Source organism: Campylobacter lari, from assembly GCF_004357905.1.
Lineage (GTDB): Bacteria > Campylobacterota > Campylobacteria > Campylobacterales > Campylobacteraceae > Campylobacter_D > Campylobacter_D lari_D.
The window spans coordinates 1-57,671 of the sequence record NZ_SMTT01000001.1 but is presented as its reverse complement, the minus strand read 5'-3'; the positions used below and the strand labels follow the sequence as shown (position 1 = coordinate 57,671).

The window sequence follows — 57,671 nt, the reverse complement described above, 5'->3', positions numbered from 1 at the left end:
CCGCCAATATATTCATCAACATTCATCCAATAATTAACACTTTTTTCATCTACTGCTTTTTCTTGCCATGTTTTATCATCACTTGCAAAACGCGCAAAATACCAAGAACTTTCAAAGAAAGTATCTAAAGTATCGCTTTCTTTTTGTGCTTTTTTACCACATTTTGGACAAATGCACTCTTTCCATATTTCATGCTTATCAAGTGGATTTCCCTCTCCATTTATAATCACATCTTCAGGCAAGGTAATAGGTAAATTTTCTATTTTTTGAGGAACTATGCCACAAGAATTACACTTAATCATTGGTATAGGAGCACCCCAATATCTTTGTCTAGAAACACCCCAATCACGAATTTTAAAATTGGTAACCTTTTTACCAATACCCAAAGATTCAATTTTTAAACTAATTTTTTCTCTAGCATCATTACATTCTAATTGATCAAATTCGCCACTATTGGTTAAAACACCTTCTTTTAAAGTGTAGCATTGTGCATCATTTTCATCTTTATAAATTACTTTTTTTATAGCTAAATTATAAGTTTTTGCAAACTCATAATCTCTTTCATCATGAGCAGGCACACTCATAACAGCCCCACTACCATAATCACTTAAAACAAAATTAGCTACCCATAAAGGAATTTTTTCTTTACTTAGTGGATGGATTACATGAAGATTTAAAAAATATCCTTCTTTTGGCGCAGCTTGTCTTTGGCGGGGTGTTTGATTTTGTATATTTTGAATTTTTATGATAGTATCTTGATCTAGTAATTTTTTATCAATTAATTCGTTTACTATTTCATGATCAGGTGCTAAAGCAATATAAGACACTCCATAAATAGTCTCAGCTCTTGTTGTAAAAACATTGATCTTTTTTGCACTGATTTTATTATCATTTTCTTCTATATCAAAATCAAAACTAAGCCCTGTGCTTTTACCTATCCAATTTTCTTGCATAGTCAAAACCTGACTTGGCCATTTTCCTTCTAATTTTTTAAGATCTTGCAATAATTCATCTGCATAAGCGGTAATTTTTACATAATATCCTGGCATTTTTTTTCTAATGACTTCATGTCCGCAACGCCAACATTTGCCATCTTCAACTTGCTCATTTGCCAAGACTGTTTTATCATTCTCACACCAATTAACTTCAGCTTCTTTAGTATAAACAAGTCCTTTTTCATACATTTTAATGAAAAATTCTTGCTCAAATTTAGTATATAAAGGATCAGAAGTAGCAAACATTCTTTTTTTAGAAAAGGAAAAGCCCAAAGAAGCAAGTTCATTTTGCATATAATCAATATTTTCATAAGTCCATTTCTTAGGATGAATACCGTGTTTTATCGCAGCATTTTCAGCAGGCATACCAAAACTATCAAAACCTATAGGATGTAAGACATTAAAACCTTTTTTTCTATAATATCTAGCCATAGCATCACCTATGCTATAGTTTCTCACATGTCCCATATGAATTCTACCACTTGGATATGGAAACATAGATAAAATGTATTTTTTTGGTAAAGAAAAATCATCTTTTGGCTCAAAATATTCTTTTTCTTGCCAAATTTTTTGCCATTTTTTTTCTATTTTACCTGCCTCATACGCCATTTTAACTCCTAATTTTCTTCTTGACTTTTTACTGAATCAACTATAACTAAAATCATTGAAAAGATATTAGCTATCAAAGCACCAATTGCTAAAGTATAAACCATAACATTAGCCTCTGGATTAATTTGTATTAAAGCAAAAGCTGGAATTAAATGCAAATCAGCCACTAAAGAACTAGCAAATAATTCAGCTGCTAAGAAATTTCTAACTCCGATTTTCAATAAAGTAGAAATTAAATTCACACAAGCTGCAATAAATAATGCAACTTCATTTTGATCATATAAAAATCCTGCGGTTGTAGTTAAGCTCATTAGAGCAAAAAAGATATAAATAACCTTACCCCAATTCATTTTTACACCGTTCCTTTTTCATACATCGCTCTTAATTTCTCTTTTTCTTGTTTTTTCTTTACTTTTTCTAATTCTTTTTGACGATACTGCGTAACACTAAATTTAAACCATAAAAGTGCTGGACTTGCTACAAATATAGAACTTGCAGTACCTGCCACAATACCCACTATCATAGTTAGAGCAAAACCTTCTATCATAGATCCACCAAAGAAATAAAGCACTACAACAGTGATTAAAGTTAAACCCGTTGTTAAAGTAGTTCTTGATAAAGTTGCAGAAACTGATTCATTAATAATTAAATCAAGTTTTGAATTTTTACTTGTTTTAACACCTTCTCTAATCCTATCAAAAATAATAATCGTATCATTTAAAGAATATCCAAGCACAGTTAAAACAGCCGCCAAAATATCTAAATTTACATCTATTTCAAATAATGCAATAGCGCCTAAAGTAATGACTATATCATGAATTTCACACACAATAGAAGCCATAGCAAAACGCCATTCAAATCTCACTGCCAAATAAATCAAAATAGCAATCAAAGAAATTCCAACCGCCATAAGACCTTTATTACGCAGTTCATCTCCTACTTTTGGACCTACCACATCCACACGGCGCACTTCAAATTTACCTGTATCTTTTAATAAATTTGCAATACTTACTCCAATGTCACTTCCCAAGCTATCGCTACTTCCTGAAAAACGAATAATCACTTCATTAGCACTACCAAATTCAGTAACACTAGCACCTTTTAAATTTTCATTGATAGCTAAAGCTTTGCGAATTTCAGCCAAAGGAGCTTTTTGCTCATATTGAAGTTGCACTAAAGTTCCACCGGTAAAATCAATACCAAAATTCAAACCCTTAGTAAAAAGGATAAAAATAGAACCAAAAAATAAAATAAAAGACAAAGAGATGGCTGCAAATCTCATTCTCATAAAATCATAAACATGTTTTTGACTAAAAAATTGCATTAAGGTCTCCTATATCCAAACCATAATCTTGTATTATTGCTTTTTTCCATACGGTTCATAAACATTTCAAACATACCATGAGTTCCAACAATAGAAGTAATCATCGAAACTAAAATCCCAATACTCAAAGTCACCGCAAAACCTTTTACCGCACCTGTTCCATAAGCATAAAGTACCACTGAAGTAATAAGCGAAGTAATGTTAGAATCTAAAATCGCGCTCATTGCATGCTTATAACCATTTTCAACACTTTGCCTTATGCTAGCACCTTCTCGCAATAACTCCCTAATTCTTTCATTAATAATAACATTAGAATCTACTGCCATACCCACAGTCAGTACAAGTCCTGCCATACCAGGTAAAGTTAAAGTTGCACCAAACATAGCCATTACAGCAATAATCACTAAAATATTTGCCACTAAAGCAATATTAGCAAAAATTCCTGCTATACCATAATACATCACCATAAATGCAATAACTAATATAGAAGCACCTGCTAGGGCTATCATACTCATTTTAATACTATCAGCACCCAAAGATGGTCCAACACTTCTTTTTTCAAGCATTTTAACCGGTGCTAAAAGCGCCCCACTTCTTAAAGCAATGGCCACATCATGAGCTTCTTCAACAGTAAAGCTACCACTAATTTGACCACTACCTCCACCTATTCTTTCATTAATTCTTGGAGCTGAATATACTTTATTATCTAAAACTATAGCTAAGCGTTTGCCTACATTATTTCCTGTATAGTCTCCAAATTTTTTAGCACCTTCCGAATTTAAGGTGAAATTAATCACAGGAAGATTATTACTTTGCGCAAAACCTACTTTTGCATCTGTTAGCATAGAACCATCAAGAATAGGTATAGATTTTACTAGATATTTAATTTGAGGATTTTTTGCATCTTCAAAAATTAAATCTCCATATTCAGCAGCCTGAGCTGGAGTAAGATTATTTACCTGATCCATTCTAACATCATCTACTTCCATTAATTGCAAATGTGCAGCTTTTGCGATAAGCTCTCTAGCTCTAGCCTCATCTGCAGCAGTTTTAATACCTGGAAGTTCAACTAAAATTTTATCCTCACCTGATCTTGCTACATTTGGCTCTGCAAGACCAAATTGATCAAGTCTATTTCTAATTGTTTCTACAGCTTGCAAAATAGCTTGTTCATGAGTTAATTTAATTTCTTCTTGGGTTAAAGAAAGTGTGTAGTGTAAATTTTCGTGTGTAATAGCCAAGCCTTTAATGTCTTTTAACAACAAATCAACCTTAGCTACATCATTTTCATCCAATAAACTAAATTCAATACTAGTATCATTTACTTTGATTTTATCAACAATAATATCTTCTTTATTGATAGAATAACTAAGAGAAGAGGCTATGGATTTAACCTTTGACTTAACTGCCTCTTCTACTTCTACACCTAATAACATATGCAAACCACCTTGTAAATCAAGTCCTAGGTTAATCTTAGCACCACTTTGGGTTTGCATAAAAGAAGGTATAGAAAAAACAAGCCCTATAAGAAAAACTACAAAGAAAATAATACTTCTATAAGTAATTTTTCCACTACGCATCAATTTTCTTTGCTATAAAATCTCTAGAAATTTTTACAACTACATTTTCATCATTAAGCTTAACTTTGATAAAATCCTCTTCTGGTTTTACCACCTCGCAAATTATCCCACCATTTGTGATGATTTTATCTCCTTTTTCTAAAGATGAAACCATCAATTTATGGTCTTTTGCTTGTTTTTGTTGTGGTCTAATAACCAAAAAATAAAAAATCGCAAAAAGCACAATGAGAGGCAACAATGAAGTCCAAATATTTCCGTTTTCTGCCATTTCTTCCCCTTTTTTTTAAGTTCATAAATTCTAATTCTACCACTTTTAAAATAATAAAAGCCTTTTTTTCTGCACTTTTATTGTCAAATTTTATTTATTTTTCTTTTTTTGAAAATTTACTTTTCGAATTTATCTCACCATTTTTAAGCATATATGGTTTAATTTTATTACTAAGAAACAAAAGTAAAGCAGGATATTTTTACACCGGTTTTTTTATAGGAATTTTATGGTTTTGGTGGATAGGTTTATCATCAATTTATTTTAATTTAGCTTATTTAATTCCTTTAGAAATTATCTTAATTGGATTAATTTATGGATTTTTGTTTTTTATATGTTTTTTTCTTAAATATGATTTTTTAAGGCTTTGTGGAATTTTTTTACTTTGTTTTATTCATCCTTTTGGCTTTGATTGGCTAAATTGGGGTGTTTTAAGTGTATATGGAATCTTTGATGCAAGTTACCGAGGTATTATAACTATGTTTTTGACTGCTTATTTTTATTATGAAAAATATATTTCAAGATATTATAAAATAGCAATTATTCTAATCCTTATTCTAATCGGAGCTCAATATAATCAAAAACAATCACAAACACTAAATTTAGACTATAAATTAATCCAAACTAATATCTCTCAAGATCAAAAATTCATACAAGAAAATTTACAAACTCATTCTAAAGATATATTTTATCAAATCAACAAGGCCATAAAAGAAGGTAAAGAAGCAATTATTTTTCCTGAAACTGCTTTTGCTTTTGCATTAAATAAAGCACCAAGTTATTTACAAGCCTTAAAAGATTTATCAAAACAAATCATCATCATCACAGGTGCTATAAGCACTACACCTAATCATCTATACAATAGTACTTATGTATTTGACAATGGCAACATACAAGTTTTTAACAAACATTATCTTGTACCTTTTGGAGAAGAAATTCCTATATTTAAAAACTTTTTTAAAAAATATCTTTTAAATATTGATGAATTTTCAAAAGGAAAAGAATTAAATCAATACACTCTAAATAATCAGCTCATCACTAATGCTATCTGCTTTGAAGCTACAAAAGAAAAACTTTACAAACACTCAAAAATCATCATCGCTATTTCAAACAATGCTTGGTTTAATTTTTCAAGTGAGTATAAATTACAAAATTTTCTAATGCGTTTTTATGCAAATAATTATAATGTAAGTATATATCATGCAGTTAATGGAAAAGAAAATGCGGTAATTAAACCAAAAGAAGTATTGATTTTAAAGATAAAAGAAAAACTTTTAAAGCAAAATGAAGCTTAAAAGCTTCATTTTATAATGCCTTAAATTCATCAAGTGCGTCTAATTTTTCCCAAGGATAATCAGCTTGACCCACTTGACCACGAGCAGCTACATCAGCATACATGAAAGTATCTTTACTTGGTTTATCAAGATTGAATTTATTTTTAATCCAATTTGGAGTTAATGGGAAAGTTTTCATCACAAAATCACTTAAAATATCATCATTTAATCTTGTATTTGTTCCCATGCAATCCACACTTACAGAAGTTGGTTTAGCCACACCTATAGCATAAGAAAGTTGTACTATACATTTTTTAGCAAGCCCTGCTGCTACAATATTTTTAGCAAGCCATCTTGCAGCATAAAGTCCGCTTCTATCAACCTTAGTATAGTCTTTAGAAGATTGTGCACCACCTCCTATTGGAGCATAGCCACCAAAGCTATCTACTATAAGCTTTCTTCCTGTTAAACCACTATCATGTAATGAGCTGTGATTTACATATTTTCCCGTTGGGTTGATTAAAATTCTTGTTTTTTCTGGGCAAAAAAGCTCTTTTGGTAAATTTGAATCCAAAATCAAATCCATCACCAAAGCTCTTAAATCTTCTATTTTCATACTTTCAACACAAGGAGCTGAAACTACAATAGTATGGATACTTTGAGGTTTGCAATTTTCAAAATTTTCTTTATTTGCATAATCAATTGTAACTTGAGTTTTAATATCTACTCCAAGTTTATCAGGATTGTTTTTTGCAAACTCATATACTTTATCACAAAGCATTCTAGCATAAGAAATAGCTGCTGGCATATATTCTTTTGCTTCATTGCTTGCAAAACCAAACATTATACCTTGATCACCTGCTCCAATCTCTCCATCTTCTTGATCAACACCTTGATTGATGTCAGGACTTTGCTCATTTAAAAATACCATTACATCTAAATCATCAGGATGCAAACATTGTTTTTTGCTAAAATGCGGATTTCCATTGTAACCAATATCTGCTAGAGCTTTTTTTACAATATTTTCATAATCTTGTTTTTCTAGTTTATATTTTGATTTAATCTCACCACCAATTACTACTTTATTTCCTGCTACAAAAACCTCACTAGCAACCCTTGAGTCTTTATCATGAGTTAAAAAGGCATCAACTATAGAATCAGCTATAATATCAGCACATTTATCAGGATGTCCTGCACTAACAACTTCAGAAGTAAATAAATACATATTTTATATTCCTTATCATAAAAAATTCTAGCTTTATTTTAACACAAGCTAACTTAAAAATCAAAAAGCTTATTTAAGCTTTACTTTGCTAGAATAAATTTAAATTTATCACTACAAAAAAGGTAAGAAATGAGTTTATTTTCTTATGCAATCAAACGCTATAAAGATGGAAATCTTATTTTACAAATTTGCATAGGTATTGTTTTAGGAATTTTAGTAGGTATTTTTTCTAAAGATTTAGCTATTTTTGCAAATATTTTTGGTGCTTTATTTACAGGAGCGTTAAAAGCTATAGCGCCAATTTTAGTTTTTATTTTAATTTTAACAACCATTTGCACAAAAGAATTTAATCATGGAAGTGAGAAAATAAAACACATTATTTTCTTGTATATTTTTGGAACCTTTTTAGCTTCTTTAAGCGCAGTTAGTATAAGTTTTATCTTTCCTGTAGAATTAGTATTAACCGATATTGAAAAAGCTTCCACTACAAGCCCTGCGCATATAGGCGAAGTATTTAAAACCTTACTTTTTCAAGTAGTAGATAATCCTATCCACGCTTTATCTTCAGGAAATTATTTAAGCATATTAGCTTGGGCTATTGGTGGAGGTTTTGCTCTAAGACATTGCTCTAATGATGCAAAACAACTTTTTACTGATATAAACGAGGGTGTATTAAAAATCGTTAAATTTATAGTCAAGCTTGCTCCTTTTGGAATTTTTGGACTTGTGGCTAATTCAGTTGCTCAAACAGGAGCAGCAGGACTTTTAAGTTATATTAAATTATTAATCATTTTAGTTTTAACCATGTTTTTTGTAGCCTTTGTAATTAATGCTTTAATTGTCTTTGCTTATACGAAGAAAAATCCTTATCCTTTGATTTTTATTTGCTTAAAACATAGTGCTGTTTTTGCATTTTTTACAAGAAGTTCTGCAGCAAACATCCCTGTAAATATGGCACTTTGCTCTAAATTAAATATCAACAATAATCTATATAGCATTTCTATTCCACTAGGAGCTACGATTAATATGGCAGGGGCAGCTGTAACTATAGCTATACTAAGTCTTGCAGCAGCTCATACAGTAGGTATTGAAATAAATTTTTTACAAGCTATGCTTTTGAGTGTATTAGCTGCATTTGCAGCTTGTGGAGCTAGTGGGGTTGCCGGAGGTTCGCTTTTACTCATACCGCTTGCTTGCTCTTTGTTTAATATCGATTATGATATAGCTATGCAAGTAGTTGCGGTTGGATTTATCATAGGGGTTATTCAAGATAGCGTTGAAACAGCTTTAAATAGCTCAACAGATGTTTTATTTAGTGCTATTTGTTCAGATAATGAACTTAATTTAAAAATTTAAGGAGGACTTATGAGGCATTTAATTACTACAAAAGATTTTAACAATGATGAAATCTTGACTTTATTTAAAGAAGCAAAAGAATTTTTAGATGAAAAACCGCGTACATTTTTAGAAGGAAAAAGTGTCACAACAATTTTCTTTGAAAATTCAACACGCACTCAATCAAGCTTTGAAACAGCCGCAAGAAGACTAGGTGCTAAAGTTTTAAAATTAGATGTTTCAAGAAGTAGTTCAAGCAAAGGCGAAACACTTTTTGATACTGCTGCAAATTTAGACGCAATGGCGCCAAGTGCTATTGTAGTTAGACACAAAAACTCAGGCGTGCCTCATACTTTAGCAAATTACACTCATTGTCCTATAGTTAATGGAGGCGATGGTAAACACGCTCATCCTACCCAAGCTTTGCTTGATCTTTTTACTATAATGGAGCATTTTAACTATAATGTAAAAGGTAAAAAAATAGCGATAGTAGGAGATATTAAAAACTCACGCGTTGCTGCTTCAAATTTAGAATTATTACCTCGTTTTGGTATTGATATCACCCTAGTGTCCCCGCCTCATTTTATGCCAAATTATCCTATTAAAAAAACAAATAAACTAAAAGAAGTTATTGATGATGTTGATATTATCATGAGTCTTAGAACACAAACTGAAAGACACAATATTCCAACCTATGCATCGCTTAAAGATTATGCAAATGATTTTTGTATTAGCAAAGATTTAATAAAAGATAAAAATCTCATTATCTTACATCCTGGTCCTGTGCATAGAAATATCGATATTAGTGATGAAGTAATGGCTGATAAAAGATGCAAGGTTTTAACTCAAGTTAAAAATGGTGTTGCCATTAGAATGGCTGTATTAAAAAAACTCATTTTAGAAAGCTAAAATCATGCAAAATTGGAACTTAAGTACATTATTTAAAGATGAGCAAGAATTAAATCTTTTTTTACAAAAAATCCAAGATGAAGCTTGTGAATTTAAAAAACAATATGAAACTAATCTTCATAGTTTAAGCAATGAGCAATTTTTACAGGCTTTAAAAAATTATGAAGAATTAATCTTAAAGCTTTCCCACATACTAACCTATGTGTATTTAAATTTTGCTCAAGATACTACCAAGGGTGCTTTTTATGCAAAATATGAAAATTTAAGTAAAAAAATAGAAGAAAATCTTTTATTTTTTGAGCTTGAATTTTGCGAGTTAAAAGAAGAAAAAAGTAAAACTTTCATCACATTTTGCAAAGATTATGAGTTTTATTTGAACAATCTTATCAAACACAAAAAACACAATCTTTCTAAAAAAGAAGAAAGAGTTATCTTGGTTCTATCAAGTACAGGTTCAAATGCATTTGCAAGATTATTTGATGAAACCTTTAGTGCTTTAAAATTTAATTTTGAAGGGCAAAAATTAAGCGAGGAAGAAATTCTAAGCAAGCTTTATGATAAAGATAGAAGCATTAGAAAAAAAGCTTCAAAATGCTTTAGCAAAACCTTAAAAAAGCAAAACAAACTTTTAGTATATATTTTTAATATGATTAAAAGTGAACTTGCCAGCATTTGTGAGTTAAGATCTTATGAAAACCCAGAAACTCCAAGGCATATAAGAAATCAAATTTCTAAAAAAAGTGTTGATGCGCTTATTAGTGCTAGCGAGAATAGCTTTGATATCGTTTCTAAATTTTACAATGCAAAGAAAAAAATTCTAGGATATAAAAAGTTAAAAGATTATGATCGTTATGCACCTATTGGAAAAGAAATGCAAGTTGATTTTAATCAAGGAAAGGATATCGTTTTAAAAGCCTTTGAAAAATTTTCTAAAGATTTTTATATGATAGCAAAAGAAGCTTTTGAGAATAATTGGATCGATGTTTATCCTAAAGAATTTAAACAAAGTGGAGCATTTTCTCACTCAAGCACGCCGCTAAGCCATCCTTTCATACTTTTAAACTATACCAACCAAAGACGCGATCTTTTTACCCTAGCTCATGAGCTAGGCCACACTATACATCAAAAACTTTCTTATAAAGTAAGTTTTTTAAATCAAGATACACCTCTAACTACAGCAGAAACTGCTTCAGTGTTTGCAGAAATGTTGATTTTTGATTACATTAAAGAAAATTTAGACAAAGAGGAGCTTTTATCTTTATATGCAGCAAAAATCGAAGATATTTTTGCTACTCTTTATAGACAGATTAATTTTACTACTTTTGAACGCAGATTTCATGCTAAAAAAGAAGAACTAAGCGCTCAAGAACTAAGTGAAATTTGGCTTGAAGAATCAAGAAAAATGTTTCAAGATAGTGTAGTTTTAACCAAAAACTATGGCCTTTGGTATTCTTATATACCACATTTTATACACTCTCCATTTTACTGCTATGCTTATGCTTATGCACAACTTTTAGTTTTAGCACTTTATGGTCTATATAAAAGTGGCAAATGCTCTAATTTTACTTCAATTTATATTGAGTTTTTAAGTAGTGGGGGAAGCAAAAGCCCAAAAGAACTTGTAGCTATGTTTGGCTTTGATATAGAAAGTGATAAATTTTGGAATATAGGCTTAGAGCAAGTTAGGATACTAGTAGATGAATTTTTAAGGCTAAGCAATGATTGATAAAATTTTAAATAATAAAAATTTTATAACTTTAATGCAAAAAAGCATTTATGAATGTTTGCAAATTTTAATCCAAGAAGATATTGAGTTTAATATCATTGTAAATACTAAATTTGTTACACTCGAACCTCCTTTACCACCAGAATTAGATGTAGTGAGCAAAAATCCTTATTGTCTTTTTGCACTTGGTGGTTATACTTTTAAATCCATAGTTTTAACAAATGAGCATATAGAATTTCACGCAGGTTTTGGACCTGATGATTTTGCAACCTTTGTGAAAGTGGATTTAGGGGCAATTACTCAAATTCAAGTTGAAGATAATATCATTTTTGTCAATTTTTCAAACTATTTTAAAAAGCAAAATGATCAAAAGTTAAAAGAAAAATCCATGAATGCTTTTTTAAACAATCCCAACAATAAAGATTTATTTAAAAAATGAGTTTTTTTGAAGGTTTAAATGATAGCCAAAAAGAAGCTATCATGCATATTGATGGAGCTATGCTAATACTAGCAGGTGCAGGTAGTGGAAAGACTAAAACCATTACCACTAGACTTGCCTATTTAATCGATCATGTAGGTATTCCTGCGCAAAATACCCTCACGCTAACCTTTACAAATAAAGCTGCTAATGTAATGAAAACAAGAGCCTTAGCACTTTTACAAGATCAAAATTTACATAATCCCCTTTTATGTACTTTTCATAAATTTGGTTTGTTATTTTTAAGACTTTATAGCGAAAGAATTAATAGAGCAAATAATTTTGTCATTATTGATACAGATGATAAAAAGAAAATACTAAAAGATTTAGCTAGCGAAAATTTGCAAAGCTCTTTAGCAAGCATAGGTGCTTATATTTCAAATTTTAAAAATCAAAGCAAAAGCGCTCAAGAAATACGCAAAGAATTAGAATTTTTAAAAGATGAAAAAAACAAAAATTACGAAGAAATCATTCATTTATATGAGCAATATGAGCATTTTTTAATCCAAAATAATTTCATGGATTTTGATGATTTACTCATGCTAACTAATAAAATTTTAGAAGATGAACAATTTGCACAAGAGCAAAGTCAAAAATATACTTATATAACAGTAGATGAGTATCAAGATACTAATGCCTTACAATATCAAATTCTAAAAAAACTTTGCACGTCTCATGAAAATATTTGTGTGGTGGGTGATGATGATCAAAGTATTTATGGTTGGCGTGGAGCTAAAATAGAAAATATCTTAAATTTCAAAGAACAATTTAACAATGTAAAATTAGTCAAATTAGAGCAAAATTATCGCTCAACTAGCGCTATTTTACAAGCTGCGAATGAGCTTATAGAACATAATAGAAAAAGACTAGGAAAAACTTTAATTTGCACCAAAGATGAGGGCGAAGAAATCACAATTTTACAAAATGATGATGAGAAAATTGAAAGCTTTAAGGTTGCAAGAGAAGTTTCAAAACTTTTAAACTCAGGGATTAATCCTAGTGAAATAGCCATACTTTATAGAGTAAACGCCCTATCTCGTGCTCTTGAAGAAGCTTTTAGCAAAGAAAAAATTCCTTTTAAATTGCTAAGTGGAATTCGTTTTTATGAAAGAGCTGAGATTAAAGATATTATTTCTTATTTAAGATTACTTTCAAATTTAAATGACGATTATTCTTTTAAACGCATTATCAACCGCCCTAAAAGAAATTTTGGTAATGCAAGTTTAGAAAAGCTAGAAAATTATGCCAAAGAAAATCATTTGTCTTTATTTGAAAGCCTATGTGCTTTGCAAGGAAGTGGATTTTTTAGCAAAAAAACAGACAAAGAATTAGAAAAATTCATACTAAGCATACACAAAATCAAAGAAAAAGATGATTTACTTGCAATGATTTTAGCCTTAGAAGAAGAATTTAAAATCAAAGAATTTTACAAAGATAACCCAGAAGGCGAAGATAAACTTTTAAACATAGATGAACTTTATGCTAACTTAAAAGATAAAATCACTCATGGAAATTATAATGGCTTAGATGATATTTTAAATGAAATTTCTTTACTTAATGAGCAAGATGGACTTGATAAAGAAAGTATTTGTATTATGAGTATTCATGCAAGTAAAGGACTTGAGTTTGATTATGTTTTTATCATAGGCTTAGAAGAAGGATTTTTCCCACTCACTAGCGAATCAAGCAATATAGAAGAAGAAAGAAGACTTGCCTATGTAGCAATCACTAGAGCCAAGAAAAAACTTTATTTAAGTTATGCTAATTCTAGATTTTATAAAGGAAGTCGCACAAGATTAGAAAAAAGTAGATTTTTTGGCGAGAGTAATGTAATCAAAAAAGAATTAACACTAGATCATCAAAAAAATTGCTACAAAAAAGGCGATTTAATCAAACATAAAATTTTTGGCATAGGCAGAGTCACTGGGGTAAGTAAAATAGGTGCTGAAGAAAAACTCACGATTAATTTTGGAGGCATAGAAAGAATGATAATGTCAAGTTTTGTGGAAAAAGTGATATGAATAAACTTTTTGTAGCTTATAAACCAAGTGGTATAAGTTCTAATGCTTTTTTAGGCAAACTCAAGAAAAAATATAAAAACAAAAAAGCAGGTTTTTCAGGAACACTTGATCCTTTTGCAAAAGGTGTTTTACTCATAGCCTTTGATCAATACACAAAACTTTTTCGTTTTTTTGATAAAAATCCAAAAGTTTATAAAGCAACACTTTGGCTAGGCGTGCATTCACTAAGCCTTGATAATCAAAATATCAAAGAAATCAATCTTATAAATGCTTTTGATGAGCAAATTTTAGAACAAATTAAAAATGAACTTTTAGGTAAAATCACCTACACCCCACCCGCATTTTGTGCAAAAAAAATAGATGGAGTGCGCTCTTATGAGCTTGCAAAAAGAGGTTTTGAAGTCAATTTAAAATCCTGTGTTATGGAAATTTTTTATACTAAAATTTTACACTATAACCACCCCTTTTTAACCATAGAAATAGCAGTTAGTGAGGGTTCTTATATACGCTCTTATTGTGAATTATTTGCTAGAAAACTTGGTATTAAAGCCACATTAAGCTCATTGGAGCGTTTAAGCGAGGGAAGGTTTTTTTATGAGAATGAAAAAGAGTTAAATCCTTTAGCTTATTTAAATCTTAGAAAAAATACGATAAAATACCCCCAAAAATTACACAATGGACAAAAAATATTTTTGGACGATTTGGAAATTCAAGAAGAAGGTAGCTATATTTTAGAAGAAAAAGATTTTTTTTCTATCATTTCTATCCAAGATAATCAAGTGCAATATTATTTAAATAAGGTATTAAAATGTTAATTTTATCAAGAAAAGAAAATGAAAGTATAAAAATCGGAGATGATATAGAAATCAAAGTAGTTCAAACAGGCAAAGGCTATGCTAAAATAGGCATCGAAGCTCCAAAGTCTTTAATGATACTACGCAAAGAGCTTATCGAGCAAGTAAAAAGTGAAAATTTACATGCAATTAGCGATGAAACGATAAAACTTGACGATCTGAGTAAAAAGCTTAAAAAATGAAAGCTTACGCAAAAGCTAATATTTTTTTAAAAATCATAGGAATTGATTTAAGATCTTATCATTTATTACAATCACGCTTTATTTTACTAAAAAATATTTTTGATGAGTTAAGCTTTAGTGATGAAAAAACCAAAGAAGGGTTTGAAATCACTGGAAATTTTACTCAAGATACTATCATACACAAAGCTTATAAAGAATTAGAAAATTTAGGTTTTTCTAATGAATTAAATGAATTTTTTAAAGACAAAAGTTTAAAGCTTATCAAAAACATTCCCATAGGCGGAGGCCTTGGTGGAAGCAGTACTGATGCGGTTGTATTTTTATTAATGATCAACGAAACTTTAAATTTAAAACTCAACCAACAACAACTTAAACAAATCTGCCAAAAACTTGGCTCTGATTTAATCTTTTTTTTAAGCGGATATGATAGTGCAAATGTTAGCGGGTGTGGCGAGATTGTAGAATATTTTGAAGATGATTTTGCCCAACTTGATTTTACTTTTCCAGCTATTGAATGCTCAAGTGCAAAAGTATATAAAGCATTTGATGAAAGTTCATATGATTTAACAGCGAATTTAAATTTAGCCAAAACACTTAAAACACTCAAAACAAGTGAAATTTTAGAGTATAAAAATACTGATTTAAACGACTTATTTGCTCCTTGTGTAAAAATTTATCCTAAAATGCAAACTTTTCTTAATGAGGCTTATTTTTTAAGTGGAAGTGGAAGTGGAGTTTTTAAGGCTAAATGATGAAAAAAACTATAGTAAAAAACAAAAAAGCTTTTTTTGATTATGAAATTTTGGAAAAATTTGAAGCAGGTATTGTTTTAAAAGGTTCTGAAGTAGTGGCATTAAGAGCTAGTAGAGCAAATTTGAAAGATTCTTTTGTGCGTATTATCAAAGGTGAAATTTTCTTACTTAATGCTCATATTTCTCATCTTAGCACTACACATTCTTTTTATAAGCATGATGAAAAAGGTGCGCGAAAACTTTTAATGCATAAAAAGCAAATCGATAGGCTTTTTGGTAAAATTAGCACCCAAGGCTTTACTATAGTGCCATTAGAACTTTATTTTAATGAAAAAAATAAAGCAAAAGTCTTAATAGCCTTAGCCAAAGGAAAAAACTTACACGATAAAAGAGAAAGCTTAAAGAAAAAACAAGCAGATCTTGAAGCAAGAGCTGCTATGAAAAATCATTATTAAAAAAGGATTTTGATGAAAAAATTTACTTATTTGTTTTTTACATTTGCTTTTGCATTTTTAATAAGTGCTTGCTCAAGTGAAGAAAAAATCGAAAATGAATTTGCATTTGCTGAGTATAAAATGGGTGATGAAATTCTTTTAAAAAGTGTCAATGGTGGCGAGAAAATCCTAGTAAGAACACAAAATGGTTTTGTAGTAAAAGGTGAAGAGAGTAAAATTTTGATGTTTGATTTTTTTGGAACCTTTTGCACACCTTGTCAAGAAGAAGCCACTCATCTAACAAGTTTGTGGCAAAAAAATGCTGACAATTTTATCATCATAGGACTAAGTCATTTTGAAAATGTTAGCGATCAAGCTGTAAAAGATTTTGCCATTAAATATGGGGCTTATTATTTCTTAAGCAATTCTAAAGAAAACGATAGAATTGTTGCACAAGCATTAAAAGATATCAACTATCAAAGCATGGAACAACTTCCTTTTAAAGTAGTTTTAAAAGGTGGAAATTATCAAGATCTAACAGATTTTTGGAATAAAGACTCAAAAAGTTATGTGAAATATTATCTTGGAAAAGTTTCTACTGAGATTATGCAAGAAGATATTACTAGGATATTAAATGGGTCTAAAAAATGAAATTTTAGAACAACAAAAACTAGCAGAACCTAAAATGTTTAAGGTTTTGCTTTTAAATGATGATATTACCACTATGGATTTTGTAATTGAAATTTTAATGAATATTTTTCATCATGATTTTGAAAAAGCAAGTGCAATTATGCTTGAAATCCATCATCAAGGAAGCGGAGTTTGTGGCATATATACAGAAGAAATTGCACTTAGCAAAAAACAGCAAGTTGACATGGCAGCAAAAAATAATGATTTTCCACTCCAAACAAGGATAGAAGAACAATGAAATATAAAGAATTGATTGACTCATTTATACCAAATGCAAGACATTTAAGCTTTATCAATCATCATGAATTTATCACTTGTGAGCATTTGCTTTTTGCTTTAGTTAAGCTTAGCAATGATTTTAAAAATCTACTTGAAGAAATCGGAGATGGTGATTTACAAGGCTTTGAAAATGAATTAAAAAATTATCTAGCTAAAAATAATGAAATTTTAAAAAAAGAAATAGAACCTATTTTTTCTGTGATCTTGGAAAATATATTACACAAGCTAAATGCAAAAAATCAAACAAGTGTGATTGATTTTATCATTGCACTTTGCAAAGAAGAAAAAGCTTATTCTTATAATATCTTAAAAAAACACCTAATAGAAGAAGAAAAAATAAAAGAATTGTTACAAAATGCTGAATTTGAAAATTTAAAAACCCATACCATAGAGCTAGTTGAGCTTGCAAAAAAAGGCAAAATAGATCCTGTTATAGGTAGGAAATTTGAACTTGAAAGAATGATGCAAATTCTAAGCCGTCGTAAGAAAAATAATCCCATTTTAGTTGGTGAACCAGGTGTTGGTAAAAGTGCCATTATAGATGGGCTAGCACTAGCTATAGCTGAAGAAAAAGTGCCAAAACATTTAAAAAACTCAAAAATTTATAGCCTTGATATGACAAGCTTACTTTCGGGGACAAAATATAGGGGTGATTTTGAAAAAAGGTTAAAAGATATCATTAAAGAATTAGAAAATATCCCTAATGCTATTTTATTTATAGATGAAATTCACACCATAGTAGGAACCGGCGCAAGCAATGAAAGTCATGCAGATATGTCAAATTTATTAAAACCTGCATTAAGTAATGGCAATATCAAATGCATAGGTGCAACTACTTTCATAGAATACAAAAATACCTTTGATAAAAACAAAGCTCTAAGTAGAAGATTTGCAAAAATTGATATAGATGAGCCAAGCGAAGAAGAGTGTTTTTTGATCTTGCAAGGCTTAAAAAGCAAATATGAAAATTTTCACAAAATCAAAATCAGTGATGAAATTTTACAAACAAGTATAAAACTAGCAAAACAATTTTTACATGATAAATTTTTACCCGATAGTGCAATTGATTTAATTGATGAACTTGGCGCAAGCTTTGCTTTAGAAGATAAAAAAAGTAAAAAAATAGTAAAAATAAAAGATTTAGAAAATACTTTAGCAAGAATGACACATTCTCATAAAATTTATGAAAGTGATCAAGGTAAAATCTTAAAAAATTTAGAGCAAAACTTAAAGCAAAATATTTTTGGACAAGATGAAGCCATTAAAGCTTTGTGTTCTATTTTAAAACAAAGCTATGCGGGGTTAAAAGGCAAAAATACCCCAAAAGGCGTGTTTTTATTTACCGGTTCAAGTGGAGTTGGTAAAACCGAACTTGCAAAAAATTTAGCACAAATTTTAAACCTTAATCTTGAAAGATTTGACATGAGTGAATACTCGCAAAAACATGATGTGAGCAAACTCATAGGAACTTCAGCAGGTTATGTGGGCTATGAAGATGGCGGCTTGCTTAGTAACAGCATTAGAAAAAATCCATTTAGCGTAGTCTTATTTGATGAGATAGAAAAAGCTCATCCTGATTTAACTAATACCTTTTTACAAATTTTTGATAATGCAAGTTTAACAGATAATAGTGGATTAAAAGCTGATTTTAAAAATACTATTATCATTATGACTTCAAATTTAGGTCTCAAAGAAAGTAATGAACTTGGTTTTTTAAGCAGTGATAAAGAAAAAAGTAATAAAGCCATAAAAGATTTCTTCGCACCTGAATTTATCAACCGTATAGATAAAATCATTCATTTTAATGACTTAAGTCAAGAAATTTTAGAACAAATCGTTCAAAAAGAACTAGATTTAATGGCAAAAAATTTAAACAACATCACCATGGAAGCTGATAAAAAAGTAAAAGAATTTCTTGCTAAAAAAACTAATAATAAAGAATTTGGAGTAAGATTATTAAAGCGCATTATTGCCGAAGAATTAGGCGAGAGATTAAGTGATGAAATTTTATTTGGAAAATTAAAAAATGGTGGTAAATTAAAACTCAAACTTTCCAAAAATGAAAAAATTGAATTTGTATTCTAAACTTTTAAAAAGCCCTGATGATGCGCCTGTTTTTATTAGTGAAAAACTAGAAGTAGATTTTATACCTCATGCTTATAGCTTAGGGCTTTTTCCATGGACTAGCAATCCTGTTACTTGGTGGTGTCCTTCTCCTAGAATGGTGCTTTTACCTGATGAAGTGCACATACAAAAAAGCATAAAAAAATCTTTAAAAGCTTATGAAATAAGACTTAATTTTGATTTTAACTCGCTTATAAATCATTGTGCAAAAAGAAAAAAAACTTGGATAAGTCAAGAATTTATACAAGTTTATACAAAGCTTTTTGAGCAAAATTTAGCTCATAGTGTTGAAGTTTATGAAAATGATGTTTTAATCGGCGGTTTATACGGACTTATAATAGGTAAAATATTTTTTGGTGAAAGTATGATAAGTCTTAAAAAAGATGCCTCAAAAGTAGCTCTAATAAGACTTTGTGAGCTTTTAAAACCATATGATTTTTTAATAGATTGTCAAGTGCCTAATGAGCATTTAAAATTTATGGGTGCTAAAGAAATGACAAAAAAAGATTTTTTGAAAACACTAGAAAAAAAAGTTTCACTTGAAAGTGGCTTTAAAAATTTCAAAAATTTACTATAAAAAGATATACTTATACATAAATAAAATTGCATAAATATTTTGGAATGATTTTTGCTTTTAGTCTATAAAAGCTTTATTTTAAAGGAAAAATTATGATAAGCCCTTTTAAGTCAAAAGAACTTATTGTTGATGCTTTAGCAGGAAGAAACCTAAGAAGTCAAATGATTAATTCTAACCTTGCAAATGTTGATACTCCTTTTTATAAAGCAAGAGATATAGAATTTGAAACTGCTTTAGTTAATAGAGCAAATGAAATTTTCAAAAAAAAAGATACTAAAGAGCTTGAATTAGCAAGCACAAATACAAATCATCAAAAACCTTGGAAATTTCCAGACCCTAATAAATCAACTATTTATTTAAGAGATGGGCATTTGGCAAGAAATGATGCAAATACAGTAGATCTTGATGTAGAAACTACTGAAATGAGCAAAAATACTATGATGATTTCTGCTTTAGATGGTGTTTTAAGAAGACAAAGTAATATTTTTTCAACCATCATAGAAACAAGCTCTAAATTAGGCTAGGAGAAAAATAATGGCTTATTTAAGTGATTTTGATATTAGTGGATATGGACTTAGTGCTCAACGCTTTAGAATGAATGTAATTAGCTCAAATATAGCTAATGCTAATACTACTAGAACAGCAGAAGGTGGTCCATATAGAAGAAGAGAAGTGATTTTTAAAGCAACTGATTTTAACGAATTGCTAAACAAGCAAATAGCTAAAGATAATAATTTTTTAGAATATGAAAATCCTTTAAACGATCCTGCTTCGCAAAAAGATGCAAAACCTGCTATAATGAGCGTAGTAGTTGATAAAGTTGTAAGAGATGATAAAGATTTTCGTATGAAATTTGACCCATCTCATCCAGATGCGAATGAACAAGGTTATGTTGCTTATCCAAATATAAATCCTGTTATTGAAATGGCCGATTTAATAGAAGCAACAAGAGCTTATCAAGCTAATGTAAGTGCCTTTACTAGCACCAAAACTATAGCACAAAGTGCGATAGATTTACTAAGAGGTTAATAAATGAACACTATTAATGGTATAAATCAATTTAACAATGTTAATAACAAAAACAATAATAACAACACAAGCAACATAGGAGATGAGTTTTCGAGTTTATTAAAAAATTCCATCAACGATCTTAATAAAACTCAAGAAACCGCCGAAGCTGCTATGGTAGACATTGCAACAGGTGAAGTCAAAGACTTACATCAAGCTGCAATTGCGATTAGCAAAGCTGAATCAAGTATGAAATTTATGCTTGAAGTTAGAAATAAGGCTATAAACGCATATAAAGAAATTTCAAGAACTCAAATTTAATATATGCTTTCAAACACCATTAGAAATAGGGTTTCAAAAGTAGCTTTTGCTTTTTGTATGGCTCTGTTTTTTATGGCCTTATTTTTACTTTCTACTTTTTTTCTAACCTCAAAACGCCATATACCAAACACTCAAAAAGAACAATATTTTTCCGCTCTTAGAGGCAATATCATCACAAGCGATAATTTTACCGTAACTTCTAGTAGGCAAATTTATAGAGCTGAAATTGATCTAAGGAGCTTAAATCCCGATAAAAAGGATTTATTTTTAACTCTTTTTCAAATTTATAGTGGCGCAAGTGATGAACAAATGCAAGATATAAAAAAAAGAATGCTTGCAAAGAAAAAAAGAAGTTATAATTTTATTTTACTCCAAGATATTAACTCAAAAGATGCAAGTTATTTAAAAGAACTAGCTAAAAAACTTTATACTCAAGGTTTTTTTAAATCCTTCACAAATAATAATGGCAGAGTGGAGACAAGAGGGCTTGATATTATAGAACACAAAGAAGATCGTGTATATATGCCAAAAGATTCACTTACTCCAATCATAGGCTACACAAGAACCTATATGGATGAGCAAAGTGAAATTTTTAAAAATGTCGGCATAAAAGGTTTGGAAAAATACTATAATGAATGTTTAAATCCTTTGCAAAATGCTAAAATTCAAGGTTTAAGAGATATAGGTGGTAATATTATCTTAAATTTGCATTCTTATGAACAACGGAAAATAGATGGTTGTAATTTATACTTAAATATTTCCTTAAAACTTCAAAAAGGTTTAGAAAAAGCTATCGATAAAAGAAATGAAGATCTAAAAGCCAATGAAATTATAGTTGCCATCATGGAAAGCAAAAGCGGAAAAATTCTAGCACTTGCTAGCTCAAGAAGATACGATCCGCAAAATCGCGGAAAAGATCTATCTGTGCTCAATGCAAGTGCCATAGAATATGGCTATGAAGCAGGATCTGTTATAAAACCTTTTATATTTACCACTGCATTAATGCTTGATAAAATCAAAGTTGATGAAATCATTGATACTCAAGGTGGACAATACAAACTTGGTCGTTTTACCATACGCGATGATCACAAAAAAAACAAAATGAGCATGGAAGAAGTTATTACTTACTCTTCAAATGTCGGTATGATTAAAATTGCCCAAAGATTAAGTAATCTTGAAATCATCTCAGGACTTAGAATTTTTCGTTTTGGAGAAAAAAGCGGTATTGATCTTCCTTATGAGCAAAAAGGAGAAATACCAAATCCAAAAAGATTAAGAGAAGTTGAAAAATCTGTATTAAGTTATGGTTATGGCTTGAAAACAACTTTTATACAACTTTTAGCTGCTTATAATGTATTTAACAATGATGGAATTTACATCACCCCACAAATTGCAAATAAAATTTATCAAGATGGGCGTTTAATAAAACTTGATGATGAAGTTAAAAAAGAAAAAATTCTTTCAAGCAAAGCTGCCAAAGAAATGCAGCAAATTTTAATTAATGTTATAGAAAAAGGAACCGGTAAAAAAGCACGAACTCAAGGTATCATTATAGGTGGAAAAACGGGTACAGCTAGGATTGCTGAAAGAAAAGGCTATACTTCAAATCGCTATAATGCCTCGTTTTTTGGCTTTGCAAATGATGAGAAAAATACCTACACCATTGGAGTTTTAGTAAGACATCCTACCAAAGCTTATAGTTATTATGCCGCACAAAGTGCTTTACCTATGTTTAAAGATACAGTAAATCTTTTGATTAAAGAAAGTTATTTAAAACCCATAATAGAAAGCAAAAACAATGACATTAAAAAATAAAATTACAATAATAATCTTTTTTATATTGATTTTTTGTTTCGCTTATTTAAAGTATTGGGTTTTATTATTTATAACTTTACTTGTGTTTTTAGTTATATTGTATTTACTCAAACTGCAATCAAAAAAGATAATCCACAAACCAAAAACAAAAGAAACTCTTAAATATTTGATACTATCAGATATTCCGCTTAAAAATATAGATACAAGCAATGTTAACAATATTGAAGGAGTGTTTTAGGATATAAGATCCAATAAGCTCTAAATAACTACAACAAAAAAGCTTAAAATTCATTGCTGGGATGTTTCAAATGTATTATGATTTTTTTGTGAATCTATTTTCAAAATTCCTTTTTCAAAAACTCCAAAATTTAATCAAGATTTAAACAATTGGAATATTGATAGTGTTATAAGCACACAAAGTATGTTTAGTGGATGTATAAATTTCAATCAAAAACTATCAAACTGGAATTTAGAAAATATCCCGAGAAAAAAATATATGTTTTTTAATACCGCTATAAAACATTAATATAAAAACTATATTTTTACTTGATTTAAAATAAACTCTATAAACTCATCACTATCATTAGGACATTTAATAAGCTCATAATCGCTTTTTGCTAAGTGCCTATATTCAACTCCAAGCTCAAAAATCGTTTCAGAACAATCTATACAAAAAGATACAGGATAAATCAAAGCTTTTTGATCTAAACTTTCTAAAATATCACTTGTGTTAGGCTCAAGCCATTTAACTGGACCTAGTTTTGATTGATATGATAAAATGATTTGGTCAAATTTATTTTTAAGTTTTCCTTTTAAAATATCCACATGCTCTTGCACATGTTTTTCATACAAATCACCTTTTTTAATCACTGAAAGCGGTAAAGAATGCGCAGAAAAAATCAAAGTTTTATAATCGTATTCTCTCTTTTTTTCTAAAATATGCTTTATAATCATTTCATTATAAAGTTCATCTTTATAAAAAACATCAATGATTTTTACATTAGCTTGGTTTTGGATATTTCTTAGCTCATTTTCCACTACTTCTAAAGAACTAGTTACAGTGGTTTTAGAATGATGAGGATACAAAGGAAATAAAATAATTTCGTCATTTTTTTGAAAATCATATTTTGAAAAAACCTCATTTGCAAAAGGTGGTACATAAAGACTAATAAAATCGAATTTATATTCTCTAGTTTTAGAATTTAATTTATCACATAAACTTTGTGTGATTTGAGTAAGTGGAGATTTTCCACCCATTTTTTCATAGTTTTGTTTCATAGCTTTTAATCTTGATTTTCTTATCATAAAGGCTACAAATTTTCTTAAAAAAACATTTTTTATCCCTAAAATATAAGGATCATTAAACATATTTTTTAAAAAAACTTCACATTCGTCAAGTTTATTCACCCCGCCCATATTTAAAAAAAAGATATGTTTCATTATCAAACACCTTCTAAAATTTCTTGTACTCTCAAAGCATCTTCAATGCTAGCCAAATTTTCACAAACCCCATTTTGTAAAAACTCGAAAAAAGCCTCATGCTCAGCATATAAAGGAGAATTTTTATATAAATTTGGAATTTTTTGCATATTAATAAAAAGTTCAAAATTTTTAAGATCAAGTTCATAAGTATGTTTTTTACCTAAAAGTGTGATCTTTCTTATAATACATTGTCCATTCCAACTATCATGGATATTTGCTAAAATATTTTCCAATTTTAAACCTATCATTACCTCATCTTCAAATTTATCATGATGAAAGCTTTTATAAACATTTGCTTTTAAAATTTGTTCTTGACTTAAAAATCTAACTAAGTCAATATCATGCACACTAAGATCACTTAAAACACCCACATCATTTATTCTTTGTGGATAAGGAGAAATTCTTTGTATGTTAATACTTATAATCTCATCTTCTAAAAGTTTTTCTTTTAAAGTTAAAATAGCCGGATTAAATCTCTCACAAAAGCCCACCCCTACTCTGACTTTATTTTCTCTAGCTTTTTGCTCTAAAATTAAAATTTCATCTACATTTAATGCCAAAGGTTTTTCTATCAAAACATTTTTTATTTTAGGAAAAACCTTTAAAGCTATATCTAAATGCGTATGAGTAGGCGTAGCAATGATAACACCATCAAGATTTTGTGCTAAAAAATCATCAAAATTTTTATGAAAAAAGTGTTTAAATTTATCTTTACAGAAAGGATCATAAAGATGAATTTCTTTTACTTTTAAATTACGCTCGAGTTCTCTTAAATGGTTTTTACCCATTTTACCAAGGCCTATAAGCCCTATTTTCATTTAAAAGCCTCAATCACTCTAATTTGGTGTTCTTCTTTTAAAAACGCACTCATAGGTAAGGATAAAATTTCATCACTTAATAGCTCTGTATTTGGCAAATCACCTTTTTTATAAGCAAGACAATCGAAAGCTTCTTGCAAATGAAGCCCCAAAGGATAATGCACCGCAGTAGGTATACCTTGCTCTTGTAATTTTTGCATGAATTTTTCTCTATTCTTTACACGCACGCTATATTGAGCCCAAGCACTCACAAAATCATCTTTTCTTGGCGGTAAAATACAATTTTTTAAATTTTCATCATAAACTTTTGCTATTACTTCTCTTTTTTTAATCTCTTCATCTAAGTATTTTAATTTCACATTTAAAACAGCCGCTTGGATGGTATCAAGCCTTCCATTAATACCGATGTATTTATGCTTATATCTTTGCACTTGTCCATGATTTAAATAAATTTTTATTTTTTGCGCTAATTCATCATCTTGGGTAAAAATCGCCCCGCCATCTCCATAAGCACCTAAAGGCTTAGACGGAAAAAAGCTTGTGCAAGATATATCAGCTATAACACATGATTTTACACCCTTTTGACTAGCTCCAAAACTTTGCGCACTATCTTCTATCAAAGCAATGTTTTGACTTTTACAAAGTTCTTTTAAAGCAAACATATCAGGCATAAGCCCAAAAATACTCACAGCAATTATAGCTTTAGTTTTAGGCGTGATAACACTTTGAACTTTTTCTAAACTAAGATTATAATCCTTAAAATCAATATCTACAAAAACAGGCTTAGCACCGATTAGAGCAACCATTTCAGCCGTAGCTATAAAGGTAAAACTTGGTACTATTACCTCATCATCCCTACCCACACCCAAAGCCATTAAGGCTAAAAATAACGCACTTGTGCCACTTGAACAGCCTATTGCATGTTTGACACCTACATATTTAGCCAAATTATTTTCAAATTCTTCTAATTTTGCACCACCTATAAAAGAGGTGCTTTGTAAAACTTCACCAATAGCCTCATCGATTTCATTTTTATAAGCATTATATTGAGCATTTAAGTCTATAAAAGGAATTTTCATTATATTAACCTTATAAATTTAAAATCATGATTATAAGATAGTTTTACTTAATTTAAAGTATTTTTGGTATTATTTTAAGCAAAAAACTAGCTAGGAAAATCTATGGATATAAGAAAAGAATATTTAGAATTTTTTAAATCAAAAGGACATGAAATCACTCCTTCAAGCCCTTTGGTGCCTGATGATGCAACTTTACTTTTTACTAATGCAGGTATGGTACCTTTTAAAAGCATATTTACCGGAGAAGTACCACGCCCTAATCCTCCGCGTAAAACAAGCTGTCAAACTTGTATAAGAGCTGGTGGAAAACATAATGACTTAGACAATGTAGGCTATACGGCAAGACATCATACTTTCTTTGAAATGCTTGGGAATTTTAGTTTTGGAGATTATTTTAAAGAACAAGCTATTGCTTATGCTTGGGAATTTGTAACTGAGGTTTTAAAATTACCTAAAGAAAGATTATATGTAACCGTTCATGAAAGTGATGATGAAGCATATGAGCTTTGGCAAAAACATATAGAAAAAGAAAGAATTTATAAATTTGGCGATAAAGATAATTTCTGGCAAATGGGCGATACTGGACCATGTGGACCTTGTAGTGAAATTTTTTATGATCAAGGCGCTGAATATTTTAATTCTAGCGAAGATTATATGGGTGGAGATGGAGATAGGTTCTTAGAAATTTGGAACCTAGTTTTTATGCAGTATGAAAGAAGTGCAGATGGAACGCTTACTCCATTACCAAAACCAAGTATTGATACAGGCATGGGGCTTGAAAGAGTTAGTGCTATAAAAGAAGGAAAATTTAGTAATTTTGATAGTTCTTTGTTTATGCCTATTATTGAGAGTATTGCAAAACTTTGCGGTAAAACTTATACTTATGAAAGCGGAGCTAGTTATAGAGTAATTGCTGATCATATAAGATCAAGTGTATTTTTACTTGCTCAAGGAGTTGGGTTTGATAAAGAAGGCAGGGGCTATGTTTTAAGAAGAATTATGCGTCGTGCCTTAAGACATGGATATTTGTTAGGTCTTAAAAGAGCTTTCATGTATGAGCTTGTAGATGTAGTTTGTGAGTTAATGGGTGGGCATTATACTTACTTAAATGAAAAAAAAGAATTTATTAAAGAACAAATCAAACTAGAAGAAGAAAGATTTTTAAGCACTATTGAAAATGGTATAGAAATTTTTAACGAAGAACTTAAAAAAACTAAAGATATTTTTAGTGGTGAAGTAGCTTTTAAACTTTATGATACTTATGGTTTTCCGCTTGATTTAACCCAAGATATGCTAAGAGAAAAAAATCTTAGTATAGATGAGGCTAAATTTAATGAGCTTATGCAAGAACAAAAAGATAGAGCTAAGGCTTCTTGGAAAGGAAGTGGGGATAAAGCAGTTAGCGGGGACTTTAAAGTTTTATTAGAAAAATTTGGTAAAAATGCTTTTAGTGGCTATGAAAATTATGAAGAAAAAACTAAAATCATGGCTATTTTGGATGAAAATTTTAAAATCATAACCGAAACTAAGGCAGGAGATATAGCGTGGTTAATGCTTGAAAAAACTCCATTTTACGCAACAAGTGGAGGGCAAAGTGCTGATATAGGTTTTATCAATGAAAATGAGGTTTTAGATACACAAAAATTCTTTGATATTAATCTTAGTCAAGTGAAATTAAAACAAGATCTTAAAACAAACGATGAAGTGTTAGCTTGCATAGATACTAAAAAAAGAGAACAAATCGCAAGACATCATAGTGCGACACATTTATTACACCATGCTTTAAGAGAAATTCTTGGCTCACACATTAGCCAAGCAGGCTCTTTAGTAGAACATAATAAATTAAGATTTGATTTTACTCATCCAAAAGCTCTAAATAAAGAAGAATTAAAGCAAATAGAAGCTTTAGTAAATACCTACATCATGCAAGCAAATGAAACTAAAATTGAAATTTTAGCTTTAGATGAAGCTAAAAAAAGTGGTGCAATAGCTTTATTTAGTGAAAAATATCAAGAAAAAGTAAGAGTTTTAACCCTAGGAGCTAGCAAAGAGCTTTGCGGTGGTACTCATGTGAAAAATAGCTCTGAAATAGGAAGTTTTTACATCATCAAAGAAAGTGGTGTTAGTGCTGGGGTTAGAAGGATAGAAGCGGTGGTAAGTAAAGCTGCACTTGATTATGTTAGTGAAAATTTAAAAGAGCTTAATCAAGCCAAAGAAGAATTAAAAACTCAAGATATTTTAGGCTATGTAGCAAAATTAAAAAATGAAATAGTCAGTTTAAAAAATGAATTAAAAAATTCAAACAAAACAGAATTAAACTCTAAAGAACTAAATGGCATTCAATATTGTATACAAAAAATAGATAGTGGTGATATAAAAACTATGATAGATGAGTTTAAAAACAAATTTAACAAAGCTGTAATTTTACTTTTACAAGAAAAAGAAAGTAAGATTATCATAGCAGCAGGTGTTAAAGACACTTCGTTAAAAGCTGGTGTTTTGGTAAAAGAAATTGCACAAATGCTTGGTGGAAACGGTGGCGGTAGAGATGATTTTGCAACAGCTGGCGGTAAAGATACAAGTAAAATAGAACAAGCACTTGATCATGCTAAAAAAATCATAGAAGAAAGTCTTGCTTAATGCTTTATTTAGCTTCAAGTTCGCCTTCACGCGTTGCTTTATTAAAAGAAGCAAATATCGCTTTTGAACAAATTATTATCGATTATGATGAGAGTTTGGTAAAAAAAGATAATCCAAGCTCTTATGTGCAAAAAATTGTTTTAGAAAAAGAAAGACAGTTTTTTGCAAAATATCCTGATTTTAAAAATGTTTTATTTGCTGATAGCATAGTTTGTGCTCAAAATATCATTCTAACTAAAGCTAAAAGCGACAATGAGGCTTTTAATATGCTCAATTTGCAAAGTGGCAAAAGCATTAGCGTTTTAAGCGCGATGATTTTAGTTTTAGAAGATAAAAAGATTTTTAATCTTAGCAAATGTGATTTGATCTTAGATAAATTTGATTTAAAAGATATGCAAGAATACATTGATTCAAAACTTTATCAAGGTAAAGCCGGTGCTGTGATGTGTGAGGGATTTCATAAAAAATACATTAAAAAAATCATAGGCCATCAAAGTACAGCACTAGGGCTTAATATAGAACTTTTGAAAGCATTTTTATGATAAAAATTTTAAAAATATTTCTTTCTTTTTGTATAGTATGTATGGTTGGAGTTTTTATATTTATTGCATATTTGTTTTCTGATTCTGATTTAAATCAATATACCTTTAAAGATTACAAACCGCCTCTTACAACACAAATTTTTGATAAAAATGGAAAATTAGTTGCAAATGTTTTTGAGCAACACCGCTTTTATGCCCCTTATGAAGAACTTCCACCAAGACTTATAGAAGCTTTGGTAGCCATTGAAGATACTAGCTTTTTTGAACATGGCGGGGTTAATATAGATGCAATTTTTAGAGCAGCTATTAAAATCATAAGAAGCGGTGGAAAAACTATGGAAGGAGCTTCCACTCTTACTCAACAATTCATAAAAAATACAGAATTAACTCCTGAGCGTACTTTGAGCAGAAAGCTAAAAGAAGCTTTGCTTGCATATAAGATAGAAAATACTTTAACTAAAGAGCAAATTTTAGAAAGATATTTAAATTTCATCTTCTTTGGACATGGATATTATGGAGTAAAAACTGCTGCGCTTGGGTATTTTAGAAAAAATTTAGATGAGCTTAGTTTGAAAGAGATTGCCATTTTGGTAGGTATGCCAAAGGCTCCAAGTACTTATGATCCTACTAGACATTTAGATCTTTCTTTAGCTAGAGCAAATAGCGTAGTACAAAGAATGTATAATCTTGGTTGGATTTCTAAAGAAGAGTATGAAAACGCCTTAAAAGAAATTCCAAAAGTATATGATGATACTTTAACACAAAATGCAGCCCCTTATGTTACTCAAGAAGTTTTAAAACAACTAAGCGGGATTAAAGACTTAAAAAGTGGTGGCTATAAAATAGAGCTTGCCATTGATCTTGATGTGCAAAATATTGCAAGAGAAGCCTTAAAATTTGGCTATGATGAAATAGTTAAAAGAGATAAAGATGCAAATTTAAGCACACTCAATGGAGCTATGATAGTAGCAAATCATCAAAATGGAGACATTTTAGCCTTAGTTGGCGGGGTAAATTATACAAAAAGTAATTTCAACCGCGCCACTCAAAGCTTAAGACAACCGGGGAGTTCTTTTAAGCCTTTCTTATATCAAATTGCCATTGACATGGGCTATTCTCCTATGAGTAAGGTTGCTGATATTTCAAGAATTTTTGAAAGTACTAAAAAAGATGAGAAAGATTGGAAACCTAAAAATTATGGTGGAAAATTTCTAGGACTCATAAGTTTAAAAGAAGCGCTAACTGGCTCAAGAAACCTAGCTACCATAAATTTAGCTCTTGCCCTAGGACTTGATGTAATCCACGATAAGCTTCAATTTATGGGCTTTGAAAACATACCGGTTGATTTATCTATAGTTTTGGGTAGCTTTGGAATTTCCATTTATGATTATGCTAAACTTTACACGGTATTTGGAAACTATGGTGTGCAAAAAGACTTATTACTCATTAAAAGAGTAATCGATAAAAATGGTAAAATAGTAGTAGAATTTAATTCCGGAGAAAGAAAAATCAGTGAACCTGAACAAGCTTTTTTAGTCAATGATATGATGCAAAATGTTGTAAAAAAAGGCACTGGGCGTAATGCTAGAGTAGAAGGGATTGAAATAGCTGGAAAAACAGGTACTTCAAATAAAAGTATAGATGCGTGGTTTTGTGGCTTAACTCCTGAAATAGAAGCTATCATTTGGTATGGAAATGATGATAATAAGCCTATGAAACAAATAGAAGGTGGTGCAAGAACTGCTGCGCCGGTTTTTAAAGAATTTTTAACAAAATACTTAGAACTTTATCCTGATAGCGCTAGAAAATTTATCATCCCAAAAGGGGTTTATCAAGGAATTTATGAAAAACAAAGAGAGTACTACACCAATACTTCTCCATTTCCAAAAAACAACCCTGCTCTATCTGAAAATAATGAGGTAATTTTTTAAAAATATTTTTTATAAAATAATAAAAATTATCCTTCTATTTTCCTTTATATGTTTTAATATCACAAAATATATAAAGGATGCTTCATGAATATCACAAACGAACAATTATATAACAAAAGACGCCATTTTTTAAAACTAGGTGCTGGAGCTTTAGTTAGTTCAGCTTTAGTTCAATCTGAATTAATGGCATTAAATTTCTTTCCTGATCCTAACAATGAAAAATTAAATTTAAGTGAAGAAAAAATTGCAACTAATTATGTTAATTTTTATGAATTTTCTACTGATAAAAAAAGAGCTGTTGAGCTTGCAAAAAATTTCAACACAAATGGTTGGAAAATAGAAGTTAGCGGGGAAGTTGAAGAACCTTTGACTTTAACTATGCAAGATTTATTGGCTTTTCCATTAGAAGAGAGAATTTATAGATTTCGCTGTGTTGAAACTTGGTCCATGGTGGTGCCTTGGGTTGGTTTTGAATTGCGTGCTTTAATAGAAAAATGTAAAGTTAAAAGTGAGGCTAAATTTATAAAATTTACCACTCTTTTTGATAAAAATCAATTTGCCGATCAAGCCTCATTTTTTCCAACTCTTGATTATCCTTATGTAGAAGGCTTAAGATTAGATGAGGCTATGCACCCACTAACACTTATGGCTGTGGGCATGTATAAAAAGCCTTTATTAGGACAAAATGGAGCACCGATTCGCCTTGTAGTTCCATGGAAGTATGGCTTTAAAAGTATAAAATCTATTGTAAAAATAGAATTTACCAAAGAACAACCTAAAAGCACATGGGAGTTAGCAAACCCTAGAGAATATGGATTTTATGCTAATGTTAATCCAAATGTCTCTCACCCAAGATGGTCTCAAGCAAACGAGCGTCCTTTGGGAGATTTTTTCACTAAGCCTACGCAAATGTTTAATGGCTATGAAAAAGAAGTAGCGCATTTGTATAAAGATATGGATTTAAAGGTTAATTTTTAATGAGCAAAAAAGTTTATAATATCAGTGGATTTTTAGCTTTTGTTTTAAGTATTGTTTTTAGTGTTTATCAAATCATGCAAGAATTTGATATTGTAAAATCTGTATATTTTTATAGTGGTGTATTTGGCTTAATCTTTTTTGGATTAAGCCTATTTTTTTCACTTTTAAAGTATAAACACACAAAAGATTACCCTAAATTTTTAGGTTTTTATGCATTTTTTTGGGTTTTGATTCACTTTTTTAATTACTTTGCTTTTAGTAAAAATTTAGATTTAATGCTTTTTTTCAAAGATACTTTTAGTAAAAATTTAGAATTTAGTGGTTTTATAAGCTTTTTTATACTCACACTTATGTTTATAAGCTCATTTAAGCTTTTTAAAAAATTAAGTAAGATAAGAAAACTTGGCTATTTTTGCTTTTTACTAGTATCTTGGCATTATTTTTTATCTGCAAAAATACCGCAAATTCCACATTTTTTAGCACTGAGCCTAGCTTTAATTTTCTTGTTTTTTAAATTATGGAATAATTACAAAAAAAGAAGAAGTAAATATTTACAAGCTCAATCATTATAAAAACATTTTATATTTTCCACAAACCCTCAACAGAGAGTTTGTGATTTAATCATCGTTTTTAATACTAATATAAACTAATGCTAAAAGCATATAGGTTACTAATCTAGTAGCATCAGGCAAACCATTCCAAGTTTTACTCATCCACATGCCAAACCACTCTGCAGCCACCACTTGAAAACCAAAAAACCATAACAAACAACAACAAGTTAAAGCAATGATTCCAAATTTTTTAGCTTCATGGAAAGTTTTTACATCTAAATTTCTTGCTTTAAACATATCTAAAGCACCTTTTAAAGCAGTCAGCATAATAAAAGCTTCAAAACAAATAATAAAGATATAAGCAATATGATGGATCGTAGAATTTGTAATAGCCCTATAAATAATAGCATTACCTAAATAATCAGGCTTAGTATCCATACTCATAACATGTTTTACAAACTGAAAATTTGAATTATAATCAGTTATATTACCAAAAACAACAATAGCAGCCAAAGAGGCAACGGTAAGCAAGATAATCATTTTAGAATATCTTATTACACTCATCATAGAAAAACTACAATTGCAATTCATTAAATACTCCTTTTTGTTAAAGTTATATTAATATAATACAACAAATATTAAATAAAACTGAAATATCTAACGCAATCTTAAAGAATTGACTACAACCGTTACTGAACTAAAACACATTGCTAAAGCTGCCAAATGCGGACTAAGACTTATAAATGGCACAAGACCTGCCGCAATGGGAATACATAAAGCATTGTAGACAAAAGCCCAAAAAAGATTAAGTTTGATGATATTTTTAGTTCTTTGAGAAAGCTCAAAACAATAAGCTATTAAAGATAAATCATCTTTTATCAAAATCAAATCTCCGCTTTTTTTAGCAAGCTCACTTGCTTTAGAAAAACTTATGCTTGCGCTAGCTAAATTTAAAGCAGGAGCATCATTGATACCATCTCCTATAAAAAGAACTTTTTCTTTTTTGATTTTTTCTTTTATGAAATCAAGTTTTTGCTCAGGTTTTAAATCAGAATAATATTCATCAACATTAAGCTCATTTGCTATTTTAGTAACACTTTTTTTATTATCACCACTTAAAATAATACTTTTTATACCTTTTTGCTTTAAATTTGCTATCAAATTTTTAGCTTCGTTTTTAAGTTCATTTTTTAAACAAACCCCGCCAAGACAAATATTATTTTTTGCAAAATACAAACATATAGGTGCTTGATCTTCAAATTCTTGCAAAAATTGCTTGCTTTTTTGTATATCAACACTATTTTCAAGCATTAATTTTTCATTGCCTATTAAATATTTATCATCATTTTCCTCATAAAGCAAACCACTACCCACTAAAACACTTAATTTTCCTTGTAAATTTAAATTTACATTCAATTTTTTAGTAAAAGCCTTTGCGATTGGATGTGAGCTTAAATTTTCAATTTGCGTGAGTTTTTGAAAATTTTCTTGAGTTAGATCATGCTTATAAACACTTAAATCATCTTGACTTAAAGTGCCTGTTTTATCAAAAATAGCAAGTTTTATACTAGCTAAATTCTCTAATACCGCTGGATTTTTTACTAAGATAAAATTTCTTGCACCATTTGCTAAAGCACTAACTATGGCTATAGGGGTTGCTAAGCCCAAAGCGCAAGGACAAGAGATTAAAAGAGTGGCACAAGCATGTAAAAATGCTGCGTTGACTCCTTCTTTAAAATACCAAAAAACAAACACAAAAAGCGATAAAACAATAATACAAGCTACAAAATAAGCTGAAATTTTATTAGCTAAATTTGCTAAAGGTGTTTTGATATTGCCTGCTTTAAAAACAAGATCTTTAATTTGTTCTAATGAGCTTTCAATCGCCTTTTTACTAGCTTTAATCTTTAAGCTTCCATTAATCAACACACTTCCTGCTAGAATTTCATCATTTTGCTTTTTCAAAAGTGGTAAAAATTCTCCTGTTAAAAAACTCACATCAACCTCAGCCTCGCCTGCTATAATCACCCCATCAACAACAACGCTTTCACCCTCTTTTACTAAAATCACATCATTTTCTTTTACAAAAGCACTAGGTATGCTTTTTATACTTGCATCTTCTAAGATTATATTAGCTTTTTTAATATCTATATTTTTTAGTTTGTTTTGATATTCTAAGGATTTAAATTTAGCCTTTTCTTCTAAGTATTTACCTAATAAAACAAAGCTTACAATCATCGCTCCGCCACTAAAATACAAATAACCATCTTTACTAAATACCTCAAAATACACAAAAAAAGAATATATAAAAGAAGTAAAAGCACCTAAGGATATCAAGGTATTCATATCTAAATTTTTATGTTTTAATCCTTTAAGAGCGTGGATAAAAAAACCTTTTCCACAATAAAAAATCGCTATCATAGATAAAAACATTTGAATTAAAGCAGAAACATTTCCTTGAACAAACATTTCAAAATACATCACAATAGAGCTTAAAATTATACTCATAATAAGCTTTGTTTTCATATTTTTAAGCTCTTTGAGTTTAAATTCGTATAAATTTTGCTCTTCTTGTAATATTTCAAAACCCAAAGCCTTAATTTTTTCTTTGATCTTTGCTTCTAAAGATAAATCTTTAAGCAAAAACACTCCACTAGAATTGACATAAGAAACACTTACATCTTCTACCCCATCAATTTTTGCACAAACTTTTTCTATAGCATTAGAGCAATTAACACAAGTCATATTGCCTATTTTTAACTTTAACTCATGCTTCATCTATCTCAAAACCTAAATCTTGCAATTGTTTTTTAAACTCTTCAACTTGCTCTGCTTTTAAATCAATCTCTATGCTTTTATTTTCAACACTTATTTGCATAGCACCAAATTCATCTTCCAATGAAGCTTTGATTAAATTTACACAACTTTGACAATTAATATTTTTAGTTTTTATATTCATTTATTCTCCTTTTTCTCTGTATTCATATTTATAAGTGTGAAAAATTTTATTTTTTATAAATTTAAAACCCATTTTTTCATAAAGCATTTTTGCATTTATATTTTCATCTTCCACGATTAATGAAAGCTTTTTGCCATTTTTCAAAGCTTCATTGAAGGCATATTCAATCAATTTCTTAGCAATACCTTTCCCTCTTGCCTTTTCATCCACGCAAATACTATCTAAATAAAACTCATTATCACATTCTTTTAAAACTTTTTCATTAATTCCTAAAAATTCTAAATGCTCATTTAAAGGCTTATCTAGCTCATCTGCCAAAGCCCCATCATAAAAACAAATCACACCTAAAATTTCATTATCTTCTTCATAAACATATATATTTTCATAGCTTAAACGATTATTTTCTTGAGTGAAGAAATTTTCTAAAACCTCTATGGCTTTTTGATGATCATTATAGCCACTAAGTTTATATATAAAATGATCCATTGCCAAAGCAAGCAATTGTATGCATTTTTTAACATCATCTTTCCTAGCTTTTCTGATCACTCTTTTGCTCCTTTAAAATCAAATTTAGACTTCTTAGTTTATACTTTTAACTTTAAAACAATATAAGAAAGAGAGAATTTATGGGAAGAGCGTTTGAATATCGCAGAGCCTCTAAAGAAGCAAGATGGGATAAAATGAGCAAACTTTTTCCAAAACTTGCAAAGGCTATACAAGTAGCAGCAAAAGAAGGCGGAGCTGATCCTGATATGAATCCAAAGCTTCGTAGTGCCATAGCTACTGCAAAAGCTAATAATATGCCAAAAGACAATATCGATGCAGCTATTAAAAGAGCAAGTGGAAAAGATAGTGCTGATATTAAAAATATCCACTATGAGGGAAAAGCAGCACATGGAGCTTTAATCATTGTTGAGTGTATGAGTGACAATCCTACACGCACAGTGGCTAATGTAAAAGCAATTTTTAGCAAAAATGGTGGAGAAATTTTGCAAAATGGCTCTTTGACTTTTATGTTTTCACACAAAGCTGTTTTTCATCTTGAAAAATATGATGGAGATTTAGAAGAACTTGAACTTGAACTCATTGATGCAGGACTTGAAGAACTTGAACAAAATGATGAAGAATTACTAATTATAGGTGATTACACTGCTTTTGGTGAACTTAGTAACGCCATAGAAAAAAAAGGCTTAGTGCTTAAAAAAGCAGGACTTGAATATCTTGCTAATAACCCCGTAAGCTTTAGTGAAGAGCAACTTCTTGATATTGAAAAATTGCTTGATAAATTAGAAGATGATGATGATGTACAAGCAGTTTATACCAACATAGAATAGGAGCAAAAAAATGCTTAAAAAAATCGACATAAAAGATGCAAAAAAATACAATTTTGCTATCATTAGCACCGAAAAAGGCGATATGAAATTAGAATTATTTCCCGATGAAGCACCACAAACTGTGTGTAATTTTGCCAACTTAGCCAATGAAGGTTTTTATGATGAGCTTGTTTTTCACCGCGTGATTCCAAATTTTGTAATACAAGGTGGCTGCCCTTATGGTATAGGTTCAGGTGGCCCTGGTTATGAGATAGAATGTGAATGTGACGATCAAAAACACAAGCACTTAAGAGGTAGCTTATCTATGGCTCATGCTGGTAGAGATACAGGTGGTTCACAATTTTTTATCTGTCATAGCCCACAACCTCATTTAGATGGAGTACATACTATCTTTGGACAAATCAATCCTGAAGACAAAGAAAGTTTAGAAGTACTAGATAGCATTAGAGCAGGAGATAAAATCAAAACTATCCAAATTTTAGAAAAACTTTAATTTTACATCTCCTTAAAATTGTGCTATGATTTTTTAAGGAGATTAGTTATGCATTTTATTTTTATTTGTATTCATCTTATCTGTGCTATATTTTTTATAGCCTATGTATTTTTTGATGTTTGTGTTTATTGCTTTGCTTATAAACACGAAAACAAAGAAGATTGCGATAAAATTAAAAAAGCCTATACCAAATCAAGTATTTTTATTTTTGCTAGTATTTTTATCTTACTTTTATTGAGTGGTTTTTATCTTTTAAGTTTTTATGAATTTAATTCTTTTTGGGATTTTTTTGCAAGCAATTTTGGAGTATTTTTATTTATCAAGCTTTTGCTACTAATAACAATGTTAGCTTTAACTTGTTATTCTTTGTTTTTTATAAAAATTTTAAAAAGAAAAGATCCTTTAAAATCTCACTTGATTGCATTGATTTTATGTATTTTAATAGTCATTTGTGCAAAAGCCATGCTATATTTTTAAAACATTAAAACTAAATTTATATCATTAGTTTAAAAAATTAAAGGGTGTTTATGCTTGGTGATATTATAGATTTTTTACTTACTCTTGCAAAAGATTGGGGTTATTGGGGGATTATCTTTCTTATGTTTATAGAAAGCTCCTTTTTTCCTTTTCCTAGTGAAGTAGTGATGATACCTGCTGGATATTTAGCTCATCAAAACGAACTTAACTTTTGGCTATGTCTACTTTGTGGGACTTTTGGAGCTCTTTTGGGTGCTTTATTAAATTATTACTTATGTTATTTTTTAGGGCGTAATGTTATTTTAAAAATATGTAAATATTTTGGAGTTAATGAAACAAAATTTGCTCAGTTTGAAGCCTTTTTCAATAAACATGGTGAAATATCAACATTTAGTGGTAGATTAATCCCTGGATTGCGTCAATACATTTCTTTACCTGCTGGACTTGCAAGAATGAATTTGAAAAAATTTATATTTTATACTAGTTTGGGAGCTGGAATTTGGTGTTTGATTTTACTTATATTAGGTTATATTTTAGGTAAAAATGAAGACTTACTTAAAGAATATCTACATTTTGTTATTATTGCTTGTATTATTTTTATAAGTATGCTTTTAGCTATTTATATTTATATACAAAAAAAGAAAAATTACACTTAATTTTTTTAACTTCCTTAAATTACCTAGTGCATATATTTTTAATATTTTTACAAAAATATTTTAAATTTATAAGATTTTATATTTTAATTTTGATAAAATCTTTAAAAACTATTTTAAAGAATATTTATGCAAAAACCATCAATTCAAAATTTAACTAATTTTTTAATCGAATATATTAGCGTTTTTCTAAGTGCAGGAACTTACACAGCAAGAGTAGCAAAATGTGTTGGAAGGATAGCTAATGCGTATGGTTATGAAATTAATATGAATTTTTTCTTTCATCATACTACGCTAAATATTTTTGATAAAGATGATAACTCTATACAAAGAACCTACATCATACCTAACAAACACAATCATATTAATTTTAAACTTATTTTAGAACTTAGTGCATTAAGTTGGCAAATTCATGATCATAAATACAACCTAGAAGAAGCTAAAATTTCTCTTTTAAAACTCAAACAAACCAAAAGAAATCCTTTTTTAGCTAATTTATTTTTAGTTTCAGCAGCAAATTCGGCCTTTTGTAAGCTATTTGGGGGAGATTTTTATGGATGTTTATTTGTATTTTTAGCTACTTTGGTGGGTTTTAGTTTGAGAGTTTTACTCACTAGAATAAAAATTGATTTAAGAATTCAATATATTTTTTGCTCTTTTTTATCTTCTTTTATTGTGTTTTTTGGAGTGGATTTAAAGCTTATACAAGAAGCAAATATTGCTTTGGGTTCTAGTATCTTGTATTTAATACCTGGAGTTTATTTTATAAACTCAATTATAGATATTTTAAAAGATCACATACTTATGGGTTTTAGTCGTATTATTAGTGTGGTGATATTGGTATGCTGTATTGCTATTGGAATTTATACCACTCTTAGCATTAGTGACTTTGGAATTTTAAGATGATTGATTATTCTTCTATACTTTGGGATATGTTTTTTGCAGCTTTAACAGGATTTGGTTTTGCTTATGTGTGTAATCCACCCTTTAAAACACTCATACTTTCAGCCATATTAGCCGCTATAGCTCATGGTATGCGTTTTACTCTAATGGGGTATTTTGGCTTTCAAACTTTAGCTATTGCGACCTTTATAGCTTCTTTTAGCATAGGTTGTCTTGGTTTGTTTTTGGCTAAGATTTTTAAAACACCCGCTGAAATTATAGCTTTTCCTGCTCTTATCCCTATGATACCCGGAATTTACGCATACAAAGCTATATTGTATTTGATTTCTTTTATACGCTCAGAGGATATTGGCGAAAAAACTAATTTTTTGATTCATTTTTTTGATTATTTCTTTACAACACTTTCGGTAACATTAGCTCTAGCAGTAGGAGTAAGCATAACCTTGCTTTTATTTTTTGAACAAAGCTTTATGATGACAAGAAGTATTAAAAAAAGCAAAAATCACGATCAAAATTAATCGTGATTCATTTTATTCTTTGCCTCTATTCCCATGAGTGCAAAAGCTGTTTTAATACTCAAGGCACATATGGCAAAAAGTTTTAAAAGCTCATCTTCATTGCTTGAGCCAACAACTTTATTTTCATTATAAAATTTATGAAATAAAGAGGCTAAATTTTTTAAATAATCAGGAATTTTTTGCAAGGCTCTTGATTCGAATGCATCATTAAGTACTGCTTTTAAATTTAAGCTTTCAAACAAAAGATTCATACCATCTTCATTTAAACTCTCAAATTTAGCATATATAACATCATTTACACTCTTACCTGCTTTGGCAAATACTTGATGAATTCTCGCATGAGCATAATTAATATAATACACAGGATTAGAGCTATCTTCTTTTTTAAACTCATCTACATCAAATTCCAAATGCGTATCACATTTTTTGCTGATAAAAATATATCTTAGCACATCACTACCAAGTTCTTCTAAAACATCACCCATTAAAATGAAATTTCCTGCTCTTTTACTCATCTTATAAGGCTCGCCATTTTTTAACAATGAAACCATTTGTGCTAAGATAATTTCAAGATTTTGACTATCATGACCTAAAAATTCCATAGCAGCTTTCATTCTAGCTATATAGCCGTGATGATCAGCTCCCCATATATTGATACACTTATCATAACCACGACTCATTTTATCTTTATGATAAACTATATCAGCAGCTAGATAAGTTCCTTTTCCATCATCTTTAATAATCACACGATCTTTTTCATCACCTTTAGCACTTGATGCAAGCCATATTTTACCATCTTGCTCATAAGTACCACCATGCTCTTTTAAGGCTTTTAAAGTATTTTCTAATTCACTATAATAGCTTGTTTCACTCACATAAGTATCAATAAATATCTTAGCATCGGCTAAATTTTGCTTAATAATTTTTAGCATTTTATCCTTAGCCCAAAGCGCTAATTGTGGAATATTTCCTTCTATAAAAAAATCTTTTTCAAATTCAGCAAAAGCCTCTTTTGCTACATCTATAATATATTCACCTTTATAATACTCATCAGGATATCGAACTTGCTCTTTTAAACAATGCTCTTTTACTGCAAGCAATATAGAAAGACCTAAAAGATAAATTTGATTACCCGCATCATTAACATAATATTCTGTATCAAATTTATATCCTAAATGTCTAGCAACCCTAGTTAAAGTATCACCAAAAATAGCCCCTCTAGCATGCCCTATGTGTAAAGGTCCTGTTGGATTTGCACTAACATATTCAAGTAAAAAACTCTGCTCTTTTTTTTCATCTTTTGCAAATTTTTCACTATCACCCAAAGCTTGCGTAGCCAAAGAATTTAAAAAAGCCTTTGAAAGCTTAAAATTTACATAACCATTTAAAGCCTCTACACTTTCAAAACAATCACAATCTTTTAACTTAGCAACAATATCATTAGCAATTATTATAGGGTTTTGCCTTAATTCTTTAGCTAAAGAAAAAGCCAAAGGTGTAGCAAAATGGGCTAGATTTTTATTCTTAGGATTTTCTAAGATAAAATCTCTTCCTAGTTTCTCTTTAATTTCTTTATAAACTAAAGTTTTCAACGTATCGCCTTAAGCTTTTTTTGTTTCTTCATTATTTTCTTTTACCAGCACATCTTTTTCGTTGATTTTTTCAATTTTTTGTGCATCTTCTTGAACGATTTTTTTATCATCATCAGTATTCATTTCATCTTTAAAAGTTTTAATACCTTTTCCTAAACCTTTAGCAAGCTCTGGAATTTTTTTAGCACCAAAAAGTAATACTACAATAAGTAATATAATTAACCATTGGGTTCCACTTGGCATATGCATTTTATTCTCCTTTATTCCATTGAATTTGAATTTGTTTTAAATCATGTTTTGTACTTTTTAATTTTGAAGCTTCAAAAACTGCTTCTAACTCCCTATAGCTTTTTTCAAGATCATCATTTATGATTAAAAAATCATATCGGTCCAAATAAGCCATTTCATCACTAGCATTTTCTAATCTTTTGCTAATATCTTCTATTTTATCAGTATTTCGCTTAAGCAATCTTTTTTCAAGTTCTTTTTTATCTTTAGTTGTGATAAATACAGAAGTAATATAATTAGGCATTTTTTCTTTAGCTATGCAAAAGCCTTGCACATCTATATCAAAAATGACACTTTTACCCTCTTGCAATGCTTTTTTTACAGGAACTAACGATGTACCGTAGTAATTTTTATGCACTAAAGCCCATTCTAAAAAATCACCTTTTTCTATACCTTGTTTAAATTCTTCTTCACTGATAAAAAAATAATCTACTCCATTTTTTTCATTTTCTCTAGGAGCTCTTGTTGTGCTTGAAATAGAAAAATAAATATTATCTTTTTCTTTAAAAAGCCTTTGAAGCAAGGTACTCTTACCTGCTCCACTTGGTCCTGAGATAATTAAAATTTGACCGCTCAATGTTTATCCTCATCAAAGCTTATATTGATGTTTATATTCATCTTCATACCTTTCAAGGCTGCCTTTAAAGTATCATCAGTAATACTTGAAGTAATGGTTTGAGCTATACTCTTACTAAGCTCATTTACCATTTCATCTTCTTGTAAATTTTCTATTTTTTCTTGAGTGCTTAATATATTTTCTTCTTTCTTTTCTACAATAGCTGGAGCAAGCTCTTCGCCTAAAGCTAACATAATATCATTTTCATTTAAATTTGCAAACTCATCTTGTGTATCGTCTAAAATTTCGCTCATATTTTCCTCTATATTTTCCTCTATATTTTCCTCTATATTTTCCTCTATATTTTCCTCTATATTTTCCTCTATATTTTCCTCTATATTTTCCTCTATATTTTCCTCTATATTTTCCTCTATATTTTCCTCTATATTTTCCTCTAAATCAAAAGCTTGCGTATTTTCATTGTTATCTGTTTCTTGAGTGTCAAAATTTTGCATTAACTCACCATCAAGACCATTAAATTCTTCATCAAGCTCATCAATAGCGGCCAATTCTTCTTTTATCTTATCTTGAGTACTTAGCTCTTCTTCTTCTAGTTGAAAATCATCTATACTTTCATTTTCAAATATTTCTTCAACCATAGGCTCATTTTCTTCTAAAGCTATTTTTTCTTCTTTTTCCTCACCAATAAATTGAGCATCTTCAGGTAAATCATCAAAGCTCATTTCTTTTTCACCTATCTCTTCAACCATAGGTAGTGTATCAAAAGAATCAAATTCAACAGGGGTTTCTTCTATATTTTCTTCTATATTTTCTTCTATATTTTCTTCTATATTTTCTTCTATATTTTCTTCTATATTTTCTTCTATATTTTCTTCTATATTTTCTTCTATATTTTCTTCTATATTTTCTTCTATATTTTCTTCTATATTTTCTTCTATATTTTCTTCTATATTTTCTTCTATATTTTCTTCTATATTTTCTTCTATATTTTCTTCTATATTTTCTTCTATATTTTCTTCTATATTTTCTTCTATATTTTCTTCTATATTTTCTTCTATATTTTCTTTATCTAAGCTATCTGAAAAAACTAAATCATCTTCTGTTTTCTCTTCATCTATTAACTCACTTGTTGCATCAAACATATCATCATTTTTTAATCCATCACCTAAATTCTCTTCAAAAAAATCTTCTTGTAAATTTAAATCATCTTCACCCAAATTTTCTTCATGTTCAGACAAATCAATACCTTCTAAAAGTTCATTTCCATCCAAAGGCATATCTTTACCAACAACTTCCTCATCATCAAAATTTAGTTCATCTTCGCTCAAAGCATCTTTTTGAATATCATCCAAAATCCCATCTCCGCTTAGAAGATTTATAAAATCGGTAGGTAAAAACGGTTTATACAAACACTCTATACCTTCTTTTTGTTCTAGGTTTCTAGGTAACAAATAAATCAATCTATCACATTTACTTTTTAAATCATCTAAATCAGCCTCAATATCATGATCTATAATAATTACATCATAAAATCCCTCAAGCTCCTCAATATCCTTGAGCTCCTCAAAATCATAACCTAATTTTTGAACCCCCAAACTAATTAATTTTGAAACAGCTATATTGGAATTTATTAGCAAAACCCTCATTATCATCTCCCAAGAATAAAAAATACATTATTTTAAAACATTTTTAATTATTTAATGCTTATATATTAAAAAATAACAACTCCATATGCTCAAAACTTTTTACTATTAAATTTTTAAAATATTGCATCATAATAAGTAAAATAGCAATAAGAACCGCGAAAGACAAAAATATCTTGATAGGATAACCAACCACTAAAAGATTAAATTGCGGCATAGTTTTCATAAGCATGCCAAAAATCACATCTGATAGCAAAGAAATAGCTAAAACAGGAAAAGCCATAGAAAAACCAAGCACAAAAATATTTACCATAGCTTTATTTAAATAAAGCATTAAATTTTCATGTGGATAAAATCCACCTAAACTAATATATTCCAATGAATTAGATATAAAAAGCAAAATCAAATGATGTCCATCAAAAGCTAAAAATACAAGCAAAGCTAATAAATTTAAAACTTGTGAAATTACAGGAGTATTTGCACCTGTTGTGGGATCCATAACACTAGCCATTGAAAAACCCATAGTAAAAGAAATCTGCTCACCTGCCATTTGCAAAATGGCAAAAGTCATTTGCAAAATCATTCCTGCTATCATCCCAAAAATAACTTCACTTAAAAGATATAGAATAAAAAAAGAATCAGGTGTATTATTTTCAAGCTTAGCTAAAGGGTATAAAAACATTGTTAAAAACATTACCAAAGTTGTTTTTACCACCAAAGGAATACTATTATGAGAAAAAAAAGGGAAAAAAACTATCAATCCACTCATTCTAGCAAACAAAAGCATGAAAATAACTACATTTTCATCACCTAAATATTTAACAAATTCCATGGTTGTTTAAGTGAAAAACCTTATCACATTTTTTAGCAAGCTCTTGATCATGCGTAACAAAAATTAAAGCTGCATTATTTTCTTTGATATAATCAATCAAAATATCCATTACATTTAAAGCATTTTTAAAATCTAAATTTCCGGTAGCCTCATCTGCAAAAATAATTTTTGGCTTCTTGCTTAAAACCCTAGCTATACTTACTCTTTGCTGTTGTCCACCGCTTAGTTTTGTGATTTTTTGATTCATTAAATCTGCAATATCAAGTTTTTTTAATAATTCATAATCAATATTCTGGCCGCTTAAAACACTCGCAAGTTCTATATTTTCAAAAGCCAAAAAACCTTTAAATAAATAATGCATTTGAAAAATAATACCAAAATCTTTTCTACGAATTTCTAGCAAAGCTTCATCATCTAAGTCGTATAAATCTTGATTATTATAAAAAACTTTTCCCGATTGAGGTTTTAATAAGGTAGATAAAATATGTAAAAGAGTAGATTTACCACATCCACTGCTTCCACATACTGCAATACAATCTTTTGTATTTAAAGTAAAATTTAAATTTTCAAAAAGCGGAATATCAAAACTATGGTTTAAATTTTCCGCTTTTAAAAGTTCCATTTTTAACCAATTTGTGCAGCAACTTCAGCAGCAAAATCTTCAGTTTTCTTTTCTAGGCCCTCACCTACTTCAAAACGAATAAATTCGACTATTTTGATAGTTCCACCTAGTTCCTTTTCTTTATCAGCAATTACTTGTTCGATAGTTTTTTTATCATCCATTACATAAAACTGACCCATTAAAGTAAGTCTGCTATCAAGTTGAGAGTTATCTGCTATAAAACTATTCAACTTACCTGGGATAATATTAGGCCAAATTTTTTCTGGCTTACCTTGTGCTTGAAGTTCAGCCTTAATAGCTTCTTCAGCTGCTTGAATTACCTCTTGAGTTAATTGTTTTCTGCTTGCATATTTTGGAATTTTATGCTCTGGTTTATTAGGATCTTTTAATCTTCTTCTTTCTTCATTTTCTTTTTCTAACTCAGCAACTAAAGCTTTATACTCATTTTCTACAAAATCCATATCAAGCTCTTCATAAGATAAATAACTTGGCTTCATTGCAGCAATATGCATACAAATATGTTTTAAAAATTCTCCACACTTGCTAGCCGTAGCTTCACTATCGCAAGCTGCAGCAATAACTACACCAACACGACCATTGGTGTGAATATAACCATTTACTATGCCATTAGCACCTGCTTTTAAAGTAGCAAATCTTCTAACAACTAAATTTTCACCAATAGTTGCAATTTGACTTTTTAAATACTCTTCAAATTTAACACCATTAATCTCACTTGAATGTAATTCTTCAACATTTTGAAGACTCTTGGCTTGAATATGTGCTGTTGTATCTTTTGTTAAAGCAATAAATTGTTCATTTTTAGCAACAAAATCTGTTTCTGAGTTAATTTCACTTACAGTTGCACATTTAAAATCATCACTTACTTTTACACTTACTAAACCTTCAGCAGCTAAACGATCAGCTTTTTTATCAGCTTTTCCAAGTCCTTTTTCTCTTAAAAGTTGCACTGCTTTTTCAAAATCACCATCTGTATCTTTTAAAGCATTTTTACAATCCATCATACCTGCGCCAGTACTCTCGCGCAGTTCTTTTACCATTTGTGCAGTGATTTCAGCCATTACTCTTTATCTCCTTCAAAATCTTCTTCACTCATAGCTTCTTCTAAAACTTCTTTTTTCTCTTCTTCAGAAATAGGCTGTTCTTCGCTAACTTCACCATCTTGCTCTCTTAATGCTTTACCTTCATTGATTGCTTCAGCCATTTCTTGACAGAAAAGTTGGACCGAACGAATTGCATCATCATTTCCTGGAATTGGGAAATCAACTAAATCAGGATCGCAGTTTGTATCTAGTGGAGCAACTACAGGGATTTTTAATCTATTAGCTTCTTGTACTGCAATTTTTTCTTTAACAGTATCAATAACAAAAATCATATCAGGTTGAGTTTTCATATATCTAATACCACCAAGATATGCTAGTAATTTTTCTTTTTTTCTAGTAAGCATTAATGCTTCTTTTTTAGTTAAAAGTTTAATACTTCCATCTTCTTCCATTTTTTCTATAACTTCTAATTTTCTAATTGATTGGCGGATAGTTCCAAAATTTGTCATCATACCACCAAGCCATCTGTGATTTACATAAGGCATACCACATTTTTCAGCGTATTCTTTAATCGCTCCACCTGCTTGTTTTTTAGTTCCAACAAATAAAATTGTCTTACCTTCTGCTGCAGCGTCACGAACAATGTTATATGTATATCTAAAATATCTAAGCGTTTTTTGCAAATCAATTACATAAATACCTTTTCTTTCACCAAAAATAAATTTTTTCATTTTTGGATTCCATCTTCTTGTTTGGTGTCCAAAGTGTACACCACACTCTAACAAATCTCTCATGCTTACCATGAAATTCTCCTTGAAATAAAATAATTAGGTTTATTCCTCCGCATTCTTTAACCCATAAGCAACCTAATAAGGAAATTAATGCGTGTGAAATGAAAAAATATTATATCAAATTTTATTTTATATTTAGCTTATTATTGAAGAAAAAGAACGCCACAAGGCGTTCTTTGAGTAAATTAGTGTAGTTTAGACCAAACTGATCTTTTCCAACCTATAGCAAAAATACTTAAGATAGCAAAGAATATCATAATATAAATTCCTGTTTGCTCTCTTTCTTCTTTTTTACTATCACCAACTTTTTCAAGATAACTAATAACTTGAGTTTGTGCTTTTTCATTTAGACCAACTCTTGGCATAGCAGTTCCATGAATTTTCTTTTGAGGTTCATTGATAAAGATTTCAAGATAATGTGCGCCTTTAGAACGAATCATCATAGATAAATCCGGAGGCGTCATACCAAGATAATTTTTTAAATCACTCATCTTTGAACTTGAAACAAAACCATCATATTTTACATCATGGCATCTTCCGCAAGCATTTTCAAATGTATGTTTGTTTTTAGCAAAATCAAATTCTTTTGCAATTAAAGCCGTTTTTGCTTGCTCTGAAAGCTCTTGGTTTTTAGCATATTTTTCTTCTAAATCTGCTTTTAATTTTGTATCAAATTCCTTCTCATACTCACTAGCTGTATTTTTAAAGAATGCAATTAAATCTGCTAAATCTTGATTATCTTGTGCTTCATCACCACTTAAAGGATAAGCAGGCATTAAGAATGGATTTTCATCGTTAAATTTATGTGAAATTTGCAAAGCCTTAACTGGATCAACAATCAGTGCTGCTAAAAATTTCTCATCATAAATAGCACCCGCATCACTTAAATCAGGAGGTGTTACACCTAAAGAAGAATCTGTAATAGTAGCAGGAATTCCGACGGCTTTCACACCATGACATGCAATACAATTTCCTTCAAAAAGCTCTTTTCCTTTTTGTGCATTACCTTTACTAAAATCAATTTTTGCGATTTTTTCCCATAATTGCTTGGTAGCTTCTTCTTGGCTTTTAGCAAGCTCTAGTGCTTTTTGAGCATTAGCTATAGCTTTTTCACTTCCTGAAGCATTAGCATCTATTGCAGCTTTTTCTTTTAAAGCAACTTCGCCTTTGGTAAATTCTACATCAGCTTTTGCAAAGTCAAAATTAACCGGAGTTGAAGGAGGATTCATCACTGAATGTGCATAAGGCTCAACCCCCCAATAAACTAAACCTGTGAAAAAGACAACTACAAAAAATATTTTTAATTCTCTCATTATTAGCCCCTTTTTCTTTCCATGATAGTAATAATTGGTAAGACTACTAACAATAATAGTAAAAATACCATAGAAGCATAAAATCCTATCCAAGCATTAATTCCTGTTGGAGGAAGCTTTCCATAAACTGTTAGTACAATTAAATCTATCAATAACACCCAAAACCATGCAAAAAACATTGGTCTTTCGTGTGCTGGTTTCACAACATCACTTCTATCAAGCCAAGGTAACAAGAAGAAAATAATTTGTGCTATACCAAACGCTGCAAGACCTATATCAAAAGCTTTAATGCTTCCAACATCAAAGAAAAATCCTCTTAAAACTTCATAACTCCATAAGAAATACCACTCAGGATAAATATGAGGAGGTGTTTTTAAAGAATTTGCTGGGTCAAAGTTAATTGGATCCATTGCGAAATTAAATTTAAAACACACCAAATAGAAGAAGAAAATCATAAATAACGCAATATACATAAAATCTTTAGCTAAAAATCCTGGCCAAAAAGGAATAACTTTAGAACCTTTTGTATCACCTGCTAAATATTTTTCAGCTTCCAAATCAAAATCAATTTCTTCTGAAATTTCATTATTTACATGAGGAATTCTTAAAGAATAAAAGTGGAATGCAATAATTGCTAAAATTACAATAGGTAATAAACACACATGCAGCATAAAAAATCTAGTTAAAGTTGGATCTGATACTGCAAAATCTCCTCTTATCCAAATAACTAATGCATCACCTATAAAAGGAATTCCGCCAAAAAGCTGAGTAATAACTTGAGCAGCCCAAAAACTCATTTGTCCCCAAGGTAACATATACCCACTAAATGCTTCTGCTGAAAATACAACAAACAAAAGCATACCGCTAATCCAAATCATCTCACGACCCTTTTTATAAGAGCCATAATAAATTCCCGTTAACATATGGATATATATGATTAAAAACACAACTGAAGCAGCCACACCATGCATATGACGCCAAAGCCAACCATACTCTACTTCTTGCATGATAGTTTTATTAACACTATCAAAAGCCAAAGCCACATCTGGCTTATAATACATTACTAAAAATAGACCTGAAATAAATAAAATAGCAAAAAGAGTTGTCAAGATAACACCCATTGCCCATAAGAAGTTAATTTGTTTTGGTATCCAATACTGAGCCATTAAAACATTAAAAAGCTTATTTACAGCTAATCTTTGATCAAGCCAATCTATAATACCACTAGCTTTTTTTATCTGTGCCATATCAAGCCTCCGCAATCATTTTTTTATATTCTGGACCTTCTTCACCTAACACTAATTTAGTTCCATCAATTCTAAAAGGAGGAATGTCCAAAGGTCTTGGAGGAGGACCAAATACATTTTTACCACTAGTGTCAAATTCGCCACCGTGGCATGCGCACTTAAACAATTTCTCACTTGGAGCATAAGCTGGAATACAGCCTAAATGCGTGCAAAGACCAATAACTACAGTATATGCAACATCACCCACAATAACATCCCTACTGCTATCTTTTGCCATATCCGCATCTTTTTTTAAGATAAATATAGGCTTTTTACGCCACTCGATTGTTCTTAATTCGCCTTCTTTCATACCAGAAAGATCTACGGTAGTAATACCTGCTGCTTTTACACTTGGGAGCGGATCCCATGTTTTTTTCATTGCAACTAATGAAAAAGCACCACCCACAGCAGCTACCGTTCCAAAGGCAAAGCCCATAAAGCTTCGTCTACTTTCAGATGTAGCCATTTTACTTCCTTTGTTTTGATTTATTTGTTGTAAAGTATAGCAGTTTATCTAAAAAATAATAAATTTTTTCTTTATATAAAAAAGCTTTATTTAAGATATGCAAGTATTTATTTAAAATAACAGAAGTGTATTTATTTTCAAATCAAAACAATAGATAAGTTAATATCATCTATTGTTTTTCATTTTGATATAAATATGCAAAATATCTAAAGCAGCAGGGGTGATACCACTAATTTGCGAAGCAGCAAAAATAGTTGGCGGATTAAATTTTTGCAGTTTTTCCACCACTTCATTACTCAAACCACTTACACTTTTAAAGTCAAAATTTTCAGGAATTTTTAAGTCATTTAAGTTTTTCATTTTTTCTATTTGTGCTTTTTGCATTGCTATATAATGATAATATTTTGCTTCATTTAAAATTTCATTTAAAGAATACTCATCCATTTTTGCAAACATTTCATCTAGAGCTTTTAATTTTTCTATATTAAAACTCGCTCTTGCAACAATTTTTTGCAAACTTACTATTGAGGTAATTTTTTCTTCTTTAATGCTTTGCAAAAATTCATTATTTTGATTGCTTGGTGTCCATGTAGTTTGAAGTAAAAACTCAAGTCCTTTCCTAACATTTTGCTTTATATTATCAATATATGCATAGTCTTCTTGACTTAAAAGTTTAAAATTATGTCCATATTCTCCAAGTCTTAAAATAGCATTTTCTTCTCTTAAGAGCAGTCTATATTCAGCTCTTGAAGTAAACATTCTATAAGGCTCTTTTGTGCCTTTCATTACTAAATCATCGATTAATACCCCTATATAAGCCTCATCGCGTCTTAATACAAAAGGCTCTTTTTCATCAATTGCTAAAACCGCGTTCACTCCTGCCATAAAACCTTGTACAGCTGCTTCTTCATAACCAGTAGTTCCGTTAATTTGCCCAGCACAATACAAATTTTTAATCTTTTTAGTTTCTAAAGTATGTTTTAACTCCGTTGGATCAATATAATCATACTCTATGGCATAACCAAAACGCGTGATTTTAGCATTTTCAAAACCTTTTATACTTCTTAACATCGCAATTTGCACTTCATAAGGAAGTGAGGTAGAAAAGCCATTGATATAATATTCAGTAGCATCTTTAGTTTGTGGCTCTATAAATAAATGATGACTTTCTTTATCACCAAAACGATTAATCTTATCTTCTATAGATGGACAATATCTTGGACCTATACCTTCAATTTGTCCTGTAAAAAGCGGAGCGCGGTAAAAGTTACTTTTTATAATCTCATGTGTTTTTAAATTTGTTCTTGCTATATAACATGGAAGTTGATTAGGCTTGAAATTTTTTGTTTTAAAACTAAAGGCCTTAGGGTTTTCATCTCCGGGTTGAATTTCTAAAACACTAAAATCAATACTTTTAGCATCTACTCTTGGACAAGTTCCTGTTTTTAACCTCCCTACTTTTAAACCACTTTGTTTTAAATACTCACCCAAATTTACAGACGCAAGCTCACCTACCCTACCTGCTTGAAGCTTAGTTTCACCTATATGGATAAGTCCATTTAAAAAAGTTCCTGTTGTAAGTATGATTTTTTTAGCAAAATATGTATTTTCTAAATTAGTTTTAACGCCCTTAACCTCGTCATTTTCTATAAGTAAAGACAAAGCTTGCTCTTGAGAGATTTCTAAATTTTCAAGTTTTAAAAGCTTATTTCTAGCACAAATTCTATAAGCGTCCATATCAATTTGCGCTCTACTTCCACGCACTGCAACACCTTTGCTTTCATTTAAAATTCTAAATTGAATTCCAGCCTCATCGGTAATTTGTCCCATAAGTCCACCCATAGCATCAAGCTCTTTTACCAAATGTCCTTTTGCTAAGCCGCCTATAGCAGGATTACAACTTGCAGCACCAATTTGCTCGATTAAAGTAGTTAAAAGTAAAGTTTTTTTGCCCATTCTAGCAGCCCCGGCACTAGCCTCAACTCCAGCATGCCCGCCACCTATTACGATTATATCATACATATTTTGACCTCATTTTTATAAAAAAGGCAAAAATTATATAATATTTTTTAAAATAAAACACTAAAAATACTTTTTGAAATTTAAAAGTTTTGGATAAAATCTCATAAAAATTAAAGGTATTGAATGTTTAATGGATTAATCCGCGAATTAGCCTTTGTCAAATCATATCAAAACAACACTTTAAGATTAAAAGCAAGTTACAAACCAAAACTAGGCGATAGTATAGCAGTTAATGGTGCGTGCTTGAGCGTAACAAAACTTTTTGATGATGGCTTTAATCTTGAACTTTCTTATGAAACAAGAACTCACATAGCTATTGAAAATTTAAAAGACTATGTGCATATTGAACCTGCATTAGCTTATGGCGATAGAATAGATGGGCATTTAATGCAAGGACACATTGATGGTATTGGCGAAATTACTAATATTTCTAAAAAAGAAAACGGAGTTGATTTTTATATTAAATGCCCTGATAATATACAAATTTATATGGCAAATAAAGCAAGCGTAGCTATAGATGGAGTAAGTTTAACTATCAATGAAGTTTTAAAAGATAGTATTCGTTTGACTATTATTCCTATAACCTTTAATGAAACCTTGTTTAAAAATTACACCATAGGAAGACGCGTCAATATAGAAAGTGATCTTTTAGCAAGATATATACACAGACAATTAAATTATAAAAAAGAAATTTCATGGCAACAAATAGACAAGATTACATCACTTTATTAGAAAATGATTTCGCAAAAGCTTTTGTAGCCTTTGATCAAGATTATAATATTTTTAGAGCAAAAATTTGTAATAATATTTTTCCTTGGGAAAATTCTATAAAAAAGTGTGTATTTTTAAATCAAATTCATTCTAATATCATCACTCATTATAATAAAAATTTTCACTTTAATGCTGATGGGATAATTAGCAATGAAAAAAATATAGCTTTGTGTATTTTAAGCGCTGATTGCCTGCCTTTGCTTTTATATGATGATAAAAATAAAACCATAGCAGCTTTGCATTCAGGTAGAAAAGGTTGTTTTGAAAATATCTTAAAAGAAGCTGTTTTGAAAATGCAAGAAAGTTTTAACACTCAAACCAAGAATTTAAAACTCATCATTTCAGCAGGAATTTGTGCTAAAAATTATGAAATTAATGGCGAGGTTTTAAACCACAGCAAAGAAAATTTTGCGCATTTTTTACATGAAAATAAGCTTGATTTAAAAGCATTAGTTAAATTTCAAGCAAAAGAATTAGGTATTAATGATATTTTTGATATCAATCTTTGCACCTTTGATGATGAGAGATTTTTTTCTTATAGAAAAAATCAAACTCCAAAGCGCATTGTTAGCGTGATTTATTTAAAGGATTAAAATGTATGAAGTAAAAAATCTACTTGCTTTAAAAATTCTACAAAAAGCTAGAGAATTTGGTGATAATGACTTAAGCAATGAACTTTTAATCACTCAAATGCTAAATCATACCCCACAAACTCTAAATCAAAACGATACTAAAAATTTAAATGAATTTATCACAACGCTTATAAATGCTAAAGAAAAAGCTAAAATGAGCAATAAATAATTTTAATTTTTCCAAGTTAAAATAAATTTTGTTCCTTTCTTTAACTCACTTTCTACTTTTATTTTTATATTATGTTCTTTACAAATTTTATCTACCAAAGAAAGTCCTATACCAAAACCACCTTGATTTTCATTAAATCTTGAATAACGCTCAAAAATATTAGCCAAATTTTCCTTTGCTATGCCACAACCACTATCTGCTATTATAAGTTTTTGCTCTAAAAGTGCTATTTTAATATGTCCATTTTTTATATTATATTTTATAGCGTTATTAACAAGATTATCAAACATTTTAAAAAATTGCTCTTTATTAGCATAAATTTTTCCATTATCCTCTAAAACAAGTTCTAAGTCAATATTTTTTTGCTCTAAAAATATCTTGAAATACTCCATTCTTTCTTTAATCAAATTTTTTAAAAATATCCAATCCTTTTTAGCCTCATAAGCTTGAGAAAAATTTAAAAAAGTTAAATCTGAATACAAATGACTCAAAGTCAAAGCAGCTATTTTTACACGCTTTAAAGCCTTAATTTCTTCAAAATTCTTTTTTCTTTCTAAACTCTCTACACTCATTAATATTGCACTAATTGGGGTATTAATCTCATGAGTGGTATCTTTTATAAAATTATTTAAAAACCTTATTCTTGCTTCTAAAGGCTTGAGTGCAAATTTAAGTATTAAATATCCTACCAAACTAACAAAAATCAAAGAAAATACCATAGCTAAAGCAACTTTAAATCTTATAAATCCAAGCTCTTTAGAGATATCATCGCCTTGTATTAAAACTCTTAAACGATTTACATCTCCTAATATTTCTAAAGCACTTTGATTTTGATTATCAGCAAGTAACAAGCTATTTAAATTTATATCAGCTACATAAATCAAAGTGTTATTGTTATAAATATTCGCATTATTTAATTTAAAAAAAGTTGTTTGAGCAGGTAAATCAAGATTAGAAAAATAAACCTTAGTTCTATCAAATATTGCAAATTTTATATTAGAAATTTGAGCTATTTTCTTAGCACTTTTTTCTATGGGTTCAAAACGCGATTTTTCCATTTGCAAAATCACAAAACGATGTTCTTGTCTTAGCTTTATGCTATATTCGCTTATTAAATCTTCTATTAACTTAGCATACCATATACCAAAAAGCACTACAAGAATACTTCCTACACTTACTAAATACAAAGAAAGAATTTGCCATGCAACGCGCTTGGCTTCATGCATAACAATACCCTCTTCCTCTTTGATTAATAATGCTTTCTTTTCCTAAAATTTTTCGTAAATTTTTCACATAAGCTCTCAAACTAAGCTCACTTGGTTCTTGATCATATTCCCAAATTTCTTCAAAAATATAAGCAGTATCTATAAATTTACCTTTATTTTTCAAAAGTAATGATAAAAGTTTTAATTCTTTTAAAGGTAAAGACAATGGCTTATCGTTTTGATATAAAGTTTGCGATATAAAAGCAAATTTAAAACCATTTCCCAAGTCCTCATAATCTTCATTTTTATGCGCAAAAGAACGCTTTAAAATAGCATTAATCCTTATTTTTAACTCCTGCAATTCAAAAGGCTTTTTGATATAATCATCACAACCACATTCAAATCCTTGTTGTAAATCCATAGTAGTATTTAAAGAGGTCATAAAAATAGCTGGGGTATATCTACCTGCTTCTCTTAAATTTTTAAGCACACTAAAACCATCTCCCAAAGGGACTTTTACATCCAAAATCCATAAATCAAAATTTTTCTCATAAGCTTTATCTTGTGCATCTTGAGCATTATCCACCAAAACCACTTCAAAGCCTTCTTCTTCTAAAAACTCACTAACAATTTCCCCTAAGTTAATATCATCTTCTAGTAAAAGAATTTGCGTAGCCATTTTAAGCCTTTTATGCTATTTTAATTTGGATTATTATATTTTTTTTATGTAAATTTAGTGTGAATTTAGCATATTTAAAGGCAAGTATTTATAAAATATTAACTATTTTATTGAATTTAGGATTTTATTATGTTGCCAAATTGGGATCAAAAATATAGTATTAATAATGAAAAAATTGACGAACAACATAAAAAACTTTTTGAACTTGCCGCCAAAGTGGAAGAAATTTCAGATAGGCCAGTTTATCAAGTCGAGCTTAAAAAGATAGTTGCTGAATTTTTTCACTATATTAAAATTCATTTTCAAGATGAAGAATCCTATATGGCTGAGATTAATTACCCTTATCTAAATCAACACAAACTCATGCATAAACAAATCACAAAATCCATGATAAAACTCATACAAAGTATAAAAAGTACAAATGATTTAAAAGAAAAATTATATATAGTAGTTAATTCATGGTTGATAGAACACATCATTCAGCATGATATGATGATAGAACATTGGCGTCAAAACACCCAAGTAAAGAATTCTCCAGATACTTTTGAAGAAGAAGCTCCAAAACCAAAAAAATTCTTATATCAATGTCAATGCGAAGGAAAAACACACAAAGTTCCTTATGATATTCATTTAAAAATGCAATATTCTAAAGTGCAGTTTAAATGTAAAGAATGCTCTGCGAATTTAATACAATACAAAGAAAAAATAGAAATCTAATAAAAATTAATAATAATTTAAAATATAGTAAACTATAATGCTTATAAAACTCTTCTAAATATAAACAAGGAGCTAACATGCTACCAAAATGGTGTAGTAAATATAGTATCCATAATGAAGAAATTGACAGACAGCATAAAAAACTTTTTGAACTTGCTGCAAATGTCGAGATGATTTCAGATAAACCTGTCCATAAAGGACAAATTAAATTTTTACTTGCAGATTTTTTTAATTATATGAAAGAGCATTTTGCCGAAGAAGAAAAATACATGGCAAAAATAGGTTATCCTGAACTTTCTAACCATCAAAAAATTCACAAAAGTATCATCCAATCTATGATTGATTTAATTCAAAATCTCAAAAGCACAAATGATCTCAAAGAAAAACTTAATGTCATTGCATCAAAATGGCTTTTAGAGCATATTTTAAGAGAAGATATGAAGATAGAAAAATGGCATCAAGCGCAACTAAATAAAAATGCCAATACTATAACTTTTCAAGAAACTCAAGAAATTTATGAATATATTTGCTCTTGTGTAAATAAAATTCACAAAGTTCCTTGCGAAATTCACCAAAAAATTCAATTAAACAATGCAAGTTACAAATGTAAAACTTGTCAAGAAGCTATCAAACTAAAATAAAGGCTATAAAATGAACAAACGCTACACCTTAACTCTTCCATTAGAGCTTTATGAACGCTTAAATCAAACTGCGAAATTTTCTAAAAAGAAAAAAGCTGAAATTTTACGCAATGCTTTAGAAAATTATCTTGATGAAATAGAAGACTTTGCTCCAGCCATAGAAGCTTTAGAAGATTTAAAAGATGGAGATAGTAAAAAATTAGATAACATTATAAAAAAATTAAAATGT

Annotated in this window: 63 protein-coding genes (1 of these 63 running past the window's edge); 36 read left to right on the top strand and 27 right to left on the bottom strand. The window is 29.7% G+C overall.

What is annotated here, in order from left to right; all coding sequences use genetic code 11:
- The 5 genes in view from leuS to yajC are tightly spaced (at most 8 nt apart) and all read right to left on the bottom strand, a layout consistent with a single transcriptional unit that may run on beyond the window.
- A protein-coding gene (gene leuS / locus E2O22_RS00315) for a leucine--tRNA ligase (protein ID WP_133318708.1) crosses the window boundary here: on the bottom strand, positions 1-1,604 show its 5' portion. The gene continues 829 nt to the left of window position 1, outside the view; only the first 1,604 of its 2,433 coding nucleotides appear in the window; the start codon lies at positions 1,602-1,604; the stop codon falls past the left edge of the window.
- Positions 1,605-1,612: 8 nt separating this feature from the next.
- Positions 1,613-1,954 (bottom strand): DUF6394 family protein, encoded by a 342-nt coding sequence (locus E2O22_RS00310; protein ID WP_133318707.1) that lies wholly within the window; start codon positions 1,952-1,954, stop codon positions 1,613-1,615.
- Between the two features lie 2 nt (positions 1,955-1,956).
- Entirely contained in the window at positions 1,957-2,928 is a 972-nt protein-coding gene (secF, locus tag E2O22_RS00305; protein ID WP_133318706.1) for a protein translocase subunit SecF, read from the bottom strand.
- Positions 2,928-4,508, bottom strand: coding sequence for a protein translocase subunit SecD (gene secD / locus E2O22_RS00300; RefSeq protein WP_039628546.1), 1,581 nt, complete (start codon positions 4,506-4,508; stop codon positions 2,928-2,930). The genes secF and secD overlap by 1 nt, the downstream gene beginning before the upstream one ends.
- Entirely contained in the window at positions 4,501-4,776 is a 276-nt protein-coding gene (gene yajC, locus E2O22_RS00295) for a preprotein translocase subunit YajC (protein WP_039618686.1), read from the bottom strand. The genes secD and yajC overlap by 8 nt, the downstream gene beginning before the upstream one ends.
- Here yajC and E2O22_RS00290 point away from each other — a divergent pair.
- The gene (locus E2O22_RS00290; RefSeq protein WP_133318705.1) at positions 4,746-6,068 is read left to right on the top strand and encodes an apolipoprotein N-acyltransferase; all 1,323 of its coding nucleotides are present in this window, start codon (positions 4,746-4,748) and stop codon (positions 6,066-6,068) included. The two genes, yajC and E2O22_RS00290, sit on opposite strands and share 31 nt — an antisense overlap.
- A 10-nt stretch (positions 6,069-6,078) precedes the next feature.
- Here E2O22_RS00290 and metK read toward each other — a convergent pair whose 3' ends face one another.
- Positions 6,079-7,272 carry a methionine adenosyltransferase gene (gene metK / locus E2O22_RS00285; RefSeq protein ID WP_133318704.1) on the bottom strand — a complete coding sequence of 398 codons (1,194 nt, stop codon included), beginning with the start codon at positions 7,270-7,272 and terminating at the stop codon, positions 6,079-6,081.
- Positions 7,273-7,401: 129 nt separating this feature from the next.
- Between metK and sstT the strand changes: the two genes are divergently transcribed.
- From sstT to E2O22_RS08155, 18 genes are all read left to right on the top strand, one after another.
- Positions 7,402-8,628, top strand: coding sequence for a serine/threonine transporter SstT (sstT, locus tag E2O22_RS00280; RefSeq protein ID WP_133318703.1), 1,227 nt, complete (start codon positions 7,402-7,404; stop codon positions 8,626-8,628).
- A gap of 9 nt (positions 8,629-8,637) precedes the next feature.
- On the top strand, positions 8,638-9,516 hold the full coding sequence (locus E2O22_RS00275) for an aspartate carbamoyltransferase catalytic subunit (protein ID WP_133318702.1): 879 nt from the start codon (positions 8,638-8,640) through the stop codon (positions 9,514-9,516).
- Between the two features lie 4 nt (positions 9,517-9,520).
- Positions 9,521-11,242 carry a M3 family oligoendopeptidase gene (locus E2O22_RS00270; RefSeq protein ID WP_133318701.1) on the top strand — a complete coding sequence of 574 codons (1,722 nt, stop codon included), beginning with the start codon at positions 9,521-9,523 and terminating at the stop codon, positions 11,240-11,242.
- Complete coding sequence (locus E2O22_RS00265; RefSeq protein ID WP_133318700.1) at positions 11,235-11,681, top strand: hypothetical protein; 447 nt, start codon at positions 11,235-11,237, stop codon at positions 11,679-11,681. Before E2O22_RS00270 ends, E2O22_RS00265 begins: the two co-directional genes overlap by 8 nt.
- Positions 11,678-13,741 (top strand): ATP-dependent helicase, encoded by a 2,064-nt coding sequence (locus E2O22_RS00260; protein ID WP_133318699.1) that lies wholly within the window; start codon positions 11,678-11,680, stop codon positions 13,739-13,741. Before E2O22_RS00265 ends, E2O22_RS00260 begins: the two co-directional genes overlap by 4 nt.
- Positions 13,738-14,556, top strand: a complete 819-nt coding sequence (locus tag E2O22_RS00255) for a pseudouridine synthase family protein (RefSeq protein ID WP_133318698.1) — start codon at positions 13,738-13,740, stop codon at positions 14,554-14,556. Before E2O22_RS00260 ends, E2O22_RS00255 begins: the two co-directional genes overlap by 4 nt.
- The gene (csrA, locus tag E2O22_RS00250) at positions 14,550-14,777 is read left to right on the top strand and encodes a carbon storage regulator CsrA (RefSeq protein WP_012661763.1); all 228 of its coding nucleotides are present in this window, start codon (positions 14,550-14,552) and stop codon (positions 14,775-14,777) included. The genes E2O22_RS00255 and csrA overlap by 7 nt, the downstream gene beginning before the upstream one ends.
- Positions 14,774-15,529 (top strand): 4-(cytidine 5'-diphospho)-2-C-methyl-D-erythritol kinase, encoded by a 756-nt coding sequence (locus E2O22_RS00245; protein WP_133318697.1) that lies wholly within the window; start codon positions 14,774-14,776, stop codon positions 15,527-15,529. The genes csrA and E2O22_RS00245 overlap by 4 nt, the downstream gene beginning before the upstream one ends.
- Positions 15,529-15,984 (top strand): SsrA-binding protein SmpB, encoded by a 456-nt coding sequence (gene smpB, locus E2O22_RS00240; protein ID WP_039668585.1) that lies wholly within the window; start codon positions 15,529-15,531, stop codon positions 15,982-15,984. Before E2O22_RS00245 ends, smpB begins: the two co-directional genes overlap by 1 nt.
- A gap of 12 nt (positions 15,985-15,996) precedes the next feature.
- On the top strand, positions 15,997-16,614 hold the full coding sequence (locus tag E2O22_RS00235) for a thioredoxin domain-containing protein (protein WP_133318696.1): 618 nt from the start codon (positions 15,997-15,999) through the stop codon (positions 16,612-16,614).
- Positions 16,598-16,891: an ATP-dependent Clp protease adaptor ClpS gene (locus E2O22_RS00230; protein ID WP_133318695.1), complete on the top strand. Its 294-nt coding sequence runs from the start codon at positions 16,598-16,600 to the stop codon at positions 16,889-16,891. Before E2O22_RS00235 ends, E2O22_RS00230 begins: the two co-directional genes overlap by 17 nt.
- Complete coding sequence (locus E2O22_RS00225) at positions 16,888-19,017, top strand: AAA family ATPase (protein ID WP_133318694.1); 2,130 nt, start codon at positions 16,888-16,890, stop codon at positions 19,015-19,017. The genes E2O22_RS00230 and E2O22_RS00225 overlap by 4 nt, the downstream gene beginning before the upstream one ends.
- Positions 18,992-19,633, top strand: a complete 642-nt coding sequence (aat, locus tag E2O22_RS00220) for a leucyl/phenylalanyl-tRNA--protein transferase (RefSeq protein ID WP_133318693.1) — start codon at positions 18,992-18,994, stop codon at positions 19,631-19,633. Before E2O22_RS00225 ends, aat begins: the two co-directional genes overlap by 26 nt.
- Before the next feature lie 92 nt (positions 19,634-19,725).
- Complete coding sequence (gene flgB / locus E2O22_RS00215) at positions 19,726-20,157, top strand: flagellar basal body rod protein FlgB (RefSeq protein WP_133318692.1); 432 nt, start codon at positions 19,726-19,728, stop codon at positions 20,155-20,157.
- A 10-nt stretch (positions 20,158-20,167) separates the two neighbouring features.
- The gene (flgC, locus tag E2O22_RS00210; protein WP_133318691.1) at positions 20,168-20,662 is read left to right on the top strand and encodes a flagellar basal body rod protein FlgC; all 495 of its coding nucleotides are present in this window, start codon (positions 20,168-20,170) and stop codon (positions 20,660-20,662) included.
- A gap of 3 nt (positions 20,663-20,665) precedes the next feature.
- Complete coding sequence (gene fliE / locus E2O22_RS00205; RefSeq protein ID WP_133318690.1) at positions 20,666-20,962, top strand: flagellar hook-basal body complex protein FliE; 297 nt, start codon at positions 20,666-20,668, stop codon at positions 20,960-20,962.
- Positions 20,963-20,965: 3 nt separating this feature from the next.
- A complete protein-coding gene (locus E2O22_RS00200) occupies positions 20,966-22,777 on the top strand; it encodes a peptidoglycan D,D-transpeptidase FtsI family protein (RefSeq protein WP_133318689.1) in 1,812 nt (603 codons plus the stop codon).
- A gap of 334 nt (positions 22,778-23,111) precedes the next feature.
- On the top strand, positions 23,112-23,303 hold the full coding sequence (locus E2O22_RS08155; protein ID WP_133318972.1) for a BspA family leucine-rich repeat surface protein: 192 nt from the start codon (positions 23,112-23,114) through the stop codon (positions 23,301-23,303).
- 8 nt (positions 23,304-23,311) lie between these two features.
- Here E2O22_RS08155 and hemH read toward each other — a convergent pair whose 3' ends face one another.
- From hemH to E2O22_RS00180, 3 genes are read right to left on the bottom strand one after another with little or no spacing between them, the layout of a single operon-like run.
- Positions 23,312-24,217 carry a ferrochelatase gene (hemH, locus tag E2O22_RS00190; protein WP_133318688.1) on the bottom strand — a complete coding sequence of 302 codons (906 nt, stop codon included), beginning with the start codon at positions 24,215-24,217 and terminating at the stop codon, positions 23,312-23,314.
- Between the two features lie 2 nt (positions 24,218-24,219).
- Positions 24,220-25,077: a Gfo/Idh/MocA family protein gene (locus E2O22_RS00185; protein WP_133318687.1), complete on the bottom strand. Its 858-nt coding sequence runs from the start codon at positions 25,075-25,077 to the stop codon at positions 24,220-24,222.
- A complete protein-coding gene (locus E2O22_RS00180; RefSeq protein WP_243705622.1) occupies positions 25,074-26,150 on the bottom strand; it encodes a DegT/DnrJ/EryC1/StrS family aminotransferase in 1,077 nt (358 codons plus the stop codon). Before E2O22_RS00180 ends, E2O22_RS00185 begins: the two co-directional genes overlap by 4 nt.
- Positions 26,151-26,258: 108 nt before the next feature.
- Between E2O22_RS00180 and alaS the strand changes: the two genes are divergently transcribed.
- The 5 genes from alaS (at position 26,259) to E2O22_RS00155 (ending at position 32,819) form a co-directional block, all read left to right on the top strand.
- Positions 26,259-28,796 carry an alanine--tRNA ligase gene (gene alaS / locus E2O22_RS00175; protein ID WP_133318685.1) on the top strand — a complete coding sequence of 846 codons (2,538 nt, stop codon included), beginning with the start codon at positions 26,259-26,261 and terminating at the stop codon, positions 28,794-28,796.
- Positions 28,796-29,338, top strand: coding sequence for a septum formation inhibitor Maf (maf, locus tag E2O22_RS00170; protein ID WP_133318684.1), 543 nt, complete (start codon positions 28,796-28,798; stop codon positions 29,336-29,338). Before alaS ends, maf begins: the two co-directional genes overlap by 1 nt.
- Positions 29,338-31,269 carry a PBP1A family penicillin-binding protein gene (locus E2O22_RS00165; RefSeq protein WP_133318971.1) on the top strand — a complete coding sequence of 644 codons (1,932 nt, stop codon included), beginning with the start codon at positions 29,338-29,340 and terminating at the stop codon, positions 31,267-31,269. Before maf ends, E2O22_RS00165 begins: the two co-directional genes overlap by 1 nt.
- Before the next feature lie 84 nt (positions 31,270-31,353).
- Complete coding sequence (gene msrP, locus E2O22_RS00160) at positions 31,354-32,247, top strand: protein-methionine-sulfoxide reductase catalytic subunit MsrP (RefSeq protein WP_133318683.1); 894 nt, start codon at positions 31,354-31,356, stop codon at positions 32,245-32,247.
- Complete coding sequence (locus E2O22_RS00155) at positions 32,247-32,819, top strand: cytochrome b family protein (protein ID WP_133318682.1); 573 nt, start codon at positions 32,247-32,249, stop codon at positions 32,817-32,819. The genes msrP and E2O22_RS00155 overlap by 1 nt, the downstream gene beginning before the upstream one ends.
- A 45-nt stretch (positions 32,820-32,864) precedes the next feature.
- Here the strand turns inward: E2O22_RS00155 and E2O22_RS00150 are convergent, their stop codons facing one another.
- From E2O22_RS00150 to E2O22_RS00135, 4 genes are all read right to left on the bottom strand, one after another.
- On the bottom strand, positions 32,865-33,389 hold the full coding sequence (locus E2O22_RS00150) for a DUF2165 family protein (protein ID WP_207920993.1): 525 nt from the start codon (positions 33,387-33,389) through the stop codon (positions 32,865-32,867).
- A 66-nt stretch (positions 33,390-33,455) separates the two neighbouring features.
- Positions 33,456-35,576 carry a heavy metal translocating P-type ATPase gene (locus E2O22_RS00145; protein WP_133318681.1) on the bottom strand — a complete coding sequence of 707 codons (2,121 nt, stop codon included), beginning with the start codon at positions 35,574-35,576 and terminating at the stop codon, positions 33,456-33,458.
- Entirely contained in the window at positions 35,566-35,757 is a 192-nt protein-coding gene (locus E2O22_RS00140) for a heavy-metal-associated domain-containing protein (RefSeq protein WP_133318680.1), read from the bottom strand. Before E2O22_RS00140 ends, E2O22_RS00145 begins: the two co-directional genes overlap by 11 nt.
- Positions 35,758-36,303 (bottom strand): GNAT family N-acetyltransferase, encoded by a 546-nt coding sequence (locus E2O22_RS00135; protein ID WP_133318679.1) that lies wholly within the window; start codon positions 36,301-36,303, stop codon positions 35,758-35,760.
- Positions 36,304-36,383: 80 nt separating this feature from the next.
- Between E2O22_RS00135 and E2O22_RS00130 the strand changes: the two genes are divergently transcribed.
- From E2O22_RS00130 to E2O22_RS00105, 6 genes are all read left to right on the top strand, one after another.
- Positions 36,384-37,091 (top strand): YebC/PmpR family DNA-binding transcriptional regulator, encoded by a 708-nt coding sequence (locus tag E2O22_RS00130; RefSeq protein WP_133318678.1) that lies wholly within the window; start codon positions 36,384-36,386, stop codon positions 37,089-37,091.
- A 10-nt stretch (positions 37,092-37,101) separates the two neighbouring features.
- Positions 37,102-37,584 (top strand): peptidylprolyl isomerase, encoded by a 483-nt coding sequence (locus E2O22_RS00125; RefSeq protein WP_133318677.1) that lies wholly within the window; start codon positions 37,102-37,104, stop codon positions 37,582-37,584.
- 48 nt (positions 37,585-37,632) lie between these two features.
- Positions 37,633-38,061, top strand: a complete 429-nt coding sequence (locus E2O22_RS00120) for a trehalose-6-phosphate synthase (protein WP_133318676.1) — start codon at positions 37,633-37,635, stop codon at positions 38,059-38,061.
- A 50-nt stretch (positions 38,062-38,111) separates the two neighbouring features.
- Positions 38,112-38,717, top strand: coding sequence for a DedA family protein (locus E2O22_RS00115; RefSeq protein WP_133318675.1), 606 nt, complete (start codon positions 38,112-38,114; stop codon positions 38,715-38,717).
- 126 nt (positions 38,718-38,843) lie between these two features.
- Positions 38,844-39,620: a threonine/serine exporter family protein gene (locus E2O22_RS00110; RefSeq protein ID WP_133318674.1), complete on the top strand. Its 777-nt coding sequence runs from the start codon at positions 38,844-38,846 to the stop codon at positions 39,618-39,620.
- On the top strand, positions 39,617-40,135 hold the full coding sequence (locus E2O22_RS00105; protein ID WP_133318673.1) for a threonine/serine exporter family protein: 519 nt from the start codon (positions 39,617-39,619) through the stop codon (positions 40,133-40,135). The genes E2O22_RS00110 and E2O22_RS00105 overlap by 4 nt, the downstream gene beginning before the upstream one ends.
- Here E2O22_RS00105 and argS read toward each other — a convergent pair.
- The 12 genes from argS to mnmG all read right to left on the bottom strand — a co-directional run bounded on the left by argS (position 40,132) and on the right by mnmG (position 52,628).
- A complete protein-coding gene (gene argS, locus E2O22_RS00100; protein WP_133318672.1) occupies positions 40,132-41,727 on the bottom strand; it encodes an arginine--tRNA ligase in 1,596 nt (531 codons plus the stop codon). The two genes, E2O22_RS00105 and argS, sit on opposite strands and share 4 nt — an antisense overlap.
- A 9-nt stretch (positions 41,728-41,736) precedes the next feature.
- Positions 41,737-41,976, bottom strand: coding sequence for a twin-arginine translocase TatA/TatE family subunit (locus E2O22_RS00095; RefSeq protein ID WP_133318671.1), 240 nt, complete (start codon positions 41,974-41,976; stop codon positions 41,737-41,739).
- 1 nt (position 41,977) lies between these two features.
- Positions 41,978-42,592: a guanylate kinase gene (gmk, locus tag E2O22_RS00090; protein ID WP_133318670.1), complete on the bottom strand. Its 615-nt coding sequence runs from the start codon at positions 42,590-42,592 to the stop codon at positions 41,978-41,980.
- Positions 42,589-44,238, bottom strand: a complete 1,650-nt coding sequence (locus tag E2O22_RS07905) for a hypothetical protein (protein WP_165955251.1) — start codon at positions 44,236-44,238, stop codon at positions 42,589-42,591. Before E2O22_RS07905 ends, gmk begins: the two co-directional genes overlap by 4 nt.
- 58 nt (positions 44,239-44,296) lie before the next feature.
- The gene (gene fliR / locus E2O22_RS00080) at positions 44,297-45,067 is read right to left on the bottom strand and encodes a flagellar biosynthetic protein FliR (protein WP_133318669.1); all 771 of its coding nucleotides are present in this window, start codon (positions 45,065-45,067) and stop codon (positions 44,297-44,299) included.
- Entirely contained in the window at positions 45,054-45,689 is a 636-nt protein-coding gene (locus E2O22_RS00075) for an ABC transporter ATP-binding protein (protein WP_133318668.1), read from the bottom strand. Before E2O22_RS00075 ends, fliR begins: the two co-directional genes overlap by 14 nt.
- A gap of 2 nt (positions 45,690-45,691) precedes the next feature.
- The gene (gene tsf, locus E2O22_RS00070) at positions 45,692-46,768 is read right to left on the bottom strand and encodes a translation elongation factor Ts (protein WP_039626638.1); all 1,077 of its coding nucleotides are present in this window, start codon (positions 46,766-46,768) and stop codon (positions 45,692-45,694) included.
- On the bottom strand, positions 46,768-47,553 hold the full coding sequence (rpsB, locus tag E2O22_RS00065; RefSeq protein WP_087700911.1) for a 30S ribosomal protein S2: 786 nt from the start codon (positions 47,551-47,553) through the stop codon (positions 46,768-46,770). The genes tsf and rpsB overlap by 1 nt, the downstream gene beginning before the upstream one ends.
- 173 nt (positions 47,554-47,726) lie before the next feature.
- Positions 47,727-48,854 (bottom strand): c-type cytochrome, encoded by a 1,128-nt coding sequence (locus E2O22_RS00060; protein WP_133318667.1) that lies wholly within the window; start codon positions 48,852-48,854, stop codon positions 47,727-47,729.
- A gap of 2 nt (positions 48,855-48,856) precedes the next feature.
- Positions 48,857-50,101 carry a cytochrome b gene (locus E2O22_RS00055; RefSeq protein WP_133318666.1) on the bottom strand — a complete coding sequence of 415 codons (1,245 nt, stop codon included), beginning with the start codon at positions 50,099-50,101 and terminating at the stop codon, positions 48,857-48,859.
- Between the two features lies 1 nt (position 50,102).
- The gene (gene petA / locus E2O22_RS00050) at positions 50,103-50,606 is read right to left on the bottom strand and encodes a ubiquinol-cytochrome c reductase iron-sulfur subunit (RefSeq protein WP_133318665.1); all 504 of its coding nucleotides are present in this window, start codon (positions 50,604-50,606) and stop codon (positions 50,103-50,105) included.
- A gap of 165 nt (positions 50,607-50,771) precedes the next feature.
- On the bottom strand, positions 50,772-52,628 hold the full coding sequence (mnmG, locus tag E2O22_RS00045; RefSeq protein ID WP_133318664.1) for a tRNA uridine-5-carboxymethylaminomethyl(34) synthesis enzyme MnmG: 1,857 nt from the start codon (positions 52,626-52,628) through the stop codon (positions 50,772-50,774).
- A gap of 123 nt (positions 52,629-52,751) precedes the next feature.
- On the opposite strand from mnmG, the gene ribE reads away from it, so the two are divergent.
- Genes ribE through E2O22_RS00030 form a run of 3 tightly spaced genes read left to right on the top strand, consistent with a single transcriptional unit; the run spans position 52,752 to position 54,200 of the window.
- Complete coding sequence (gene ribE / locus E2O22_RS00040) at positions 52,752-53,360, top strand: riboflavin synthase (RefSeq protein WP_133318663.1); 609 nt, start codon at positions 52,752-52,754, stop codon at positions 53,358-53,360.
- On the top strand, positions 53,324-53,992 hold the full coding sequence (gene pgeF / locus E2O22_RS00035; RefSeq protein ID WP_133318662.1) for a peptidoglycan editing factor PgeF: 669 nt from the start codon (positions 53,324-53,326) through the stop codon (positions 53,990-53,992). The genes ribE and pgeF overlap by 37 nt, the downstream gene beginning before the upstream one ends.
- Position 53,993: 1 nt before the next feature.
- On the top strand, positions 53,994-54,200 hold the full coding sequence (locus E2O22_RS00030) for a hypothetical protein (RefSeq protein WP_133318661.1): 207 nt from the start codon (positions 53,994-53,996) through the stop codon (positions 54,198-54,200).
- A 2-nt stretch (positions 54,201-54,202) separates the two neighbouring features.
- On the opposite strand, the gene E2O22_RS00025 is transcribed toward E2O22_RS00030, so the two are convergent.
- Both E2O22_RS00025 and dccR read right to left on the bottom strand, forming a co-directional pair.
- Positions 54,203-55,426, bottom strand: a complete 1,224-nt coding sequence (locus E2O22_RS00025) for a sensor histidine kinase (RefSeq protein WP_133318660.1) — start codon at positions 55,424-55,426, stop codon at positions 54,203-54,205.
- A complete protein-coding gene (gene dccR / locus E2O22_RS00020) occupies positions 55,419-56,084 on the bottom strand; it encodes a two-component system response regulator DccR (RefSeq protein WP_133318659.1) in 666 nt (221 codons plus the stop codon). Before dccR ends, E2O22_RS00025 begins: the two co-directional genes overlap by 8 nt.
- Before the next feature lie 129 nt (positions 56,085-56,213).
- On the opposite strand from dccR, the gene E2O22_RS00015 reads away from it, so the two are divergent.
- From E2O22_RS00015 to E2O22_RS00005, 3 genes are all read left to right on the top strand, one after another.
- Entirely contained in the window at positions 56,214-56,801 is a 588-nt protein-coding gene (locus E2O22_RS00015; RefSeq protein WP_133318658.1) for a bacteriohemerythrin, read from the top strand.
- 77 nt (positions 56,802-56,878) lie between these two features.
- Positions 56,879-57,442: a bacteriohemerythrin gene (locus tag E2O22_RS00010; protein WP_133318657.1), complete on the top strand. Its 564-nt coding sequence runs from the start codon at positions 56,879-56,881 to the stop codon at positions 57,440-57,442.
- Positions 57,443-57,452: 10 nt separating this feature from the next.
- On the top strand, positions 57,453-57,671 hold a 219-nt coding region (locus E2O22_RS00005), incomplete at its 3' end, for a YlcI/YnfO family protein (protein ID WP_133318656.1).

Coding starts and splice junctions, on each gene's coding strand:
- E2O22_RS00310 (WP_133318707.1), bottom strand. CDS start 1,954: ATGAATTGGGGTAAGGTTATTTATATCTTTTTTGCTCTAATGAGCTTA.
- secF (WP_133318706.1), bottom strand. CDS start 2,928: ATGCAATTTTTTAGTCAAAAACATGTTTATGATTTTATGAGAATGAGA.
- secD (WP_039628546.1), bottom strand. CDS start 4,508: ATGCGTAGTGGAAAAATTACTTATAGAAGTATTATTTTCTTTGTAGTT.
- E2O22_RS00290 (WP_133318705.1), top strand. CDS start 4,746: ATGAAGTCCAAATATTTCCGTTTTCTGCCATTTCTTCCCCTTTTTTTT.
- yajC (WP_039618686.1), bottom strand. CDS start 4,776: ATGGCAGAAAACGGAAATATTTGGACTTCATTGTTGCCTCTCATTGTG.
- metK (WP_133318704.1), bottom strand. CDS start 7,272: ATGTATTTATTTACTTCTGAAGTTGTTAGTGCAGGACATCCTGATAAA.
- sstT (WP_133318703.1), top strand. CDS start 7,402: ATGAGTTTATTTTCTTATGCAATCAAACGCTATAAAGATGGAAATCTT.
- E2O22_RS00275 (WP_133318702.1), top strand. CDS start 8,638: ATGAGGCATTTAATTACTACAAAAGATTTTAACAATGATGAAATCTTG.
- E2O22_RS00270 (WP_133318701.1), top strand. CDS start 9,521: ATGCAAAATTGGAACTTAAGTACATTATTTAAAGATGAGCAAGAATTA.
- E2O22_RS00265 (WP_133318700.1), top strand. CDS start 11,235: ATGATTGATAAAATTTTAAATAATAAAAATTTTATAACTTTAATGCAA.
- E2O22_RS00260 (WP_133318699.1), top strand. CDS start 11,678: ATGAGTTTTTTTGAAGGTTTAAATGATAGCCAAAAAGAAGCTATCATG.
- E2O22_RS00255 (WP_133318698.1), top strand. CDS start 13,738: ATGAATAAACTTTTTGTAGCTTATAAACCAAGTGGTATAAGTTCTAAT.
- csrA (WP_012661763.1), top strand. CDS start 14,550: ATGTTAATTTTATCAAGAAAAGAAAATGAAAGTATAAAAATCGGAGAT.
- E2O22_RS00245 (WP_133318697.1), top strand. CDS start 14,774: ATGAAAGCTTACGCAAAAGCTAATATTTTTTTAAAAATCATAGGAATT.
- smpB (WP_039668585.1), top strand. CDS start 15,529: ATGAAAAAAACTATAGTAAAAAACAAAAAAGCTTTTTTTGATTATGAA.
- E2O22_RS00235 (WP_133318696.1), top strand. CDS start 15,997: ATGAAAAAATTTACTTATTTGTTTTTTACATTTGCTTTTGCATTTTTA.
- E2O22_RS00230 (WP_133318695.1), top strand. CDS start 16,598: ATGGGTCTAAAAAATGAAATTTTAGAACAACAAAAACTAGCAGAACCT.
- E2O22_RS00225 (WP_133318694.1), top strand. CDS start 16,888: ATGAAATATAAAGAATTGATTGACTCATTTATACCAAATGCAAGACAT.
- aat (WP_133318693.1), top strand. CDS start 18,992: ATGAAAAAATTGAATTTGTATTCTAAACTTTTAAAAAGCCCTGATGAT.
- flgB (WP_133318692.1), top strand. CDS start 19,726: ATGATAAGCCCTTTTAAGTCAAAAGAACTTATTGTTGATGCTTTAGCA.
- flgC (WP_133318691.1), top strand. CDS start 20,168: ATGGCTTATTTAAGTGATTTTGATATTAGTGGATATGGACTTAGTGCT.
- fliE (WP_133318690.1), top strand. CDS start 20,666: ATGAACACTATTAATGGTATAAATCAATTTAACAATGTTAATAACAAA.
- E2O22_RS00200 (WP_133318689.1), top strand. CDS start 20,966: ATGCTTTCAAACACCATTAGAAATAGGGTTTCAAAAGTAGCTTTTGCT.
- hemH (WP_133318688.1), bottom strand. CDS start 24,217: ATGAAACATATCTTTTTTTTAAATATGGGCGGGGTGAATAAACTTGAC.
- E2O22_RS00185 (WP_133318687.1), bottom strand. CDS start 25,077: ATGAAAATAGGGCTTATAGGCCTTGGTAAAATGGGTAAAAACCATTTA.
- alaS (WP_133318685.1), top strand. CDS start 26,259: ATGGATATAAGAAAAGAATATTTAGAATTTTTTAAATCAAAAGGACAT.
- maf (WP_133318684.1), top strand. CDS start 28,796: ATGCTTTATTTAGCTTCAAGTTCGCCTTCACGCGTTGCTTTATTAAAA.
- msrP (WP_133318683.1), top strand. CDS start 31,354: ATGAATATCACAAACGAACAATTATATAACAAAAGACGCCATTTTTTA.
- E2O22_RS00155 (WP_133318682.1), top strand. CDS start 32,247: ATGAGCAAAAAAGTTTATAATATCAGTGGATTTTTAGCTTTTGTTTTA.
- E2O22_RS00150 (WP_207920993.1), bottom strand. CDS start 33,389: ATGAATTGCAATTGTAGTTTTTCTATGATGAGTGTAATAAGATATTCT.
- E2O22_RS00145 (WP_133318681.1), bottom strand. CDS start 35,576: ATGAAGCATGAGTTAAAGTTAAAAATAGGCAATATGACTTGTGTTAAT.
- E2O22_RS00140 (WP_133318680.1), bottom strand. CDS start 35,757: ATGAATATAAAAACTAAAAATATTAATTGTCAAAGTTGTGTAAATTTA.
- E2O22_RS00130 (WP_133318678.1), top strand. CDS start 36,384: ATGGGAAGAGCGTTTGAATATCGCAGAGCCTCTAAAGAAGCAAGATGG.
- E2O22_RS00125 (WP_133318677.1), top strand. CDS start 37,102: ATGCTTAAAAAAATCGACATAAAAGATGCAAAAAAATACAATTTTGCT.
- E2O22_RS00120 (WP_133318676.1), top strand. CDS start 37,633: ATGCATTTTATTTTTATTTGTATTCATCTTATCTGTGCTATATTTTTT.
- E2O22_RS00115 (WP_133318675.1), top strand. CDS start 38,112: ATGCTTGGTGATATTATAGATTTTTTACTTACTCTTGCAAAAGATTGG.
- E2O22_RS00110 (WP_133318674.1), top strand. CDS start 38,844: ATGCAAAAACCATCAATTCAAAATTTAACTAATTTTTTAATCGAATAT.
- E2O22_RS00105 (WP_133318673.1), top strand. CDS start 39,617: ATGATTGATTATTCTTCTATACTTTGGGATATGTTTTTTGCAGCTTTA.
- E2O22_RS00095 (WP_133318671.1), bottom strand. CDS start 41,976: ATGCATATGCCAAGTGGAACCCAATGGTTAATTATATTACTTATTGTA.
- E2O22_RS07905 (WP_165955251.1), bottom strand. CDS start 44,238: ATGAGGGTTTTGCTAATAAATTCCAATATAGCTGTTTCAAAATTAATT.
- fliR (WP_133318669.1), bottom strand. CDS start 45,067: ATGGAATTTGTTAAATATTTAGGTGATGAAAATGTAGTTATTTTCATG.
- E2O22_RS00075 (WP_133318668.1), bottom strand. CDS start 45,689: ATGGAACTTTTAAAAGCGGAAAATTTAAACCATAGTTTTGATATTCCG.
- tsf (WP_039626638.1), bottom strand. CDS start 46,768: ATGGCTGAAATCACTGCACAAATGGTAAAAGAACTGCGCGAGAGTACT.
- rpsB (WP_087700911.1), bottom strand. CDS start 47,553: ATGGTAAGCATGAGAGATTTGTTAGAGTGTGGTGTACACTTTGGACAC.
- E2O22_RS00060 (WP_133318667.1), bottom strand. CDS start 48,854: ATGAGAGAATTAAAAATATTTTTTGTAGTTGTCTTTTTCACAGGTTTA.
- E2O22_RS00055 (WP_133318666.1), bottom strand. CDS start 50,101: ATGGCACAGATAAAAAAAGCTAGTGGTATTATAGATTGGCTTGATCAA.
- petA (WP_133318665.1), bottom strand. CDS start 50,606: ATGGCTACATCTGAAAGTAGACGAAGCTTTATGGGCTTTGCCTTTGGA.
- mnmG (WP_133318664.1), bottom strand. CDS start 52,628: ATGTATGATATAATCGTAATAGGTGGCGGGCATGCTGGAGTTGAGGCT.
- ribE (WP_133318663.1), top strand. CDS start 52,752: ATGTTTAATGGATTAATCCGCGAATTAGCCTTTGTCAAATCATATCAA.
- pgeF (WP_133318662.1), top strand. CDS start 53,324: ATGGCAACAAATAGACAAGATTACATCACTTTATTAGAAAATGATTTC.
- E2O22_RS00030 (WP_133318661.1), top strand. CDS start 53,994: ATGTATGAAGTAAAAAATCTACTTGCTTTAAAAATTCTACAAAAAGCT.
- E2O22_RS00025 (WP_133318660.1), bottom strand. CDS start 55,426: ATGCATGAAGCCAAGCGCGTTGCATGGCAAATTCTTTCTTTGTATTTA.
- dccR (WP_133318659.1), bottom strand. CDS start 56,084: ATGGCTACGCAAATTCTTTTACTAGAAGATGATATTAACTTAGGGGAA.
- E2O22_RS00015 (WP_133318658.1), top strand. CDS start 56,214: ATGTTGCCAAATTGGGATCAAAAATATAGTATTAATAATGAAAAAATT.
- E2O22_RS00010 (WP_133318657.1), top strand. CDS start 56,879: ATGCTACCAAAATGGTGTAGTAAATATAGTATCCATAATGAAGAAATT.